We start from the raw sequence: 57671 nt of genomic DNA on the forward strand, positions 1-57671 counted from the left end.
TCCCGCGGGCGTACCTCCGGCGGCCGGCGACCGGTGGGCACCGGCCGCCGGCCGCCCGCTCAGCGCATCCGCGGGGCGCCGCCGCTCACCAGGCGAACGCCTCCGGCGACGGGCCCGGCCCCGGGAAGATCTCGTCCAGGGAGGCCAGCAGCTCCGCCGGCAGGGTCAGCTCCAGGGCCCGCAGGGCGGAGGCGAGCTGGTCCGCGGTCCGCGGGCCGACGATCGGCCCGGTCACCCCGGGGCGGGTCAGCAGCCAGGCCAGCGCCACCTCGCCGGGCTCCAGCCCGTGCTTGTCGAGCAGGTCCTCGTACGCCTGGATCTGCGCCCGGACCGCCGGGTCGGCCAGCATGTCCGCGGACCGTCCGGAGACCGACCGGGCCCCGGTGCCCTCCCGCTCCTTGCGCAGCGCCCCGCCCAGCAGCCCGGAGTGCAGCGGCGACCAGGGGATCACCCCCAGCCCGTAGCCCCGGGCCGCCGGAATGACCTCCATCTCGGCCCGCCGCTCGAAGAGGTTGTACAGGCACTGCTCGCTCACCAGGCCGTACGAACCGCGCCGCGCCGCCGCCTCGTTGGCCTGGGCGATATGCCAGCCCGCGTGGTTGGACGAGCCCGCGTAGAGGATCTTCCCCTGCTGGACGAGGACGTCGACCGCCTGCCAGATCTCGTCCCAGGGCGTGTCCCGGTCGACGTGGTGGAACTGGTAGAGATCGATGTGGTCGATGCCCAGCCGCCGGAGACTGGCGTCCACCGCACGCCGGATGTTGAGCGCGGAGAGCTTGTCGTGGTTCGGCCAGGCCGGCGGACCCTCCGGGGCCATGTTCGCGTACACCTTGGTGGCCAGCACGGTTTTGTCCCGCCGCTCGCCCCCCTTGGCGAACCACGAGCCGATGATCTCCTCCGTGCGGCCCTTGTCGGCGCCGAACCCGTAGACGTTGGCGGTGTCGAAGAAGTTGACGCCCGCATCCAGCGCGGCGTCCATGATGCGGTGGCTGTCGGCCTCGTCGGTCCGCGGGCCGAAGTTCATCGTCCCGAGGACGAGTCGGCTGACCTTGAGTCCGGTGCGTCCGAGCTGTGTGTACTCCATGGCCGACCAGCCAAGTCGCTGGAGTGCACTCGAAGCAAGCACACCGGCACCGGAGTTGCGGACCGGTCGGCCGGCCCGCGCTATCCGGCGTACCGGCCGCCGACGCCCCACGCCTGGCGCATCGCGTCGGCGAACGCCCCCGCCAGCAGGTGCTCGCCGAGCGCCGACGGATGCGTCCCGTCGTACGTGGCGCGGTCGATCTCCCAGCCGGCCGGCTCGGAGGCCAGCAGCAGCGGCGAGCCGGGCGCGGAGAGATCGGCGACCGCCTTCGCCAGCAGTTCGTTGAAGCGGGCGCACTGCGCGCCGAAGTCCGGGTCCGCCGCGGCCCGCACGTTCGGTATCACGGGCAGCAGCACCGCCCGTATGTGCGGCGCCGCCGCCCGCGCCCCGGCCACGAAGCGCCGCACGTTCTCGGCGGTCTGCTCCGCGTTCGTGTAGAAGCCGAGGTCGATCAGGCCGAGCGAGACCAGCAGGGTGTCCGCGTCGTGCGCGCGCACCGCGTCGCCGATCAGCGGCGCCATGTGCAGCCAGCCCTCGCCCCACCCGGCGAGATGCCGGCGGGCGTCCGGCGGGAAGTCCGGGTCGCCGTACGCGGACGAGGTGGCGGCGCCGGCGGCCGGGTCGTGCAGCGTGTGGCGCGGCCCGACGAGGCGGAACGGGCCGGGGCCGGACGCGTTCAGGTGCTGCCACATCCGGTAGCGCCACGTGAAATCGCCGGCGCTGCCGATCGTCATCGAGTCGCCGACGCACATGATCCTCATCCGGCCATGATGGCCGAGAACGCTACCGGCGGGTACGTGACGCCTGCCACGCCTCCGGCGCCTCCCGCTCTTCCTCCTACTCCTCCTCGATCAGCCGCAGCTCGTAGTGGAGCGTCCGCTCCCGTTTCAGCCGGTGCGCCAGCGGCACCAGCAGCCCGTGGATCAGCGGGTACTTGCGCGTCAACGACCGCTCGGCGCGCCGGTATTCGCGGGTCCGCGGGTCGAGCAGCCGGGCCCGCGCCCGCACCGCGGGCCCGGTGGGCCGGCCGCGCCAGGTGGCGGCGCAGAACTCCACCTCGGGAAAGTTCCGCATCCGCTTGGCCTTCCAGGCGCTGCCGTAGGTGCGGATATAGGCGTGGTCGCCGTCCACCGCGATGTTCACCGGCGTGCCGACACCGGTGCCGTCCCGCTTGTACGTCGTGAGCAGGATCGTCCCCTGCCGCTCGAAGGGGGCGAGACCGGGGCTGGGAGGAATCGTCATGCCCTCCATGGAGGCACATCTGTCCCGGTTCGTCACGTCGTGGTGCGTCCGTTCGGGGACCCTGTGTCCCTGTTTCCGGCGATCGACCCGTCGGACGTCGAGGCCCTGGGCCCGCGCAACTGCCGTGCCGGCGGCGCGGGTTGCCGGACCACGGCAACGGCCCCGGCGGTGGTCCGCCGGGGCCCGTCGTCGTCTCTGCGGCGCGGTGCCGTTACAGCTGGCCGATCACGTAGTCGATGCAGGCCGTCAGGGCCTCGACGTCCGACGGGTCGATCGCCGGGAACATCGCGATCCGCAGCTGGTTGCGGCCGAGCTTGCGGTAGGGCTCGGTGTCGACGATGCCGTTGGCGCGCAGGGCCTTGGCGATCGCCGCGGCGTCGATGTCGTCGTTGAAGTCGATCGTGCCGATGACCTGCGAGCGCTTCGCCGGGTCGGTGACGAACGGGGTGGCGTACTTGGAGTCCTCGGCCCAGCCGTAGAGGGTGCGCGAGGAGGTGGCGGTGCGGCCGACCGCCCAGTCCAGGCCGCCCTGGCCGTTGATCCACTCCAGCTGCTCGTTGAGCAGGAAGAGGGTGGCCAGCGACGGGGTGTTGTACGTCTGGTTCTTGCGGGAGTTGTCGATCGCGGTGGGCAGCGAGAAGAACTCCGGGATGTGGCGGCCGGACGCGTGCACGGCGCGGGCGCGCTCCAGGGCGGCGGGGGAGAACACCCCGAGCCAGAGGCCGCCGTCGGAGGCGAAGGACTTCTGCGGGGCGAAGTAGTAGACGTCGGTCTGCGCGATGTCGACGGGGAGGCCGCCGGCGCCGGAGGTGGCGTCGACCAGGACCAGCGCGCCCTCGTCCGCGCCGGACACCCGCCGGATGGGGGCGGCGACACCGGTGGAGGTCTCGTTGTGGGTGAAGGCGTAGACGTCCACGCCCGCCTCGGCCCGCGGCTCCGGGTGGCTGCCCGGGTCGGCGGAGATGACGGTGGGCTCGGCCAGCCACGGGGCCAGCTTGGCGGCCTTGGCGAACTTCGAGGAGAACTCGCCGAAGGACAGGTGCTGCGACTTGTTCTCGATCAGGCCGTGCGTCGCGATGTCCCAGAACGCGGTGGAACCGCCGTTGCCGAGGACGACCTCGTAGCCCTCGGGGAGCCGGAAGAGGTCGCGCACCCCGTCCCGCACCTTGCCGACCAGGTTCTTGACCGGGGCCTGGCGGTGGGACGTGCCGAGAAGGGAGGAACCGGTGGCGGCCAGCGCGCCGAGCGCCTCCGTACGCACCTTGGAGGGGCCCGCGCCGAAGCGTCCGTCGGCGGGCTTGATGTCAGCGGGGATCTGGATATCAGCCACGGGGGAAGCCTAAAGGGTCCGGCCGGGCCCGGAGGCCGCGTCCAGCGGATGAGATGAGGTCGGGCCGGAGTGTGGACGGCCGGAGGGGCGGGGAGGCGGCCGGAGGGGCGGGGGAGCGGCCGGTCCGGCGGACCGGGCGCGACCGGCCGCCCTCAAGGCCGCCCACGACCCGGCGAACGGCCTCCGCCGCCACCCGTACGGGGCGGACCGGGGCTGATCCCGGGGTGGCGCAGGGAGTCACGGCCGCCCCTGAGTGGGAAGGCTGGGGGCATGGTTGATCGCAAGGAGCGCAGCGGTCGCAAGGATCGCATGGATCGCACGGAGAACAGCGGGACGGCGGGCGGACGGGACCTGGCGCGGGACCTCGCGGCGGCGGTGCGCGGCGAGGTCTCCGCCGCCCCGGGGGACCGGGCCCTGATGACGATGGACGCGTCCAACTACCGGCGGGTCCCGGACGCGGTGGTCGCGCCCCGGGACGCCGAGGACGTCGCGGCGGCGCTGCGGGTGTGCCGGGAGCACGGCGTCCCCGTGGTGCCGCGCGGCGGCGGTACCAGCATCGCCGGGCAGGCGACCGGCACCGGCGTCGTCCTCGACTTCACCCGCCATCTGCACCGGATCGTGTCGCTGGACCCCGAGGCCCGTACGGCCGTCGTCCAGCCGGGCGTCGTTCTGGACGACCTGCGGGCCGCCGCCGCCCCGTACGGCCTCACCTTCGGGCCCGACCCCTCCACCCACAGCCGCTGCACCCTGGGCGGCATGATCGGCAACAACTCCTGCGGATCGCACTCGGTGGCCTGGGGCACCACCGCCGACAACGTCCACGCACTGGAGCTGCTGACCTACGGCGGCGAGCCGGTACGGGCCGGCCGCGGCACGGACGCCGCCGGCCGCCCCACCGGACTGCCGGCACGCCTCCGGGACGGCGTGAAGGCCCTGGTGGACGGGGAGTTGGCGCTGCTGCGGACCGGATACCCCACCGGCCTGCCGCGCCGGATCTCCGGATACGCGCTGGACGCCCTGCTCCCGGAAGCCGGCACCGACCTCGCCCGCGCCCTCACCGGCAGCGAGGGCACCCTCGGCGTCGTCACGGAGGCCACCGTACGGCTCGTCGACACCCCGGCGGCGCGGGTGCTGGCCGTGCTCGGCTATCCCGACGAGAGCGCCGCCGCCGAGGCCGCGCACACCCTGCTCCCGCACCGGCCGCTGACCGTCGAGGGCATGGCCGCCGACCTGGTCGGCAGCGCCACCGGGCTGCCCAAGGGCGGCGCCTGGCTGTTCGTGGAGATGGGCGGGGCGAGCCGGGCGGAGGCGACCGCCCGCGCCGAGGAGCTGTGCCGGGCGGCTGCCGCGGACGGCGCCACCGGGCACACGGTGGTCGCCGACCCGGCCGGACAGCGCGCGCTGTGGCGGATCCGCGAGGACGCCTCGGGGACCGCCACCCGCCTGCCCGACGGCAGCGAGGCCTGGCCCGGCTGGGAGGACTGCGCCGTACCGCCCGCCCGACTCGGCCCGTATCTGCGGGACTTCCGCGCCCTGCTCGCCCAGCACGGGCTGCGCGGCACCCCCTACGGCCACTTCGGCGACGGCTGCATCCACATCCGCATCGACTTCGACCTGCTGACCGCCCCCGGCATCCGCCGCTTCCGCGAATTCTCCTACGACCTGGGCGTGTTGGTGGTCTCGCACGGCGGCTCGCTCTCCGGCGAACACGGCGACGGCCAGGCCCGCGCCGAACTCCTCCCCAAGATGTACGGCGACGAACTGGTCGGCCTCTTCGGCCGGTTCAAGGACCTGTGGGACCCGGCCGCCGGCCTCAACCCCGGCATGCTGGTACGCCCCGCCCGGCTCGACGAGAACCTCCGCTTCGCCGTGCTCCCCAAGCGCCCCGTCCCGGTGGAGTTCGGCTATCCGCACGACAACGGCGACTTCGCCGCCGCCGTACGCCGCTGCGTGGGCGTCGCCAAGTGCCGGGCGAGCACGGTCGGTCCGGGCTCCGCCGAGGTGATGTGCCCCTCCTTCCGCGCCACCGGCGAGGAGCAGCACTCGACCCGCGGGCGGGCCCGGCTGCTGCACGAGATGCTGGCCGGCGAGGTCGTCACGGACGGCTGGCGCTCCCCGGAGGTCCGCGAGGCGCTCGACCTCTGCCTGTCCTGCAAGGGGTGCCGCAGCGACTGCCCCGTGGGCGTCGACATGGCGACCTACAAGGCGGAGTTCCTGCACCACCACTACGCGGGCCGGATCCGCCCCGCCGCCCACTACGCGCTGGGCCGCCTCCCGCAGTGGCTGCGCGCCGCCGCCCCCGCCGCGCCGCTCCTCAACGCCCTCGCCCGCACGCCGCTGGCCGCCGTCGCCCAGCGCGTCGCCGGGATCGCCCCCGAGCGGACGATCCCGGCCCTGGCCACCGAAACGTTCAGCCGGTGGTGGTGGAACCGGCTGAAGGCGGGGCAGGCGGGACCGGGGAGCGGCGGTCACGCCGCCGACCGCACCGTCCTCCTCTGGCCCGACACCTTCACCAACTTCCTCTCCCCGCAGGTCGGCCGCGCCGCCGTACGCGTCCTGGAGGACGCCGGGCTGCGTCCGCTGCTCCCGCCCGCCACCCCCGTCCGCCCCGCGGGCCACGCCCTCCCCCTCTCCCGGCTGCACCGCCCCGCCCTGTGCTGCGGACTGACCTACGTCTCCACCGGCCAACTCGACCGGGCGCGGGCCGTCATGCGCCGCACGGTCGACGTCCTCGGCCCGCTGCTGCGCGACGGCCTCCCCCTCGTCGTCCTCGAACCGAGCTGCGCCGCCGCCCTCCGCACGGACCTGCCGGAGCTGCTCGCCGGCGACCGCGACCGTGACTCGCGGGCCGCCCGCCTCGCCGCCTCCGTACGGACCTTCGCCGAGGTCCTGGAGGAACGGGCCCCCGACTGGACCCCGCCCCGCATCGACCGCCCGGTCGCCGGCCAGACCCACTGCCACCAGCACGCCGTCCTGGGCGACGCCGCCGACCGCCGACTACGGGAACGCGCCGGCCTGAGCGGCGAGTTGAGCGGCGGCTGCTGCGGCCTGGCCGGCAACTTCGGCTTCGAGCGCGGACATTACGACGTCTCCGTGACCTGCGCCGAGGAACAACTCCTGCCCGCCGTACGGGGAGCGGCCCCGGACGCGGAGATCCTCGCGGACGGCTTCTCCTGCCGCACCCAGCTCGACCAGCTCGGGGAGCGCCGGGGACGACATCTGGCGGAGGTACTGGCGGAGGGATTGGGGGAGGGGGCGGCGAATGGGCCGGTGAATGGGTAGGCGAATGGGTCGGTGCCCGGTGGGGCGGAGGGGTGGGAGGAGGGGCCGCTTCCGAACTGTCCTAGGTGGCGTTCGGGGAGGTGCCGTTCGGGGAGGTGCCGTTCGGGGTGGTGTGGCGGTGGCCCATCACCTCGTGGGCGAGGGCCACCAGGTCCGGGATGCGTGGGTGTCCCGGGCCGTCGCGCCAGGCGATCACGACCGGGACGGGTGGGGCGCCGGTCAGCGGGACGTACGCCATCGCCGGGTGCGGGTGCATCTCGGCGGTGGCCGACGTGGTGACGCCGATGGCACGGCCGCCGGTGATGGCGGCGAGCCAGTCGTCCGTGTTGCCGATGGTGATCGTCGCGGTGGGGCGGGCGGTGGCGGGCCAGAGGTCGAGGGTGGTGATCCCGGAGACCGTGTTGAGGGCGAGGGTGCGGGCGGTGAGGTCGGTCAGGGAGAGGGCGGTGCGGCCGGCCAGCGGGTCGTCGGCGGGGAGGCCGACCACCCGGGGCTCCGTCGTCAGCTGCTCGGTGAGCAGGCCGGGGGCGCGGACCTCGCCGCGCAGCAGGGCCGCGTCCACGTCGCCGCGGGCGAGGCCGGCCGTGCGGTCGTCGATGCGGAGGAGTTCGAGCGGGGTGTCCGGGTGTTCCTCGTGCCAGCGGCGGAGCAGCGCGGTGGTGTCCGTACCGGCCGCGGACCAGGCGTGGCCCAGGCGCAGCGGCCAGCCGGTACGGCGGGGGGGGGCGAGCGCCCGGTCGAAGGCGGTGACCGCGATGGCGGCCTGGTCGCGGAAGGCGAGGCCGTCCGGGGTGAGGGCGAGGTGGTGGGTGGAGCGGTCGACGAGGCGCACGCCGAGTTCCTGCTCCAGCTGCCGGAGCGTACGGGAGACGGCGGGCTGGGTCAGGTGCAGGCGTTCGGCGGCGCGGGTCACGCTGAGGGTGTCGGCGATGGCGAGAAAGCAGCGGAAATGACGCAGCTCGATGCTCATGCGTGCGGAGCATAACAACGGGGAGAAAGGCATTTCACGTGCCGGAAGGCGGGCCGTAGCGTGGTGGTGTGAATGCATCGCCCGCCGGTTCCGACGGCTCCTTCTCGGCCACGTCCGCGTCCGTCTCCCCTTCTCCTTCGTCTTCTTCCGGTTCGTCTTCTTCCGGCTCCGCCGACTCCACGACCAACGGTGCGATACCGCAGTCCGTGCCGCCCTCCGCCGAGGTGTTGTCCGCCGAGGCGGAGGCCGGGGCCGCGGGGCCCGCGGGGGCGCGTGCCCGGCTCGGGTCGGTGGCGTTGGTGATCGGCGGGATCGTCTCGCTGCAATTCGGGTCGTCGGTGGCGGTGCTGCTGTTCCCGCGGGCCGGGGCGCTCGGCGTCGTCACGCTGCGGCTGGTCGTGGCCTCGTTGGTGCTGCTGATCGTCTGCCGGCCGAAGGTACGTGGCCATACGCGGGGTGACTGGGCCACGGTTCTCGCCTTCGGCGTCGCGCTGGTCGGCATGAACTCGCTCTTCTATCAGGCAATTGACCGCATCCCCCTGGGTGCGGCGGTCACACTGGAGTTCCTCGGGCCGCTGATCCTGTCGGTTGCCACGTCGCGGCGGCTGCTGAGTGTGCTGTGGGCGGCGTTGGCGCTGGGCGGTGTCGTGTTGCTGGGGCGCGCCGGGTTCGACGGGCTGAACCTGCTCGGGGCCGGGTGCGCGTTGGCGGCGGGCGGGCTCTGGGCCGCGTACATCCTGCTGTCGGCCCGTACCGGGCAGCGGTTCCCGCAGGCGGACGGGCTGGCGCTGGCCATGACGGTCGCGGCGCTCCTGAGTCTGCCGCTCGGGGCCTTCAGCGCGGGGGCGGCGCTGCTCGACCCGGTCACGGTGGGGCTGGGGGCGGCGGTGGCGCTGATGTCCTCCGTGATGCCGTACACGCTGGAGTTGCTGGCCCTGCGCAAGCTGCCCGCCTCCGGGTTCGCGGTCATGATGAGCCTGGAGCCGGCCGCGGCGGCCACCGCCGGATTCCTGGTGCTGCACCAGTCGTTGGGGTGGGTGGAGTTGATCGCCATCGGGTTGGTGGTGGTGGCGAGTGCGGGGGCGGTGCTTAGCGGGGCTCGGCGCTGAGGGGTTTGTCCGCTGCTTGGTGGGGGCTGGTGTGGTCTCGGTTTCGCCTGGGGGGTGGGGGCGGGCTGGTCTTCCGGTTCTGTCCGGTGGGTGGGGGCCGGCGTGGTCTCGGTTTCGCCCGGTGGGTGGGGGCGGGCCTCGTTGCGGGTTCTGCCCGGCGGGTGGGGGCCGGAGGGCTGCACCGGAGTACTCCCCCAGCCTTCGGCCGGGAGGTGCCCCCACGGCGCGGGCGCATCTGGTCAGTCAGATGAGGAATGCCCCGGCGTTCGCTCCAGGTCCTGCGGGCGCACTCCGGTACATCCCTCCGGCCCTGCGCCGTCGCCGACCGCACCCCGGTGGGGCTGTCCCATCGGGGTGCGAGCGTGTTCGGCCGCGTTCAGACCTTCTGCAGGTCTTCCTTCAGCGTTGCCAGGTCGATGCCGTTGACCGTGCCCTTCTCCTCGTACTCCTCCGACAGCACGGCCCATGCCTCGTCGGAGTACATGGACCACCAGTCCCAGGCGACCGGCTGGACCGCACCCCAGGTGATCGCGTAGAGGTAGTCCGCGTCGTAGCCGAGCAACGGGATCGCGTGCCCGCCCACGATCCGCTGGTCCTGCCAGCCGGGGTCCAGCGTCCACGGCTTGCCGTCCTGGAACTGCTGCTGGGCGTTGGCCGGTACCTGGATGCCGGCGTACACGGCGCCGAAGAGCGAGATGGTCTGCCGGATCGCGGTCAGGTCGTGGACGTTCACCGGGGCGTACGCCACCACGCGGTTGCCCCACAGGCCGCCGCTCTTCCAGGTCTTGAGCACTTTGGACTCGACCAGTCCGGTGTCCTGCCCGCCGGACAGGTGCAGATACTCCTGGACGACCTGCTGCTCGGTCGGGACCGGCAGGTTCTCGCTGGTCTGGGCGTTCCAGGACTGGATTGCGTGCGCCGCGGCGGCCATCGTGCAGTCGCCGTACTGATCATTGCCGTCCATCGGCCAGGTACTGACGTTCTTCTCCCAGTAGACGGTCGGCGGCGGGACGGGCAGCGGGGCCGTCTGGTATTCCGTGAAATCCTTTATCTCGACGGGAAATTGCGGTCTGAGTTTTCCGAACTTTCCGGTGACCCGAGCCATTTCCTTCTCCAACCGCTCGTACGCTTGCGGTGGTGCGCCCCTCTCGTGCGCCCTCGGGTGGCAGGTTTCGGCAGCGGTCCGGGAGGCGCAGGAAGCCGCCCGTGCCGGGCGGCGAGAAACGGTAACCGCGGGCGAGGTTCCTGTGGTCAGTCACCATTCTCGCGCCTGACATCTCGCCCGCAACTGGGGCACAGGCACGGCGGATAGCGGCCCGGAGCGTCGTCGGTGAGCTGCCAGGGATCGTCGCTTCGTACGACGACCTCGCGGAGCGGGATGCGCTCACCGACCGCCGAAACCCGGTACACGGACAGTGTCATCCGGCGCGGGCTGATCGTCACGGCTTTCGCCCCCGCATTTCCGTCCGTTCCCGAATCCATGCGGCGAGTCGGCATGCTTCGGTTGCGGATACGCCGCCGAGCTGGACATGCGCCCGGTTCATCACGGGAAAGTCGCCCCGGAGGGAGGGGAAAGTGAACCCTGCGGAGGTGAGCGCGGATGCCAACTCCGCTGCTGCCGTACGACCTTGGGCCAAGGGGCTGTCCCCGGATGAGGGCTCTTTCTGATTCATGCCTCCTATGGTCGGCTCCTGTGCCTAACCTGCCCAGTAATGGCGCGCATACGGACGGTATCCGTAGCTGTATCCGAGGAGGCATGGTGAATGACGGCGGTGGGGAGCGGGCGTCGGTGGCGCTGCGCGTGTTCGGTGGGCAGCTGAAGCTCTTCCGTGAGCTGGCCTCGCTGAGTCGCGAGGAGCTGGGGAGGCAGCTTGGTTACGCGTCCCACACGATCAAGTCGTACGAGCTGGCCCAGCGCATCCCGGACCCGGCGACGGTGGAGCGGGCGGATGACTTGCTGGGGGCGAAGGGGGTGCTTCGGGCGGCGATCCCGCTGCTGGAGGAAGCGCAGTATCCGGCGTTCTTCCGCGACTTGGCGAAGCTGGAGCGCACGTGCGTGAGTCGCTGTTCGTACGACACGCTGGCCGTGCCGGGGCTGTTGCAGACGGCAAGGTACGCGCGTGCGGTGATCGAGTCACACATTCCTGCCTTCGACGACGATGAGGTGGAGCGATTGGTTTCCGGCAGGCTTGACCGGCAGGTGCTTCTCACCCGCGAGGGCCGGCCACCGGTGCACTTCATCGTCGAGCAGTGTGCTCTGGAGCGTCCGATCGGTGGCCGGGAGATCCATCGGGAGCAGGTGTCAAGGGTCTTGGAGCGGCTACGGCTGCGCAATGTCTCCCTGCAAATCATGCCGACCGAAATCGAGGAACATCCCTGCCTCGACGGTGCGTTCGTCTTGGTGGAGATGCCCGACCCGCGCACGCTGGGTTATGTGGAGGGTCACGCCAGGAGCCAGCTGGTTTCCGACCGAAAGGAGGTCGGGGACCTGCTGAGGCTCTATGGCATGATCCGCACGCAGGCCCTGTCCACCAGGGAATCCATCCAATTCATCGAGAAGTTGGCGGGGTAGGAATGAACAGCGAACTGGTCTGGCGCAAGTCGAGCTACAGCGGCTCGGCCGGCGGTGATTGCGTAGAGGTCGCCCTCTCTTGGGGCAAATCGAGCTACAGCGCCTCCGAGGGCGGTGAATGCGTCGAAGTCGCCATCAGTGCTGCCGCCACCCACGTCTACATACGCGACTCGAAGCGCACGGCCGGCCCGCGCCTCTCCGTGCTGCCCACCACCTGGTCCGCCTTCCTCCGTCACGCCGCCTCGGCGGAGTGAGGAACCCCCGCCCGGGCGGGGAAGCTGAACCGGGCGGGGGAGTTCAACGGGCCGTCGGCCCAGGCAACTTGAGTCGGCTGCCGCTCACGCTGTGCAACGGTTGAGCCATTCGGATGACACGGGGCTCCCTGGCAAAAAATCATGCATGCGTGCTTGATTGTTTCTGACCGCGCTGCCACCCTCGGACCGCACCGCAGCACTCAACGCGCCCTTCCCCCAGGGGACATGGGCTACGGCGTCGACGAGGAGAGCGCAGGATGGCCGATCCGCGGGAGGTTCGGGAGGTCCTTGAGGACCTGCGGGCCGAGGGTGAGGAGCTGGACGGGCTGGTGGCGGGGCTCCCGGACGAGAAGTGGGGGCGGGCGACGCCGGCCGCCGGGTGGACCATCGCGCACCAGATCGCGCACCTCGCGTGGACGGACGAGCGGGCGGTGCAGTCCGCCGTGGATCCGGACGGTTTCGCGGAGGAGGCGAGGACGGCGCTGGCCTCGCCGGAGACCTTCGTGGATGACGGGGCGGAGCTGGGAGCCCGGTTGGCCCCGGCCGAGTTGCTGGCCCGGTGGCGGGCGGGGCGTGCGGAGTTGCAGCGGGTGCTGGCCGCACGGCCGGAAGGCGCCAAACTCCCTTGGTACGGGCCGCCGATGAGCGTGGCGTCGGTCGCCACGGGGCGGCTGATGGAGACCTGGGCGCACGGGCAGGACGTGGCGGACGCGCTGGGGGTGCGGCGGGTGCCGACGGCGCGGTTGCGGCATGTGGCGCGGATCGGGGTGCGGGCCAGGGACTACGCGTACGTGGTGCGCGGGCTGGCGCCGCCGGGGGAGGAGTTCCGGGTGGAGCTGACCGCCCCGGATGGCGCGTTGTGGACGTTCGGGCCGGAGGGCGCGGCGCAGCGGGTGACGGGGCCGGCGCTGGACTTCTGTCTGCTGGTGACGCAGCGGGTACACCGGGACGATGTCTCCGTCGTGGCGACGGGGGCGGATGCGGACCGGTGGCTGGACATCGCGCAGTCCTTCGCCGGGCCGGCGGGTCCGGGGCGGGCGCCGGGCGGGGTGCGGCGATGACGGAGCCGGGGGTGGTGGCGGAGCCGCTGCGGATCGGGAATGCGTCCGGGTTCTACGGCGACCGGTTCGATGCCGTGCGGGAGATGCTGACCGGTGGGCCGCTGGACGTGCTGACCGGGGACTATCTCGCGGAGCTGACGATGCTGATCCTGGGGCGGGACCGGCTGAGGGATCCGCGGCTGGGGTATGCCAGGACGTTCCTGCGGCAGCTGGAGGACGGGCTCGGGCTCGCCGTCGAGCGGGGCGTGCAGATCGTGGCGAATGCGGGTGGGTTGAATCCCGCCGGACTGGCGGATGCCGTACGGGAGTTGGGGGAGCGGGTCGGGGTTCCGGTGCGGGTCGCACATGTCGAGGGCGATGACCTGGCGGGCCGGGGGTGGGGCGAGGGGGTGCTCACCGCCAACGCGTATCTCGGCGGGGCGGGGGTCGCGGAGTGCCTGCGGGCCGGTGCGGATGTGGTGGTGACCGGGCGGGTGACGGATGCCGCGCTGGTCACCGGGCCGGCGGCGGCGCACTTCGGCTGGGCGCCGGACGACTACGACCCGCTGGCGGGCGCGGTCGTCGCGGGGCATGTGCTGGAGTGCGGGACGCAGGCGACGGGCGGCAATTACGCGTTCTTCGGGGAGCACGATGTGCGGCGGCCCGGTTTTCCGCTGGCCGAGATCCATGCGGACGGCAGTGCCGTGATCACCAAGCATCCGGGGACCGGGGGCGCGGTCACCACCGGCACGGTCACCGCCCAGCTGCTGTACGAGACCGGTGGGCCGCGCTACCTGGGGCCCGATGTGACGGCGCGGCTGGACACCGTGCGGCTGACGCAGGACGGTCCGGACCGGGTGCGGATCGGTGGCGTACGGGGTGAGGCGCCGCCCTCGACGCTGAAGGTCGGGCTGACCCGCATGGGCGGCTGGCGCAACGAGGTCGTGTTCGTGCTCACCGGGCTCGACATCGAGGCCAAGGCGGCGCTGGTGCGCGGGCAGTTGGAGGATGCGCTGGCGCGGGCCGGGCGCCGTCCGGCGCAGCTGCGGTGGACGCTCGCGCGGACGGATCACGCCGACGCGGGCGTCCAGGAGGAGGCGAGCGCGCTGCTGCGGCTCGTCGTACGGGATCCGGACCCCGAGGCCGTCGGCCGGGCGGTCAGCGGGGCGGCGGTGGAACTGGCGCTGGCCAGCTGTCCCGGGTTCCATGTGACGGCGCCGCCCGGCAGGGGCTCGCCGTACGGGGTCTTCGCGGCGGAGTACGTCGCGGCGGCGGAGGTGCCGCAGGTGGCGGTGCTGCCGGACGGGCGGCGGGTGGAGATTGCGGCGGCCAAGGTGATGGTCGCGGACGGCCCGCCCCTCGCACCGGAGTTGCCCGTGCCGCTGCCGGCCGGCCCGACCCGGCGGGCTCCCCTGGGAACCGTGGCCGGGGCCCGGAGCGGTGACAAGGGCGGCTCGGCGAATGTCGGGGTGTGGGTCCGTTCGGATGCCGCCTGGCGGTGGCTGGCGCATGAGCTGACGGTGGAGAGGTTCCGTCAACTGCTCCCGGAGACGGTCGGGTTGGGCGTGCAGCGGTATGTGCTGGGCAATCTGCGGGCGCTGAACTTCACGGTCGAGGGGCTGCTGGGCGAGGGCGTCGCCTCACAGGCGCGGTTCGATCCGCAGGCCAAGGCGCTGGGGGAGTGGCTGCGCTCGCGCCATCTGGAGATACCGGAGGTGTTGCTTTGACCGTCCTCGGGTCCGCGCTGGATACGGCCGGTGCCGAGTACGCCGGGCGGCGTGCGGCGATGCTGGAGAAGCTGGGGGAGGTGGCGGCCGAGCACGCCAAGGCGGTCGCGGGAGGCGGGGAGAAGTACACCAACCGGCACCGCGAGAGGGGCAGGTTGCTCGCCCGGGAGCGGATCGAGCTGCTGCTCGACCCCGATACCCCGTTTCTGGAGCTGTCGCCGCTGGCTGGCTGGGGCAGCGAGTACGCGGTGGGCGCGTCGCTGGTCACCGGGATCGGGGTGATCGAGGGCGTGGAGTGCCTGATCACCGCCAACGACCCGACGGTGCGCGGCGGGGCGAGCAATCCGTGGACGCTGAAGAAGGCCCTGCGGGCGAACGAGATCGCCTTTGCCAATCGGCTGCCGGTGGTCAGTCTGGTGGAATCCGGCGGGGCCGATCTGCCGAGCCAGAAGGAGATCTTCATTCCGGGCGGGGCGCTGTTCAAGGACCTCACCCGGCTGTCGGCGGCGGGAATTCCGACGGTGGCCGTGGTCTTCGGGAATTCCACGGCGGGCGGCGCCTATGTGCCGGGGATGTCCGACCACGTGATCATGGTGAAGGAGCGGGCCAAGGTCTTTCTCGGCGGGCCGCCGCTGGTGAAGATGGCGACCGGGGAGGAGAGCGACGACGAGTCGCTGGGCGGCGCCGAAATGCACGCCCGGACCTCCGGGCTCGCGGACTACTTCGCGGTGGACGAGCCGGACGCGCTGCGGCAGGCGCGGAGGGTGGTGGCGCGGCTCAACTGGCGGAAGGCGCACGGCGATCCGGGTCCCGCGGCGCCGCCGAAGTACGACGAGGAGGAGCTGCTGGGGATCGTCCCCGGCGACCTCAAGGCGCCGTTCGATCCGCGCGAGGTCATCGCCCGGATCGTGGACGGCTCGGATTTCGACGAGTTCAAACCGCTGTACGGGGCCAGTCTGGCGACCGGCTGGGCGGAGCTGCACGGCTATCCGGTCGGGATCCTCGCCAATGCGCAGGGGGTGCTGTTCAGTGCCGAGTCCCAAAAGGCCGCGCAGTTCATCCAGTTGGCGAATCAGCGGGACATTCCGCTGTTGTTCCTGCACAACACCACGGGCTATATGGTCGGCAAGGAGTACGAGCAGGGCGGGATCATCAAGCACGGCGCGATGATGATCAATGCGGTCTCGAATTCCCGGGTGCCACATCTTTCCGTGCTGATGGGCGCCTCGTACGGGGCCGGGCATTACGGGATGTGCGGGCGGGCGTACGACCCCCGGTTCCTGTTCGCCTGGCCGAGCGCCAAATCCGCCGTGATGGGGCCGCAGCAGCTGGCCGGGGTGCTGTCCATCGTGGCACGCGCCTCGGCGGCGGCGAAGGGGCAGCCATACGACGACCAGGCGGCGGAGGCGGACGCGAAACTGCGCGCCATGGTGGAGCAGCAGATCGAGTCCGAGTCGCTGCCGATGTTCCTGTCCGGGCGGCTGTACGACGACGGCGTCATCGACCCGCGCGACACCCGTACCGTCCTCGGCCTGTGCCTGTCCGCCCTCCACACCGCGCCGGTCGAGGGCGCGCGGGGCGGCTTCGGCGTCTTCCGGATGTGAGGCTTCGATGACTGTGACCGACTGCGCGGCGGAGGGCCGTACGGTGATCCGTTCCGTGCTGGTGGCCAACCGGGGCGAGATCGCCCGCCGGGTCTTCCGTACCTGCCGCGAACTGGGCATCGCGACCGTCGCGGTGCACTCCGACCCGGACGCGGACGCCCCGCACGTACGGGAGGCGGACACCGCGGTACGGCTACCGGGCGATGCGCCGGCCGACACCTACCTTCGCGGCGATCTGCTCGTGCGGGCGGCGGTGGCGGCCGGCGCGGACGCCGTCCACCCGGGGTACGGGTTTCTGTCCGAGAGCGCGGAGTTCGCCGCCGCGGTGGCGGACGCGGGGCTGTGCTGGATCGGGCCGCCGCCCGCCGCCATCGCGGCGATGGCCTCCAAGGCCCGCGCCAAGGAGCTGATGGCGGCGGCCGGGGTGCCGCTGCTCGCCCCCGTCGACCCGTCGGCCGCCACCGCCGCCGAACTGCCGCTGCTGGTGAAGGCGGCGGCCGGCGGCGGTGGCCGCGGGATGCGGATCGTCCGCGAACTCGACTCCCTGGACGGAGAGTTGGCGTCGGCGCGGGCGGAGGCCGCGGCGGCCTTCGGAGACGGGGAGGTCTTCGTCGAGCCGTATGTGGAGGGCGGGCGGCACGTCGAGGTGCAGGTCCTGGCCGACGCGCACGGCACGGTGTGGACGCTCGGCACGCGCGACTGCTCGGTCCAGCGTCGCCACCAGAAGGTCATCGAGGAGGCCCCGGCCCCCGGACTGCCCGACGCGCTGCGCGACACCCTGCACCGGTCCGCCGCACAGGCCGCGCGCGCCATCGACTACCGGGGCGCGGGAACCGTCGAGTTCCTGGTCTCGGCCGACGGGCGCGCCCACTTCCTGGAGATGAACACCCGCCTCCAGGTGGAGCACCCGGTCACCGAGGAGATCTACCGGATCGACCTGGTGGCCCTCCAGCTGGGCATCGCGGAGGGCCGGCCGCTGCCCGTCGAGCTGCCCACGCCGCGCGGGCACGCGGTGGAGGCGCGGCTCTACGCGGAGGACCCGGCGGCCGGCTGGCAGCCGCAGACCGGGACCGTGCACCGGCTGGCGCTGCCGGACGGCGTACGGCTGGACTCCGGCGTCACCGACGGGGACACCGTCACCGTCCACTACGACCCGATGCTGGCCAAGGTGATCGCCTGGGCGCCGACCCGCCAGGAGGCCGTACGGAAGCTGGCCGGCGCCCTGGAGCGGGCCCGCATCCACGGGCCGGTCACCAACCGGGACCTGCTGGTGCGGACGCTGCGGCACCCGGAGTTCGCCGCCGGCACCGGACTGGACACCGGCTTCTACGACCGCCACCTCACCGCCCTCACCGCGCCCGAGCCGGCCGGCGACGCGGTGTACGCGCTGGCCGCGGCTCTGGCCGACGCGCACGGCCGCTCCCGCTTCGGGGGCTTCCGCAACGTCCCGTCCGGCCCGCAGATCAAGACCTATGCGCGGGCCGGCGAGGAGTACCCGGTCCGCTACCGGCTCCGGCGCGACGGCCTGGCCGCCGAGGACTTCCCCGGGGTCCGGCTCCGCTCCCTCGGGCCGGACGCGGTGGTGCTCGAAGTCGACGGCCTGCGACGGCGGTTCACCGTCGCCCGCTACGGCGACCGGGTCCACGTCGACACGCCGGCCGGCTCCCGCACCTTCACCGCGCTGCCCCGCTTCCCCGACCCCACCGCCCGTACCGAGCCCGGTTCGCTGCTCGCTCCCATGCCCGGCACCGTCGTACGGATCGCGGACGGGCTCGCCGAGGGGGACCGGGTCGCTGCCGGCCAGCCGCTGCTGTGGCTGGAGGCCATGAAGATGGAGCACCGGATCACCGCACCGGCCGCCGGCACCCTCACCTCCCTGCCCGCCCGTACGGGGCAGCGGGTCGAGGTCGGCGCGCTGCTCGCCGTCGTCACCGACTGACGCGGTCGCCGTACCCGTACGTCCCTCACCCACCGCCACGAGGAGCCCGGATGAGCAACGTCCCGAGCAGGGCCGCGAGCAACCCTGTGATCGAGTCCGAGGAACACCGCGCACTGCGCGCCGCCGTGGCGGCGCTCGGCAAACGCTACGGCCGGGAGTACTTCGCCCGGGTCGTCGCCGACGGCAGGCACACCGACGAACTCTGGTCCGAGGCAGCCCGGTTGGGCTATCTCGGTGTCAACCTCCCCGAGGAGTACGGCGGCGGGGGCGGTGGCATCGTCGAACTCTCCATCGTACTGGAGGAGTTGGGTGCGGCAGGCTGCCCGCTGCTCATGCTGGTCGTCTCCCCGGCGATCTGCGGCACGGTCATCGCCCGGTTCGGCACCGAGGAGCAGCGGCGCCGCTGGCTGCCGGGGCTGGCCGACGGCAGCCGCACGATGGCCTTCGGCATCACCGAACCGGACGCCGGTTCCAACTCGCACCGGATCACCACCACCGCCCGCAGGGACGGCGGGGACTGGGTCCTCAACGGGCGGAAGGTCTTCATCTCCGGCGTCGACATCGCCGACGCGACACTGATCGTCGGCCGCACCGAGGACGCCCGGACCGGGAAGCTCAAGCCCTGCCTGTTCATCGTGGAGCGCGACACCCCCGGCTTCGGGCGCCGCCCGATACCCATGGAACTGGCCGCACCGGAGAAGCAGTTCGAGCTGACCCTGGACGAGGTGCGGCTGCCCGCCGGCGCCCTGGTCGGCGACGAGGACGCCGGACTGCTCCAGCTGTTCGCCGGCCTCAACCCGGAACGCATCATGACCGCCGCGTTCGCCCTCGGGATGGGCCGCTACGCCCTCGGCCGGGCCGTCGACTACGCCCGCACCCGCCAGGTCTGGAAGGAGCCCATCGGTGCCCACCAGGCCCTCGCGCACCCGCTCGCCCGGTCCCACATCGAACTGGAGCTGGCCGGGCTGATGATGCGGAAGGCGGCGCTGCTGTACGACGCGGGCGACGACCCGGCCGCCGGCGAGGCCGCCAACATGGCCAAGTACGCGGCGGCCGAGGCCGCGGTCCGCGCCGTCGACCAGGCCGTGCACACCCTGGGCGGCAACGGCCTGACCCACGAATACGGGCTCGCGTCGCTGATCACCGCCGCCCGGGTGGCCCGGATCGCCCCGGTCAGCCGGGAGATGATCCTCAACTACGTCTCGCACCAGTCGCTGGGGCTGCCCAAGTCGTACTGAGACCGGATCACGTCCCCGCCTACGCTGCCGGTCGGGTTGCCCCGTACAAGAAGGTGCGCCGCGTGGAATTCCTGGACAGCGTGCCGCGCGCCACCACCGGAAAGATCCTGCGCCGCGAACTGCGCGCCAGGGAAAGGAGTTCGACGGCCCGATGACCGACGCACCGCCCGCGCCCGCCGGCGCGGCCTCCGCGACACCCCTGGTGGCGCGCTCCCACGAGCGCGGGATCGCCACCCTCACCCTCGACTCCCCGCACAACCGCAACGCGCTCTCCGCCCGCCTGGTGGCCGAACTGCACCAGGGCCTCGCGGACGCGGCGGCGGACGACACCGTGCGCGCCGTGCTGCTCGGCCACACCGGGGGCACGTTCTGCGCCGGAGCGGACCTCTCCGAGGCCACCTCGGGCGCCGCCACGGACGGCCCGCTGGGGCTCGCCCGGCTGCTGCGGGCCATCGTGGAGCTGCCCAAACCGGTCGTCGCCCGCGTGACCGGCCACGTACGGGCCGGCGGGCTCGGCCTGCTCGGCGCCTGCGACATCGCGGTGGCCGGCCCGCACGCCACCTTCGCCTTCACCGAGGCGCGGCTCGGGCTCGCCCCCGCGGTCATCTCGCTGCCGCTGCTGCCTCGCCTGGACGCCCGAGCCGCCGCCCGCTACTACCTGACGGGCGAGAAGTTCGGCCCGCCGGAGGCAGCCGGAATCGGCCTGCTGACCCTGGCCACCGACGTCGCCGGCCCCGACGGCATCGACGCGGCACTGGCCCCCCTCCTGGACGCCCTGCGCAAGGGCTCCCCCCAGGGGCTGGCCGAGTCGAAGAAGCTGGTGACGGCCGGGGTGCTGGCCGCCTTCGACCGGGACACCGACGCGCTCGCCGAGCAGTCCGCACGGCTCTTCGCCTCCGCCGAGGCACGCGAGGGCATGACCGCCTTCCTCGAACGACGGGCCCCCGCATGGGCGCGCTGACCCCGGCACGCGGCCCCAAGGAGCCCCAGCAGGAACGCAGCCGCGCCACCCGCCTCAAACTGCTGGAGGCGGCCATCTCCTGCCTGGCGGAACGCGGCTGGAGCGGCAGCACGGTCTCCGTCGTGGCCGAACGGGCGGGCGTCTCGCGGGGCGCCGCCCAGCACCACTTCCGCACCCGCGAGGACCTGTTCACCGCGGCCGTCGAGCACGTCGCCGAGAAGCGGCGGGGCGCGGTGAAGGCGATGGCACACAACCTGCCGCCCGCCGGCTCCATCGCCCGCACCTGGATCATCGTCGAGGAACTGGTGGGCCTCTACACGGGACCGCTGTTCCGGGCCGCGCTGCACCTGTGGGTGGCCGCCTCGAACGAGGAGCAACTCCGCGCCCGGGTCACCGCGCTGGAGGCCCGGGTGGGCCGCGAGGCGCACCGTACGGCGGTGGCCCTGCTGGACGCCGACGAGTCCGTCCCCGGCGTCCGGGAAACCGTCCAGGGCCTCCTGGACATGGCCCGCGGCCTCGGCCTGGCCAACCTGCTGACGGACGACTCGGCACGGCGCGACGGGGTGGTCGCCCAGTGGGCGAAGCTGATCGACGATGCGCTGGCACGCCGTGCGTGAACGCCTGCGGCTGGGCTCATTCCCACGTTGTCGGCTTTCCCGCCGTTCCGCTGCGCTTTGCCTTGTCCGACGTTGTTGGCTGCTTCGCACGTTGCCGGGTGCGGCGCCGTTGCGCCTGCGGCGGGCGGGTCCGCTGCGCGGGGCTGTCGGGTGCGGTGACGGTCCTGCGGGGCAGGGTGTCCGGACTGCTGCGCTTTACGTCCGGACACCCTGCCCCTCCGGCTCGCCCCCTCCCGTTGTGGGTGGGGAACCAGGTAGGTGGTGGTCCGGGTGAGTGGGTCAGCGCAGGTGGTGAGTTGAGGGGTGGCCCACCGCCAGGAAGTGACCGTTACGGGACCACCCACCCCCAGCTCCCACCCACCGGTTTTTCCACCCCTCCGCGGGAGGGGGCGGGCCGGAGGGGGTGGTGTGCCGGACGTAAAGCGAAGCAGTCCGGCACACCACCCCCGGAGGACCGCCACCGCACCCCGAAAGCCCCGCGCAGCGGACAACACCCCGCGCCGAAGGCGCAAAGGCGAGTAACCCCCCGTGGCGGGACGGCCGACAACGTCGGGTGCGGCAAAGCGCAGCGGACGGGCCGCAGGCGCAACGGTGCCGCACTCGGCAACGTGGGAAGCCGCCCCGCCGCAGGCGAACGGCGGGAAAGCCGACAACGTGGGAGGCAACCCGCTATGCGGAAGGCGCGTAACCCTCGATCGACCGCGGGCTCCGCGGCCCCGGCCCGACGTAGCGGGCCGACGGTCGGACCAGTCGGCCCGTCCGCTTCTGCTCCAGGATGTGCGCGCTCCAGCCGGCCGTACGGGCGCAGGTGAACATGGAGGTGAACATGTGCGCCGGGACCTCCGCGAAGTCCAGGACGATGGCCGCCCAGAATTCCACGTTGGTGGCCAGCACCCGGTCCGGGCGGCGGTTGTGCAGCTCCTCCAGCGCGGCCTTCTCCAGCGCCTCGGCGACCTCGAAGCGCGGCGCGCCCAGTTCCTTGGCGGTGCGCCGCAGCACGCGGGCCCGCGGGTCCTCGGCGCGGTAGACGCGGTGGCCGAAGCCCATCAGCCGCTCGCCGTTGTCCAGTGCCTGCCGGACGTAGGCCGCCGCGTCGCCGGTCCGCTCGATCTCCTCGATCATGCCCAGGACCCGGGACGGCGCGCCGCCGTGCAGCGGGCCGGACATGGCGCCGACCGCGCCGGAGAGGGAGGCGGCCACGTCCGCGCCGGTGGAGGCGATGACCCGGGCGGTGAAGGTGGAGGCGTTCATGCCGTGCTCGGCGGCCGACGTCCAGTAGGCGTCGACGGCCTTGACGTGCTTGGGGTCGGGCTCGCCGCGCCAGCGCTTCATGAAGCGCTCCACGACCGTCTCGGCCTTGTCGATCTCCCGCTGCGGCACCATCGGCAGGCCCTGCCCGCGCGCCGACTGGGCGACGTAGGACAGCGCCATGACGGCGGCGCGGGCGAGGTTGTCGCGGGCGGTCCGCTCGTCGATGTCGAGCAGCGGTTTCAGGCCCCATACGGGTGCGAGCATGGCGAGCGCGGACTGCACGTCGACCCGGATGTCACCCGAGTGCACCGGGATCGGGAAGGGTTCGGCGGGCGGCAGCCCCGGCTTGAACGCCCCGTCGACCAGCAGCCCCCAGACGTTCTCGAAGGACACGTGCCCGACGAGGTCTTCGATGTCCACGCCGCGGTAGCGGAGCGCGCCGCCTTCCTTGTCGGGTTCGGCGATCTCCGTCTCGAACGCGACGACTCCCTCAAGCCCGGGAACGAAGTCGGACATCAGGCGGCTCCTCAAGATGGGGACGGCAGACGGGCGTAACCGGCTGCCTGCGGTCGAGTCAAGTTCGGCGCCGGTGCGGTTACGCGGCTGCGTCGCGCAGCTCGCGGTCCGTACCGGTCACCCCGGTGATGCCCCGCCGGGGCAGGGGCCACGCGGCGGTTCTGCCCGCGGGGGGTCGGTCCGCGGGCGCGGGCCGCCGCGAGTGGTGCGCCGCAGCGGCCTGAGGACGGACACGATAACTCCCGATGTCCGGAGGCCACAGTGGGCCGGGCCATGATTTTGGCGGGTTCATCAGCTGCGCGGAAGCGTGACGTCCGGCACACTGGTCAATTCGCCGACGGGAGGGTTACGCACCGGCGACGAGGGGCAGACTTTCAGCCCTCCCGGCTGCCCGGCGTGGCGCCGATGCTGCAAGATGAGGCCGTGCATCCCGCCGACATGCCTTCCGCAGAGACTCCCGATCCGTCTTCCATGCGCGCGCATTACCGCCATGAGGGACTTGCCGAGTCCGATCTCGCCGCGAGCCCTTACGACCAGTTCGCGCGCTGGTTCAAGGACGCGGCAGCAGCCGGTCTGCACGAGCCGAACGCGATGGTCGTCTCGACGGCGGACGCGGCCGGCCGGCCCCGCTCAAGGACCGTACTGCTCAAGGCATTCGACGAGCGCGGCTTTGTGTTCTTCACCAACTACACCAGCCGAAAAGGCCGCGAACTGGCCGAAAACCCCTGTATTTCGCTGCTGTTCCCCTGGCACCCGCTCGCCCGCCAGGTCATCGTGACCGGCACCGCCGAGCGCATCGGCCGCGACGAGACCGCCGCCTATTTCCGCACCCGCCCGCACGGCTCCCAACTGGGCGCCTGGGCCAGCGACCAGTCCGCACCGGTCGCCTCGCGCGCCGAACTGGAGCAGGCCTACGAGGAGTTGGCGGCCCGGTACCCGGAGGGCGAGCAGGTCCCGGCGCCGCCGCACTGGGGCGGCTACCGGATCACCGTCGAGACGATCGAGTTCTGGCAGGGCCGGCTCAACCGCCTCCACGACCGGCTGCGGTACGTCCGCGAGGGAGCGCCCGAGGCCGGGCAGTGGCGGGTGGAGCGCCTGGCGCCCTGACACCGCGGCGGGGGCGGGGCGGTCCGCTCCGGCCCCCGCGGCTCCGGCCGGCCGTACCCGCGGCCCGGTCCGGGAACGCAGACGACCCGCGGGCTGCTTCCTCCGCGCTCGGTGGCGCGAAGGGCCGGTCGGACGAACCGGCAGCCCGCGGGTCGGGTGACTGCTGGGAATTGGCCGGCTGCGCATCTGCAGTATGCGCTGGTCCGGCGCTGCACTTCGGTGAAGCGACGGGCCGCTAGCCCGCAGCCACCTCACGCGTCCGGTGCGAAATCATCTGCCGAACCACCTCCCTTCTCGTGTACCCCACACGTTAGGAAGCCGCCGGCCGCCGCACAACCGAATTTTCCGGTGGCGTGTGCCGGAGGCGGCGATTTCCGCGAATCGGGTGTGTGCCACGTCACGTTCGAGTTGAATGCTCCCAGGTGGAGCACGTGCGACCGCGTTCGTTAGGGGTACCAGTGACTGCCTCGTCCGCTTCTTCTGCCTCGTCGGCCTCCTCGTCACAGCGGCACGCCGCGACCGGGCCGGACGGCTCCCGGGGGGCAGCCGCCGGATATCCGCCGACCGGCGCGGACGGAGCCCCCGACCGCCCTCCGGACAACGACGACTCCGGTCTCCTCGCCGCCCTCCTGGACGGCATGGACGCCGCCCTGGTGGCCTTCACCGCGGACGGCACGCTCACCCACTGGAACCACGAGGCCGAGCGCATCCTGGGCTGGACCGCCGACGAGGCGGTCGGCCGTACGGGGCTGGCGGGCTGGGCGGTCCGCAAGGAGGACGCCGACGGGATCGAGGCGGCGCTGGGTGCCGCGATGCGCTCCCCGGGCCGCCAGGTCCACGAGTTCGCCCTGCTGACCAAGGACGGCCACCGCGTCCTGGTCCGCACCCAGTCGTCCGCGGTCCGCCGCCCCGACGGCACCGTCGCCGGGGCCTACTGCGCGTTCGGCGAGGTGCACGCCCAGATAGACCTGGAGCGGGCGATCGCGCTCAGCGAGGCGCTCTTCGAGGAGGCGCCCTGGGGCGTGGTGCTGATCGACGCCGATCTGCGGCCCGCGGTCGTCAACGCGCATGCCGCCCGCACCCTGGGGGTGGGGCGTACCGCGCTGCTGGGCCGTCCGCTGGGCGATCTGCTGGTGCAGGGCGTCGAGGAGCTGGAGAGCGCGCTCCAGCACGTTCTCGCCGAGGGGGCGCCGCCGGCCGTCGCCGAGCTGTGGGTGACGCTGCGCGAGGGGGAGGCCGAACTCCCGCGCCGGTGCTGGCGCAGCGGCTTCGTCCGGCTGGCCTCGCCGCTGGCGGAGGAGCCGGTTCCGCTGGGTGTCGCCTGGCTCTTCCAGGACGTCACGGACGCCAAGCGGGCCGACCAGGACAACTCCCTGCTGCGCTTCCGCGCGCACCAGCTCCACCGGGCGGGGCGGGCCGCGGCGGAGTGCCCGGACCCGGCCGAAGCCGCCGCCGTCCACCTCGACTTCGCCCTGGCGGGCTTCGCCGACCACGCCCTGGTCGACCTCGCCAGGACACCGGCGCCGGCCCCGTACGGCGCGGTGGACGCGGACGCCGACTGGGACGCGGACCGGGCGCCCCTGGAGGAGGGCGCGGGAGAGCCCCGCCCGGGAGGTACGGGCGGCCCGCCGCGGCTGGTGCGGGCGCTGGCCTCCCCGGCCGGTTCGCCCGGTCCCTCGGAGGCGGTCCCGCCGACCGGCATCCCGGTGGCCTACGTACCGGGCCACCCGGCCCTCCAGGCGTACGCACGGCGCGGCTCGGTGCGGACCAGTGCCGGCCCGGCTCCCGCCGAGGGCTGGGCCGCCGCCCGCAACTGGCCGGACGGCACGGTGCACGGCCTGTGCGTGGTGCTCCGCAGCCGGGGCCGCACCCTCGGCGTCGCGACGTTCCTGCGGGTGCCCTCGCGCCGCCCCTTCGACCGCGCCGACGCGGACTACGCCGAGGAGGTCGCGGCACGTGTCGCCGCCGCACTGGACCTGGCGGGCGCCGCGGGGGCTTAGGGCCGCCCGACGGGGCGTGGCCGGGTCCGGCTCTGGCCCATCGGACAGGCCCCGCGGGCGCGGGGGGTGCCCGGGGCCGCTCAGTGCCGGTAGAAGATCCGGTCCGCGTACTCCCGCATCACCCGGCCGTTCCACTCGTGTCCGCCGTCGACGTTCCCGGAGCGCAGCAGCGGCGGCTCGACGCCCCGCTCGGCGAGGGTGCCGGCGGCACTCGCCACCACCGCCTGCATGATCGCGCTGGTGACGACCGTGGAGGCGGGCGCGAACGGCGCCTCGATGCCGGGCAGCGTCAGCTCCGCGTCGCCGACCGCGATCCGGCTGTCCAGCACGATGTCGCAGTGGTCCTTGAGGTAGGTCCCCGAGGAGTGCCGGGGCTTGGTCTCCGCCGCGTACGCCACCGACGTCAGGCCGATGACCTTGATGCCGAGCGCCCGCGCGTTGATCGCCATCTCCACCGGGAGCGCGTTGCGCCCGGAGAGCGAGATGATCACCAGTACGTCGCCGGCCTCCAGCGGGCTGGTGTCCAGGACGGCCGCGGCCAGCCCGTCCACCCGCTCCAGCGCGCTGCCGAGCGTCGCGGGCCGGACGTCCACGCCGACGACGCCCGGCACGGACAGCAGGTTCATGACCGCCAGACCGCCCGCCCGGTAGACGGTGTCCTGGGCGGGCAGCGAGGAGTGGCCGGCCCCGAAGGAGAAGACCCGGCCGCCCGCCTCCACGGCGCCGGCGATCAGCTGCCCGGCCGCGGTGATCCGGTCCCCCTCCGCGTCCCGGACCTGCCGCAGCAGATCGATGGCGGCGTCGAAGTACCTGCCGGCCAGCCCCTCGCTCCGGTCGCTCTCAGCCATTCCCGCCGGCCCCTCTCGTCGGTCGTCGTCGCGGCTTCGTCGGTCTTCGCCGGGTTGTTCGCCGCATCTGGGATCAGTGGCGCGGATCACGTTGCGGTCCGGACCAGTGCGCTGTCAATACGCCGGTCCGTGCACCGGTTTCCCGCTCCGTACGGTCCGCTGCGTGGACGACGGGCACCGATGTCAGTGGGATGCGTCAGAATTGGATCCAGGGCCACCGCACGACATATCGAGGGGCACGCATGTCCGGACTGATCGACACCACGGAGATGTATCTCCGCACCATCCTCGAACTGGAAGAGGAGGGTGTGGTCCCCATGCGCGCCCGCATCGCGGAGCGGCTCGAACAGAGCGGCCCGACCGTCAGCCAGACGGTGGCGCGCATGGAGCGAGACGGCCTGCTGACGGTCGCGGGCGACCGGCATCTGGAGCTGACGGAGGAGGGCCGGCGGCTGGCGACGCGGGTGATGCGCAAGCACCGCCTCGCCGAGTGCCTGCTCGTCGACGTCATCGGGCTGGAATGGGAGCAGGTGCACGCCGAGGCGTGCCGCTGGGAGCATGTGATGAGCGAGGCGGTCGAGCGCCGCGTCGTGGAGCTGCTGCGGCACCCCACGGAGTCCCCGTACGGCAACCCCATCCCGGGGCTGGAGGAGCTGGGGGAGAAGGCCGAGGCCGATCCGTTCCTGGACGCGGGCATGGTGAGCCTGATGGATCTGGACGCCGGGGCCGACGGCAAGACGGTCGTGGTGCGCCGGATCGGCGAGCCCATCCAGGCCGACGCCCAGCTGATGTACACGCTGCGGCGGGCCGGGGTGCAGCCGGGAGCGGTGGTCAGCGTGACCGAGTCCCCGGCCGGTGTGCTGGTCGGCAGCAGCGGCGAGGCCGCCGAGCTGGACGCCGAGATCGCCGGGCACGTCTTCGTCGCCAAGCGCTGACCGCCCGGCTCGGCGGCCGGCGCGCCGACGGACCGGCACTTTTCCGCTTTTTCGCACGCTCCTCCGAAGATCCCAGCGAGCCCGCTGAGCTGCGCCGATGCGCGGTTCGGCGGGCTCGTCAACATCCGGCGCGATGAATGAAGTTGTGCGAATCAGTGCGGTACGGCCGCTCTCGTGTCACCCTGGCGCAGACGCATGGCCATGCGTCGTCACTCACGCGTGATGCGCTGACGGCCTAGGGGGCTCGGATGCGTCCACTGAGTCCGGTCGAGGACGGTCAGGGCCCCGGCGCTGCGAGCAGCCGGGGCCCTGCCTCCCCACGTCCCCCCGCCAAGACCCGGAGCCCCGAGCTCTCAGGGTCTTTCCCCACGGGCCCCCTTCCCGGTAGGGCCCGCCTCCCGGCAGATGTCTCCCCGTGGTGGGCGCGGCCAATCCCTGAGCAAGGTCACTCGAAAGTGGGGTGTTGGGCGCGGCAGCGGTCCGTTCGAATAGAGGTTCGATAGTGTGGGGCGTACGGGGCTGGCCAGGGGACGATTGGGGGTGCCAGGACAGATGGTGCGGCGTATCAACGTGACGGGGTCCGGCGGCGTGCGGCTCGCCGCCTGGGAGTTCACCGACCCGCCCAAGAGCGGTGGCGGGTCGGAGGGGAGCGAGCGCGGCCCGGGGGTGTTGCTGCTCCACGGTCTGATGGGGCGGGCGTCCCATTGGGCGGAGACCGCGCGCCGGCTGAGCTCCGGGCACCGCCCGGTAGCCCTGGACCAGCGCGGCCACGGCCGCAGCGAGAAGCCCGCCGAGGGGCCGTTCGACCGCGGGGCGTATGTCGATGACGCCATCGCCGCCATCGAGCAGCTGAGGCTGGCCCCGGTCGCCCTGGTCGGCCATGCCATGGGCGCATTGACGGCATGGCAGTTGGCGGCCCGGCGTCCCGATCTGGTCAGTGCGCTGGTGATCTGCGATATGCGCGCCTCGGCGCTGGGCGCGGCCTCGCAGCGGGAGTGGGTGGAGTGGTTCCGCTCCTGGCCGGTGCCGTTCGCGACCCTCGCGGACGTCCGGCGGTGGTTCGGCGAGGACGACCCGGTGCTGGAGCGGCCCCGGCCGGCCCGGGGGGAGTTCTTCGCCGAGGTGATGGCCGAGCGCGCCGACGGCTGGCGTCCGGTCTTCTCCCGCCGCCAGATGCTCAGCGCCCGCGAGACCTGGGTGCACGACGCGCACTGGGAGGAGCTCGCGCAGGTGCGGTGCCCCGCCCTCGTGGTGCGCGGCCTGGACGCCGAGCTGGGCCGGGCCGAGGCCCAGGAGATGGTCCGGGTCCTGCCGCGCGGGGAGTACGCCGAAATCCCCGACGCCGGGCATCTGCTGCCCTGGGAGCAGCCGGACGGCTGGTATCGCGTGATCGAGCCGTTCCTCCGTACGGCCGCGGCCCGCCCCTGACCCGGCGGACAGGCCCGGCCCCGGCTGCGGCGGTCCTGGTCGACGCGGCGCCCGTGCGGCACGGCTCCCCGGGAGCCCTGCCGCACGGGCGAGCGGCATCGGTAACTGCCGTGCCGTCAGCCCGCGTTGTCGAACTTCCAGATGAGCGGGTTGGCGACGCCCTCGTCGCCCCAGTGGACCTCCAGGGCCTTGGCGCCCTTGGGGATCATGTAGGTCGTGCAGAGGACATGGCTCTGGCCGACCTTCCAGTTGTCGATGTCGACCGGGTCCTCGCAGCCGGGCAGCTTGTGCGGGGCGCCGATGAGCACGCCGCCGCGCCGGCCGTCCGCATAGATTTCGGCGCCGACGTCCGCCTTCGCCAGGCCCTTGATGATGCCGGGTCCCTTGTTCGTGTACTTCACGAACGCGATGGCGGCGACCAGGCCCTTGGCGTCCTTCGGGTCCCGGACCATTTTCTGCGCCTCGGCCTCGGTTCCGACGTGCACCTTCTGCGCCGCGACCTCATAGGTGACTTTTCCGGACTCTTCCTTGTACTGTCCGGTGCCGCTCTGACCCGGCTTCAGCGCATTTCCGGCAGCCGGGGCGGTCGAGTTCTTGTCCGTCTTCGGCGCGGAATCGGCAGAACTCTTCTGCTGGTCCGGGCTCGGGCCGACCGCGCCATTCGAAGCGCCCTTGTGGCCACCGCAGGCGGTCAGTGTCATCGCCAGCACGGCGACGGGCGCGGCGGCGCGCAGCCATGCGGTCTTGGTGTGCAGCAAAACGTACTCCCAGCACGTGATCTCCCCCGTTACGCAGCACAGTTGCACGGTGCTCGCGAACGGCTGTGTGAGCGGAGCATAAGAGCAGCGTTCGAGCGTTGTCGAAACGCAGAACCAGCAAGCCGGCCGGATTCCCCGGGGGTTTCGCCGCAATACTTGCGAAACATCCGCGCTGTCACGGCGACGCAACGCCCCTACACCCGCCCAATTGCGCATGGATTCAGTGGTATTGGCGTAGCCGAGGCGCCGTCAAGGTAATTCCTCGCTAAAGACTCTGCCCGGCTGTTCTCCAGCGACGCGCAAGCCACCCCGCATGCCGGCGGAGATGCGCGGTGAGGCGTCGCGGTTCAAGAGGGTGCCGCGGATCACGTACGGGAGTTGTGCAGGGTGTCAGCCCAGTGTCCGGGTGAAATCGCCCCGTTGGACATGTGCGGCCAGCGAGTCCCCCGAAAGCAGAGAGCCATAGCCCGTCGCCGCCCAGAGACTCTTCTCGGCGGGCACCTCGAAGTACGGGACGGGGTGGCCGTCGAGGCGGTCCGTCAGCACCTCTGGGGCGCGGCGGGCGCGTACGGCGCGGAGGCAGGTGTCGCAGGTGGCGACCCGGAGTTGTTCGCGGCGGCCCAGGGGGCGCCAGGGTATGCGGCGGACGGCGGGACCGTGCAGCGGATGGAAGAAGCACAGCGGGAGGGTGGCCGGAGCCGTGGAGAGCGCCGCGCGGCCCTCGGCGATCAGCGCGAACACGCCTGCCAGGTCCGGGACTCCACGGGCATGGTCCAGCACCGTACCGGCCGCGGAATAGGCGTCCAGGGCCCGCTCGACGGCCGCCGGATCGCCCTCGGCGGCGCGCGCCTCCTCGCCGAGCCGCACCACCTCCTCGGTGGCCCGGTCGCGGAGCCCGTCCTCGTCCGCCTTGTGGGCGGCGGCGAAGACGGACCGCGGCATCGCGAACGGCGTGGCGAGATCGCGCAGCCGCGAGCGGCGCCGCAGCAGCAGCCAGGCCGCGGCCGGCACCAGCAGCGGACCGGCGACCAGGGCCACGATCCGTACCACCGGCGAACCGCCGTGCGCGGCGGGCCTCTTCGCCGTTCCGCCGCCCGACGGCGTACCGAGACGGGCGGTGAGCTGGTTGTACACCTTGTCGCCGTCGCCGGCCTTGATGATGTCTATCGCACGGGAGATGCGCTTCGTCAGCCCCGCGCCCTTCATGGTGTCGTCGAAGAAGACCGAGGCGGCGGCATGCCCCGCCTGGTGGGCGTTGGCGGGCCATTCGTCGGCGGCGATGTCGTCCGGATAGCTCCCGGGCGTGATGAGGACGGCCGGCCCGCCGCCCATCCTGTCGTGCACCACCTGGGAGAGCTGCTCCGATTTGCCACCCCAGCTGTCACCCTCGACCAGCGGCACCAGCACGACCTTGATCGGCAGATGGGTCTGCTGGATCTGGGTCACCAGCTTGCGCTGATCGTCCGGGCCGACCGCCGACGAGAGGGACGGGTCGACGTAGACGGGGGAGGTGCGCAGCGCGTCGGCGATCTTCTGCCCGGGACTCTCGGCGGCCGTCCCCGGCGCCGCGGCGCAGAACAGCAGCGCGGCGGACGCCGCACCGACGGCCAGGGCGGACCGCAGCGGACGGCGGCAACGAGGGTCACTGGACACCGAAGTACTCCCGTACGTCGCGAGTGAGTTGATCTATTCGGGCGCCGTCGGCGAGCGTGGCCAACGGGCCCGGAAGGGTGGGATACGGGGCGTGGCCCGGGTGCCCGAAGCCGTCGGAACCGCGCAGCCGCAGCACCGCACCGGGCCTCTCCCGGCACGCCCTGCACACCGGCAGCGACACCGGCTTGCCGCCGCCGGCCGCGGACTTCCGCTCCCGCTCGGTGGCCGCGCCGTGCAGCGGATTGCGGTAGCAGACGTACTCCGCGGCTGCCGGGTCATGGAGGGCGGCCCGGCCGACCCGCGCCAGCGTGATCGCACAGGCGAGCGCGACCGGCGTGGCATCGGCGTCGATGCGGCCGTCGCTGTCGCCGTCGATCAGCAGCGCGGCGGCATCCAGGCACTCCCACGCCCGGCGCCGGGACTCCTCCGCCATCGCGGTCGGTTCCAGGGCGGTGGTGAGGGCGGCGACCTCCTGCTGGGCGGTACGCCGCAGCCATGCCGACTTGGGCTCCACCGGCGCCTCGTACGGCACACCGGCACCCGCCGGCCGACGGAGCCCGGTCAGCCACCGGACGATCGCCCACACCGCCACCACGAGCCCGTAGAGCAGCAGGGCGGCCAAGAATCCGGAGAACAGCCCCGGAGCGAAGTCGCCGGTGAACAGTCCGGGCAGTTTCTGCGCCGCCACCGGATCGGCCGCCGGTGACGGCGCGGCCGGAGAGTCCGCGGTCTTGGACACCGGGGCCTTGTCGAGGTACGCGAGCAGCTTGCTCAGCCGCGGGCCGAGCGTCGAGCCGTCGTGGCTGTACTGGAGGTCGTGCGGGCGGTCGAAGAGGTATCCGGCGTCCACATGGGTGCCGTAGTTGACGATGTCGATGGAGCCGGACGTCGGGTTGGCGAACACGAAGAGGGCGTCCCGATGCAGCCGGTCGTGCAGCGACTTGGCCAGGAGCTCCGTATTGCCACCCGACTCGTCGTCCATGGAGGTGGGCAGGGCGGTGACCAGCGCCGGGACATGCAGCGCGGCCAATTGCTCTCGCAGCCGGCTGCGTTGGGCGGCGTCCAGGGGGGACGGGCTCTCGGGGTCGACATAGAGCGGGTCGCGCCGCAGACCGTCGGCCACCCGGTCTGTACGGGCCCGCATGTCGGCGGCCGTGGGAACGGAGCCGTCGCCCGAGGTGGTGTCCTGGAACACCAGCGACGCGGCGAAGGCCAGCAGCCCGGCCAGCACCAGCGCGCCCAGCCCGAGAGGGAACGACCGCAGAGGGGAGAAGGGCCGCTTGCGGGGGTGGGAGGTGGGGTGGCTGTGGCGGTTGGTGGGCTTGGGGGTGCCGGGTTGCGTGCCGCTCGGTTTGGTGCGGCTGGGGTTCGCCTTGCTGGGTTTCGTGCTGCTCGGTTTCGCGTTGCTGGGTTGTGTGTTGGCGGCTTTGGCGGCTTTAGCGGCGCCTGGTTCTGTACCGCTGGGCTTGCTGCAGCCGGCCTTCTTCGGCTCGTTGTCCTTGGCGTAACTCACCTTGGTGTCGGGTGTCTTGGCGGTGGTGTTCTTCTTCCCGAGGCCGGATCCGCCGGAGCTGCTGGATCCGGTCGAGCTACGGGATCCAGCGGATCCGGCCGGATCGTCGGCTCGGTAGGCGCGGCGGGCGCGTCGGCGACGCCTCGCATAGCTCGTGATCAGCAGCGCGGCGAACGGTACTCCGGCGACCACGGTGCCGGTGAGGAAGCTCTGGTTCTGCCGGTCGACCGAGTCGGTGTGCAACTTGGGCGGCTCGTGCGAGTTGTACGCCCCGCCGTATTCGTCCCGGCCCTTCTCGGCGCGCTGGTGGGCCTGTCCCGAGGTGAGTACGTCGACGAAGTGCCGGAACGACTCGCGGGGCGTGGCGTCATGGGGCATTTCGTACACCGTGGCCGTGCGGGCATCGTCGGCGCCCGGCACGCTCACGCCGTACGCCTGGACATTGTCCAAACCCAGCTCGGACAGGGAGACATACAGACCGTTGCGCCCCAGTCGGTCGTGGACCTGGGCGAGCAGACCGGAATCCAGGCCGCCGGCGGAGGTGTAGGGGAGGATGACCAGGTACGTGGGAACGCCGAGTCGCCGGGCCTCCTTGGCGAAGGCGGTCGCCGTCGAACGTGGTGCCACGCGGGGCAGTTCGTCGCTGATATAGACCGGATTGTTCCGAAGGTGCTGGGCGAGGTACGCGGCCTGGGTCGGGGTGTCCGTCCCGACGGGCGCGGCGTGCACTGCACCAGCGGCGAACAGCACCGCCAACCAGCCCATCACCAGCACCATTCCGGCGCGCAGCACCGCCCCCACCACCCCTCGTTCGTGTTGTCGCCAAGACGCTACAGTCCCCGCCCGCCCGCCGGTGAAGCCTGTGGATAACTTCCCGGCAAAGCCCGTGAGCTGGGGGTCGGCGAGGGGATGGGGGAGGAAGGGAGGGGAAGTGGGGGTGGGCGAGTGGGGGTGGGTGGAGGTGGGGGAGTGGTGCCGGGACGGCTGGTGCCGGGGCGGTCGGGGTGGGCAACTGGGGCGGCCGGGCGGGGCAGTGGCCGAGGCAGGCGCTTCCCCCTTCCCCTTCCCCTCCCCCTTTGGCGGAGAGGGAAGCAGACAGAGACCCTGGATTTTGTCCGTTGGTTGCACATCGCAACCAACGGACTCAACCAAACGTGACGTCAAGGAGTCCGAGGAGAAGACGCCCGAGCGCCGTCACCAGTGTCCTCGCCCGTGTCCTCACCCCTTGCTGACCGCCGCCAGGATCTCCGGGAGCCGGGCCACCACCCGGGGAGCCGCCAGGCGCAGTCCCAGGGTCGCGATGCCGAGCCCGTAGACCGCGCCGGCCGGCAGCAGTACCCACAACAGGCCCTGCAGGCCGGCCATATGGAGCCAGATGGTCAGTGCGAGCATCGGGAGGCACAGCACGGCGGACGTCAGGAAGCCGCCGAAGAGGCTGATCCAGGCGATGCCGGCCTGGCCCGGCGCGACGTTCTTGTTGCCCTCCGAGGGGATCGAGTACGGGAAGAGCGCCGAGGCCTCCGCTCCCGTGGCCAGCAGTCCGCCCAGGAGGGCCAGCGAGAGGCCGTAGACCTCCGGGAAGGCCGACCACGGGCCGACGAGGGCCGCGGTGCCGAGCACGACCAGCGTGATGTACGGGACGGCCACCAGCGCCAACGTCAGTGCGCGGGCCCGCAGTTCCTGATGGGCGTCCCGCGGGCCGGATATCGTCGAGGCCACCATCCAGAACGCCGAGGTGTCCTGCCCGAACTGGTTGTACATCATCATCCCGAGCAGCGTGGACGCCGAGAAGGCGGTGTAGATGCTGCCGTTGCCCTGGACGGCCGAGATGACGGGCACCAGCAGGCCGAAGCCGAGCGCCGACGCCCAGGACATCTTCGACTTCGGGTCGCGCCAGGCGTAGCGCAGCGAACGCAGCATGACCGTGCCCGTACGGCCGCCCGGCAGCAGCCGCGCGAGGCCGCGCTCCTCGCCGCCGGAGCGGCGGGCGCCGTCCTTGTCCGCGGCCTGGAGGGTGGAGGAGTCCGGCGCCGTCATCAGGGTCGTCAGCGTGCGCTGCCACCACCACAGGAGCAGGGCCAGCGCCGCCACGGTCAGTGCGAGGCCGGCCGCCGCGCGCCCGTAGGCGCCGTGGCCGGCGTCGTCCACCGCGCCGATCGCGGAGGCGGGCGGCACCCAGCGCAGGACGTGGGCCACCGGCTCCAGTACGGACAGGCCCTCCGGGCCGAGCCGGCGGGCGGCCAGATTGACGACCTGGGCGCCGATCGCGATGAACAGGCCGCTGAGCACGGCGAGATCGCGGCCCCGGCGGCTGGTCAGCAGCCGTACCGAGGCGGTGGCGACGGCCCGCGCCAGGGTGACGCAGACCAGTACCACCAGGACGCCGGCCAGGACGCCGACGGCCGCGCCCGCCGCGCCGTGGGCGACCGCGATCACCGAGCCGGTGACCAGCGCGAGGGTGAAGACCGGGCCGATACCGACCAGGGACGCCGCCAGCAGTGAGCGGACCAGCGGGTGCGGTCGCAGCGGCAGCATGACCAGCCGGGTCGGGTCGAGGGTCTCGTCACCCGCGGGGAAGAACAGCGGCATCACCGCCCAGCCCAGGGTGAGGATCCCGGTGAGCAGGACGGTGAACGCGCCGGCGTGGGCGTTGCCGCGCAGCGCGACCTGCGCGGCCACGACACCGACGGCGAGCACCAGCGCGCCGACGAAGGAGATGACGTACGCGGCGGTGCGCCCCCTCGATTGGCGCAGGCCGTTGCGCAGCAGCGTCAGTTTGAGCCGGATGAAGACGGCGGTCGGCGACGCGGGGGCGGGGGCGGCTGTGGCGCTCATCGGGCGCCGCCGCCCAGCCAGTCTAGGTTCTTCCCGGCGCCGCGGTGCGCGCCGACCAGTTCCAGGAAGGCGTTCTGCAACGAGGGCGCGTCGCCGCGCACTTCGGTGACCGGCCCCTGGGCCCGGATGCGCCCGGCGGCCATCACCGCGACCCAGTCACACAGGGACTCGACCAGCTCCATCACATGGCTGGAGAAGATCACCGTCGCCCCGGAGGAGGTGTAGCGCTCCAGGACGCCGCGGATGGTCTGCGCGGAGACCGGGTCGACCCCCTCGAACGGCTCGTCCAGGAAGAGGATCTCGGGGTTGTGCAGCAGGGCCGCGGCCAGCCCGATCTTCTTGCGCATACCCGTGGAGTAGTCCACGACGAGCTTGTGCTGCGAGCCGGACAGGTCCAGGACGTCCAGCAGCTGGTCGGCCCGCTTGTCGACCTCGTCCCCCGCCAAGCCGCGCAGTCTGCCTATGTAGCCGAGGAGTTCGCGGCCCGAGAGCCGCTCGAAGAGGCGCAGGCCCTCGGGCAGCACGCCGATCCGCGACTTCACGGCCACCGGGTCGCGCCAGACGTCGTGCCCGCCGATCTCGACCAGTCCAGCGTCCGGCCGCAGCAGACCGGTCACCATGGAGAGAGTGGTGGTCTTGCCCGCGCCGTTGGGGCCGACCAGGCCGATGAAGTGGCCCGCGGGCAGCGTCAGATCGATGCCATGGACGGCGATCTGCTCCCCGAACCTCTTCCACAGGCCCTCGATTCGGACCGCGGGCGGGCCGTCCGCGGCACCGCCCGAGGCCGTGACCGACCCGTCCTGTTTGTGCAGCTCTTTCGGTTCGCTGGCCACGGCCTGCCCTTCGACGTCCCCGCAGGGGCCTGGTCGTGACCCCCGTCCGCGTCCCACGATACGGGCAGGCTCCGACACCCCGCGGGGGGCTGTGGATCAGCGGCTCCGGGCCGCCGCCACATCCCGCGCGCAGGCGTACGCCAGCGGGCTGATCAGCTCCTCCGCGTCGGGCAGCCAGCGGTTGCTCGCGGTGGGGCGGCGCGCCCACTGCACCGAGCCGTGCGGGCCCATACGGGTCGGCGGCGCGGCGATGTACTCGCCCTCGCCGCGGCAGATCAGGTCCAGGGCGGCCGGCGCCCAGCCCAGGTTCCGCACCATGTCGGGCACCTTCGCCGAGGCGCCGGGCAGCACGAGGAAGAGCATCCGGCGGTCGGGGGTACGGGTCACCGGGCCGAGGGGCAGCCCCATCCGCTCCATACGGGCCAGCGCCAGGCACCCGGCGGTCTCCGGAACGTCGAGCGCCTCGAACGTCCGGCCCGTGGGCAGCAGGATCGACGCGCGCGGCTGCTTGCTCCACATCCGGCGGACGGCGGACCCGGTGCCGCTGGCCTGGCCGGCCCAGCCGGGCCCGGTCGGATGGGCGCCGGGCGAGGTGCAGCCGACGGCGTCGCACGAGCAGCGCGGCCGGTCGCCGTCGTGCTCCAGCCATGCGCCGGGGAACACGTCCCAGTGGCGTTCTTCCGCGTAACGCACCGCAGTGTCGAGCAGCTGCTCGCCGCGCTGCTTGGGGATCTGCGAGGCTCCTGTGACTCCGATGGTCTCTTCCACGCAGATGACAACTCCCCCTGTCACCAAGGGTTACGGCCGAACGGGTGACAGCCCCGGCGCATCGTTCTCGCACGTGGGGCGCATGGATGCACCGATGGGGGCGCGTATGCGGGCGGAGGCCGGGGAGCGGGTAGCCACCTGCGTGACGGGCGGAGAGGCCGCCCGGCGGCAGCCCGCGGGCAAAGGGGAGCTCTGCGCCGCGGCGCCGCGACCGGTGCACGGACACCGGCACGCCTTCCTTCTCGTGGATCAGCGCCTAGCACCTCGGACTTCGGCCGTGGGACTTCGCACGACGACGCACGGGCTTCGTGCATATCGCTCGTATCCCGTGCATCCGCTGCAAAGCGCACGGCCCTGGTTCGTACCCCGCATATCCAGGATGTCTCGGATATCCGGGATATGTGTGGGGAATTGATCGCGGGGAACGGCGTTCTCCGGTGAACGCGCAGCAGTAACAGCAGTACAGGGGGTACAAGCATGGCCGCCAGGCCACTCGTCGCGCGCCAGCCCAATGAACGGCTGCAAGCGCTCATCCAGGAAGCCGCCTGCTCCAACGCGGGGTTGGCGCGCCGCGTCAACATGTGCGGTGCGGAACACGGTCTCGATCTGCGCTACGACAAGACCTCCGTGGCCCGTTGGCTGCGCGGGCAGCAACCGCGGGGCCGCGCCCCGGCCGTCATCGCGGAGGCGCTGGGCCGCAAGCTGGGACGTACGGTCACCATCGACGAGATCGGGATGGCCGACGGCAAGAACCTCGCCTCCGGGGTGGGACTGCAGTTCTCACCGACCGTCCTCGGAGCCATCGAGCAGGTCTGCGAGCTGTGGCGCAGCGATGTCGGGCGACGGGACTTCCTCAGTGGCTCGACGGTCGCGGCCTCGGCGCTCGTGGAGCCCAGCCGGGACTGGCTGATCACCGGGGCGGACACCCAGGTCGCCCGTAACGCCGGTGCCAGAGTGGGCGTTTCGGACGTCGCGGCGGTGCGCGCCATGACCGCGGCGCTCAGCGAGCTCGACCACCGCTTCGGTGCCGGGCACGTCCGGCCGGTCGTCGTGCACTACCTCAACAGCGTGGTCTCCGGCCTGCTGGCGGGCTCGTACCGCGAGGCGGTCGGGCGAGAACTCTTCGCCGCCGTCGCGCGGTTGACGGAACTGGGCGGCTACATGGCCGTCGACACCGGCCAGCCGGGCCTGGCGCAGCGCTACTACATCCAGGCGCTGCGGCTGGCGCAGGCGGCCGGCGACCGCGGCTACGGCGGCTATGTGCTCGCCGCCAGCATGAGCCATCTGGCCGCGTCGCTGGGCAATCCGCGGGAGATCGCACAGCTCGCGCGGGCCGCCCAGGAGGGTGCGCGGGGGCAGGTCACGCCCAGGGTGGAGGCGATGTTCTGCGCGGCCGAGGCCCGCGGGCACGCCCTGCTGGGCGACGGCCGGGCCTTCCAGGTGGTGGCCGGCCGGGCGCTGTCCGCGATGGAGCGCGCCGAGGCGACCGCCGGAGCGGGCGACGACCCGGAGTGGATCGGGCACTTCGACCGGGCGTATCTGGCCGACGAACTGGCCCACTGTCACCGTGACTTGGGGCAGCCGGGCCCCGCCGGGCAGCGGGCCAAGGAGGCGCTGGACGGTCATCCGGCGGGCCGCGCGCGGCGGCGGGCCATCGGGCTGGTGCTGCTGGCCAGCGCCCAGGTGCAGCAGCGTGAGATCGAGCAGGCGTGCCACACGGGCGCGCAGGCGGTGGAGCTGCTGAGCGGGCTGCGCTCGGACCGGGGCACGGAATATCTGGACGACTTCCGGCAACGTCTGGAGCCGTATCAGGACGAACCCGTCGTAAGGGAATTCGCCGCACGGATGGAACTGCGCACCGTGGCGGCGTGAGCAACGCCTCAGGAGCGCCGGGGAGGAGAGCGGAAGCAAGGGCAAAGGGCGGAAGGGCCGAGGGGCGCGAGGCGCGTTCGGCCCTCCGCCGCCGGGGCGGACCGGGATTCCGGCCCGCCCCGTACGCGGACCACGCGCCCGGGCGGCGCCCGCGGGGGAGGAGGGGGTGGTGACCTGGACACGTGGTCGAACGTTGCGGCGAACCGGTAGCGTGCAGCCGACGATCCCGTAGGTCTGCACGATGGTAGGAGTGCCGGTGACGCAGAGCGGACAGGGTCACGACCCGCAGAATTCTGCGGCCGGCCCGGCCAGAGAGGGCGTAGTGCTGCCCGCCAACGGCGGCGACGCGTGGCCGCCCGACCAGCAGGCCGCGCCGCCGGCCGGCCAGCCGTGGGGCCAGCCCTGGGGCCCCGGTCAGCAGCCGCCCGCGCAGCAGCCGGGATACGGACAGCAGCCCGGATACGGGCAGGGGCAGCCACAGCCACAGCCGTACGGGCAGCAGCCGCCGGAGCCGGGCTTCCCCGCCGCCCCGCACCAGGGGCAGCAGCCGGCCGCCCCGTCGTCGGCCCCGCTCCCGGAGGCGCGGCAGCAGCCCGCCGCCCCGCTGCCGCCGCAGAACCAGGGCTTCCCGCAGGGGCAGCAGCCGCTGCCGCCCATGCCGACCGCGCCGCCCGCGGTGCCGCCGCAGGCGCCCCACCAGCCGGCTCCCGCGCCCGCCGCCCAGCAGGCCGGCGCACCGCTGCCGCCCGCCGCCGCGGACGCCGAGTCGACCGCCCTCATACCCTTCGGCGCATCGGCCCCGCAGCCGGCCCCCGCCGACCGGGACGCGCCCGGCGCCCCCGCGGCCCCGTCCGGCGCCCTGCCGCCCGAGAGCGGACCGCCCGCCGCCGGCCGGCCCCCGGCCCAGCAGTTCCCGCCCGCCCCGGACCCGTACGGCCCGCAGGCCGCGGCCCCCTCTTCGGCCCCCTCCCCGGCCGCCTCCGGCGACCTGGTCCGCGCGACCCCGCAGACCGGTGCGCCGCTGCCGCCCGCCGCCAACGAGGCGACCACCGTGCTTCCCCCCGTCACCGGCGGCCCCTCCGGCGCTCCCGGTGCCGCCCCGCTGCCGCCCGAGTCGGCCGATGAGTCCACCCAGCTGCTGCGCCCGGTCCGGCGGCCCCAGAGCGGGGCGGCCCCGGCGCAGGGGCAGCCGCTGCCGCCGTCCGCGCCGCTGCCCGGCGCGGCGCCCGGGGACGGCTCGGAGGCCACCCAGCTGCTCCCGCCGGTCGGCGGCGGCGCCATGCCCGCCCCGCAGCCCGGTGCCGCCGCGTACGGCGCCGCCGGCGCGCCCGGTGCCCCCGGCGACCGCCCGACGCCCGCCGAGTTCGAGGGCCTGTTCCGCGCCGAGCCGGCCGCGCCCGGCACCGCCCCCGCGGCGGACTCCACCGCGCAGCTGCCGCGCTTCGAGGACCCCGGCCGCCCCGCGTACGGCCAACAGGCCGGCTACGGGCAGCAGTTCCCGCCCGGTGGCGGTCTCGACCAGCCCGCCGCCTACGAGGACGACGGCGGCCGGCGGCGCGGCAAGCTCCCCCCTGCCGTGATCATCGGCGTGATCGTCGTGGCACTCGCGGGCGCCGGGCTCGGCCTCGGCTGGGCGCTCAGCGGCGGCGGCAGCGGCGACGATTCCGGCAAGCAGCAGGACCCCGGCACGAGCAGCGCCAAGTCGGCGAAGGACGACGGGTCCAAGCCGGCCGGCGACCCGGCCGCGGCCCAGGCCAAGGGGCTGGACGCGCTGCTCGGCGACAGCAACAACAGCCGCTCCGCGGTGATCGGCGCCGTGCAGAACATCAAGAGCTGCACCAATCTCGACGGTGCGGCCAAGGACCTGCGGTCCGCCGCCGGCCAGCGCGACGGCCTGGTCAGCCGCCTCCAGCAGCTCCCTGTGGACAAGATCCCGAACAGCGCCCAGCTGACCGCCGCGCTGACCAAGGCGTGGCAGTCCTCGGCCGCCGCGGACAACCACTACGCGGCCTGGGCCGACAAGGCGGCCGGCGACAAGGGCTGCGACGGCGGCCACCCCAAGGGCGGCAAGGAAGCCTCGCAGGGCAACGCGGCCAGTGGCGACGCGACCAGGGCCAAGCAGCAGGCGGCGGGCATCTGGAACCCGATCGCCCAGAAGTACGGCCTGACGCAGCATCAGCCCGAGCAGCTGTGAACCACCGCACGGGCGTGAACCACCGCACGGGCGTGAATCACCGTAGGGGTCTGAACCACCCCACGGGCGAGGCGACTTACCCGGATACCCGGCTCAGCCGTCCGCGTGTCAGTCGCCGCCGTCCGCGCGCCGCCGCTCCAGCGTCAAGGTGACGTTCACGAAGCCGTCCTGGGCGGCGACCAGTTCGCCGTTGCGGACGACCTGATACGTCACCATGCCGTTGACGATGCGCGGGTAGTCCGTGACCGCCAGCATGTCGTCGTTGCGCCAGCGCAGCTTCGGCGTGAGGCCGCCGGTGTCGATGGCGTGGTCGCCGCGGTCCAGGGTGGTCTGGATGGCGTGTGCGGTGATGTCCTCGACGCCCGCCTCGTCGAGCTGCTGGATCACCGCGCGCAGCACCGTGTAGGCGATCCAGGTCGTCTGGACGCCCTGGTCGGCCGGGTCGATGCGGCTGTCGTCGAAGGCTTCCTCGTTGATCACCCGGCGCATCGGCTGCCAGCGCGGATCGCCGGCGGCCGGGTACCAGCCGGTGATGTCCGCGCCCTCCAGCGGGCCGGAGGCGCCGCCCGTGCGGTTCACCGTCGACTGGTCGACGCTGCCCAGTACGGACGCCACCCGCACCTTGGGGCTCTCCTCCTGGAGCCGCCGGAAGGAGTCGAAGAAGGTGTCCGTGTGGTCGCCCAGGGAGGCGGAGACACAGGAGCCGGTCGCCTCGCCGCCGGCGTCCGCCGTCCCGTAGACGGCCGGGTCCGCGCCCACCGCCTTCAGGGCGGCGGTCACCTGGGACGAGTAGTCGGTGCCGTCCTCGGGCGCCTTGATGTCCCGGGCCGGGCTGCGGCTGCCGCTCTCCAGGCCGGCGTCCAGCAGCGACGGCATCCGGTCGCCCTGGATGCTGTCCGGGCGGACCAGCGCCACCCGCTTGCAGTCGCCGGCCAACTGGCGCCCGTTCCCGGCCAGCAGGGCGGCCGGGCCGCCGTTGACCGGATACGAGAGCGGGCTGGCGAACTCCTCGTCGGAGGCGCCGTACCCGCCGATGAACGGGATGCCCGCGACCTCCAGCGGGGACATGAACGAGCGGCCGTTCTGGCTGTACGAGCCGACGACCGCCACCGCGCCCGCGTCCACCGCGCGCTGGGCGCACCGGGTGGCCTGCGCCGAGTCGTTGCGCTCGTTGCAGGTGAGGACCTTCAGGGGGTGGCCGGCTATCCCGCCGTGCGAGTTGACCCAGCGGGCGTACGCCTCCGCCATGGCCGGCATACCCGGCATATTGGTCGTCTTGGTGCCCTCGGGGGCCCAGGTCATCACCGTGACCGGCTCCTTGTCCCCGGAGTCCCCTCCGGGGAGCGAGCCGCAGCCCGAGAGCAGTGACGCGATGACCGCCGTGCACGCCGCCGCGGAGACGGCCGCGGAGGTGTGGGGGAAGGGGCGGGGGGAGGGGCGTCGCCGTCCGGTCATGGCTCGGCAGCCTGCCGTTCCGCCCGGAACGTGCGAGTGACGTCCGGGCAACGGATGGTGACGGAGGGGTGAACTCCGGGGGTCGGCTTGAGATCGTCAGGGAGGAACGTACGATCGAATGCTGTGCAAGGTTCGGAGAAGTCTTCCCGTCGCGGGCGCCGCTCGACCACCATGGGCGGTATGCCACTCACTGACATGCCGTGGTGGCGCTGGCGCAGCAATGTGCGCTCCGCGCTGCACATGCTCTCCGACCCCGTCTTCCAGCAGCAGACCTGGCTGCCCGGACGGCCCGGGTACGGAGACGTCACCGACGCCGTCTACCGGCTCGTCGAGGACACCTGGTTGGACAACTGGTCCGCCGACAAGTACATCGGCACGATCTTCCGCGACGCCCAGGAGGCGCAGCTGGTCGACGCCGCCGTGCTGCGGGTGCTGCGGATCATGCACCAGGTGGGGGCGGACGCCCCGGTCACCGCGTACATGGAGCACCCCGCCTGGCCCGACGCCGTGCGGGCCGCCCGCGAGGCGCATGTGCACCTGGCGGTGGCGGACGGCGAGAACCCGGACACCGTCCCGCACTCCCTCGAAGCGCTGGCCGTCATGACGGGCGCTCTGCAGGCCCCGGCGTGACCGGTGCCCAGGGCGCCCCGGTCCGGCCCGGTCCGCGGATATGCGACCCTATGAGGTCATGAGCGAGTCGCAGCCCACCCAGCCCGGTCAGCACGATCGGAACGATCAGTACGTCCTCACCCTGTCCTGCCCGGACAAGCAGGGGATCGTGCACGCCGTCTCCAGCTATCTCTTCATCACCGGCTGCAACATCGAGGACAGCCAGCAGTACGGAGACCGGAACACCGGGCTGTTCTTCATGCGCGTCCACTTCAGCGCGGAGGCACCGGTCACCGTCGAGAAGCTGCGGGCCAGCTTCGCGGCGGTCGGCGACTCGTTCGCGATGGACTGGCAGATCCACCGGGCCGACGAGAAGATGCGGGTCGTGCTGATGGTGTCCAAGTTCGGGCACTGCCTGAACGACCTGCTGTTCCGCTCCCGGATCGGCGCGCTGCCGATCGAGATCGCGGCCGTGGTCTCCAACCACACGGACTTCGCCGAGCTCGTCGGCTCGTACGACATCCCCTTCCACCACATCCCGGTCACCCGCGACACCAAGCCGGCCGCCGAGGCGCAGCTGCTGGAGCTGGTGCGGAAGGAGGGCGTCGAACTGGTCGTGCTCGCCCGCTACATGCAGGTCCTCTCCGACGACCTCTGCAAGGCCCTCTCCGGCCGCATCATCAACATCCACCACTCCTTCCTCCCGAGCTTCAAGGGCGCCCGCCCCTACCACCAGGCGCACGCCCGCGGGGTGAAGCTCATCGGGGCCACCGCGCACTACGTCACCGCGGACCTCGACGAGGGCCCGATCATCGAGCAGGAGGTCGAGCGCGTCGGCCACGAGGTCACACCGGACCAGCTCGTCGCGATCGGCCGGGACGTCGAGTGCCAGGCGCTGGCGCGCGCCGTGAAGTGGCACAGCGAGCGGCGCGTGCTGCTCAACGGGACCCGCACCGTCGTCTTCGCCTGACGCGCCTCCGAGTCGTCCTCTCCTGACGCGCCTCCCACGCGGCGGCACGGCCCGTCCCGGGCCCGGGAACACCCGGTCGCGGGACGGGCCGTGCCATGTGCGGAGTGCGGCCGGCCGCTCAGAGGCGGGACAGCGCCGCCGTGGCGAACAGCACGTCGCGGATCGCCTCGCGCTCGCCGTCCTGTCCCACCGCGGTCTCCTCGGGGGAGATGTGCCCGGCGGCCAGCTGGCAGAACTCGTCGCTGTCCAGGGCGATATGGGCGACGGTGCACTCCGGCGAACCCAGCGCCGCCGGGGAGTCCAGGGCTATGTACCAGTGGCCGCCGCCGTTGCCCTCGACCTCCAGATGCAGCGTGCGGCCCGGGGCGCCGGCCGCGACCAGCCCCTGCGCGGGCGCCGCGAGCCCGGCCCGCCGGCGGTCGGCCAGCGCGACCGGCAGCAGCCGGGCGGCGAGGTCCACCAGCAGGTGCAGATGCCCGGAGGCCGGTGGCACGTACGGATAGTCCACCGCCTCCGCGATGTCCCCGGCGTGCACCCAGCACTCGAAGGCGCGGTCCAGGAAGGAGTCGCGCAGCGCGAGACTGAACCTGCCGTAGGGCACGTTCAGTTCGGCGGCACCCCGGCCGGCGAAGGAGACCGTTCTTATCAGCGCCTGGCTCTGCTCGCGCCACGGATCGTGGACGCCGCGCGGGCCGGTCTCCTCGCCCGCGGTGCGCCAGTACGCCTCGGTGCGGCGCCGCGGGCTCGGGGTGTCCGACGGGGCGGCGGCACCGAGCGGATCGGGCAGTCCGAGGGCCGTGGCGACCAGCCCGTCCACCGCCATCAGATGCCCGATGACGCCGCCGACCGTGGTCTCGCGCTCGACCGGCCGCTCACCGTCGAACCAGCGCAGCCGCACCGGCGCCCGCCACTCCGCCTCGCCCATGTCCCGCAGCAGCGCGTCCAGTTTGGCGGTCTCCGCGTCGTACGGCGTCGCCCACTCGGGCACCGGAATGCGCGCCGGGCGGCGGCCCAGGCAGCCCTCCAGCACCCGCGAGCGCAGCAGCGGATCGAGATCGAGGCTGTCCGCGGGATGCAGCAGCCCCACCGCGTCGCGCAGCCGCAGCGCCTCCTCCGCGCAGGCTGCGCAGTCGGTCAGATGCTCCTCCACCGCGGCCGTCTCCTCGGGCGAGCAGGCGGCCAGCGCCCAGGCGCCGAGCAGCGACTTGAGCACCTTGTGCGGCGGGGTGCCGCCCGGAGCGGGCAGCGGCGGGTGGTGGCGCGGGTCCCGGTCGTCGTCGGTCACGGGGTCGTCATCGCTCTCGTACTCCGGATCGACGTCGTGGGGCGGGTCGGGGGCGGGCTCCCGGGCGGCACCGGGATCCGCGCCCGGGCCGGGCTCCGGCCGGCCGTGCGGCAGCCCCGTGGTGGCGTCACCGACCAGCTCGGCGAACGACGCGGGCGGGACCGGCGGGGCGTCCGGCAGCGGGCCGCGGTCCTCCGCGGCGGGACGCGGTGACGGTATCCGCGGCCGTTCACCGTGCCCTCCGGGGTGCTCCCGGCCGTCCCACTCGTCCGGGCCCATCACAGCGACCGTCCGGGGCCCGGACCGGGCGGTGAGTACGGGGCGTGCGAGGGGCGGGCGGGGTGCGCACCCCGGGAGGCGGTGCGGCCGTGCGGGACCGACGGCAGGGCCTGGTGGTTGTGCGCGGTGGACAGCAGCTGGAGGCCCAGACGGAGCCGGCGCCGCGCCTCGTCCTCGGTGACGCCCAGGTCGGCGGCGGTCTGGCGGTAGTCCCGGCGCTGGAAGTAGGCGAGCTCCAGGGCGTCCCGGAGCGGGGCGGGCATGGACGTGACGATGTAGTCGGCGCGGGCGGCGGTGGAGGCTTCGTGGATCTTCCGCTCCATCTCGGCGGGCGCCGGGGCGTCCTCGCCGCAGTCGCGGGCCGAGTCGGCCTCCGTCTGGCGCAGCCGCTGGACGGCCTGCTGGCGGGTGACGCCGGCCACCCAGGAGCGCAGCGAGCCCTGCTTGGGGTCGTAGGCGTCCGGGTGCTCCCAGACGTAGCCGAACACCTCGCGGGTGATGCGGTCGGCGGCGTCCCCGTCGTCCAGGACGCGGTGGGCGAGGCTGTGGACGAGCGAGGCGAAGCGGTCGTAGAGCTCGCCGAGCGCGGCCGCTTCGCCGCGGGCGAGCCGCTGCTGCATCCGCCTGTCCCAGCGCGGTGGTGCGTCGTGTCCCATCGGACCCCCATCCCTGCCCGTCACGGCCGGGCTCACACCTCGGCCGCCGCCTGCCACCGTGACCTGTTCCGTCACTCCCGCTCACTCTCGTACCCGCCGGGGCCCCTCCGCTCACGATTGCCGGTGCCTCACCCGATCCGGCGGCCCGCCGGATCCCGTCCGCCGCCGGATGCGGTCCGTACGCACGCCGTGACACCGCACCGTGACACCGAACGCACCGTGACACCGGATGTGCACCGTGACACCGAATGTAGTGCCCGGGTCCGACGCCGTATGCGCCTTTGCGGCAAAGCCCGCCGCCAGGGCGATGCGGATGGTAAGGGCGTGATGACGGTGTGGTGGTGATTCCCGGTCGTCTGCGATGTCGTCTGCGAACGAACCGGGAGGGGGTGCGCCGGTAGCCGGTTGAAACGGAATGATGCGGACTGTTCGTGCATGTTTCCACCCATGTGTGATGCGGGTGTGACCGGTCGCGGGCGAAAACCCGTCACCCCGTGGGCATAGCCTTGTGAGGGGACGGCCTGCCGCGCCGAGGATCCGGAGGAGTTTCGGGGGAGAGAGGCCGGGCAGTCGAGCCGGGGAAGGGTGGGTTTCGAATGCAACCGGGGCGCATCCGGTCCGAAAGCGAGCGAAAGGCTTCGAGCGCGTGTCGTTGAAGGTGGCAGAGGACGAGAAGGGCCCCTGGGCCGTACTCCAGGTCTCCGGTGAGATGGACCTGGTCACGTCGCCTGCGGTGCGCCAGCATGTGCACGACGCGGTGGCCGACGGCCGGCGGTCCCTCGTGCTCGATCTCTCGGAGGTCCGGTTCTGTGATTCCAGCGGTGTCGGTGTGCTGATCGCCGCCCGCCGCCTGATGCGTTCCTGTCAGGGGCGGCTGCGGCTGATCCTGCCCGCCCAGGGGGCCGTCGACGGCTCCCACGTCAACCGCGTGCTCGCCGCGCTCGGCGTCCGCCGGCTCTTCGAGGTCTACCCCGACCTGCCCACCGCGGTCGACGAGGCCGCGGAACCGCTGTCGGCCTGAGGCACCGCCCGCACCGTGGCCCCCCAAGGCCCCGCAGTCCCTTCGCCTGCACGCTCATTCACCCTCTCCCGTACGGGAATTCCGCCCGGACGACGAAGCCGCCGTCGGACGTGGGGCGCGCCTCCAGCGTCCCGCCCAGGCTCTGGGCGCGCTCCCGCAGCCCCACCAGACCGTGACCGCCCCCGGGCAGCGCGGGCGCCGTCGCCGACGCGTCCGGCGGCCCGTTGCGGATCTCCACCAGCAGCCCCGCCGCCGCCCCCTCCGCCGGCTCCACCGCGTCGATCCGGACCCGCACCCGGGCCCCGGGCGCGTGCTTGCGGACATTGGTCAGCGCCTCCTGGACGGTGCGGTACGCGGCCCGCTCCACCGTCCCCGCGCCGCTGGGCCGCCCCGCCCCCGCCACGGCACCGCCCTCGTACGTCACGTCCAGCGCGCTCAGCTCGATCAGCCGCGGCAGCTCGTCCAGGTCCGGCTGCGGCGCCAGCTCGCGGGCCTCCTGGGCGTCGCCGCCGGCAGCCCGCAGGACGCCGACCATGTGCCGCAGCTCCTCCAGCGTCCGTATCGCCAGCTCGCGGATGGTCCGCGCGCCCGTACGGGCCGCCTCGTCCGCGGTGCTGACCTGCACGGCGCCCGCCTGGAGGCTGATCAGGCTGACCTGATGGGCCACCACGTCGTGCATCTCGCGGGCGAGCCGGGCGCGTTCGGTGGCCTTGACCCGCTCCGCCAGCAGCCGGTCCTCGCGGCGCATGCTGCGGGTCAACTCCTCTATACGGGAGGCCAGTTCGCGGCGGGTGTGGACGAGCAGGCCAAGCGCGATCGGGGCGGCGGAGCTGACCGTCGCGTCGATCAGGACCAGCGTGTTCTCGCGGTACGAGGTCGGTTCGAAGTCGGAGATCGGGTACGGGAGGAAGTGCGCGGCGATCAGCAGCAGCGCGCAGCAGGCGAGCCGGGCGCGGCCGGGCCGGCGCACGGCGAGGGTGTAGAGGGCGATCATCGGCGCGAACCAGATGTAGCCGATGTACAGGCCCGGCAGGGTGACCAGGAACACCGGCAGCGGCCAGCGCCGGCGCAGCAGCAGCGCCGCCGCGGCGACCACCGAGACGCTCAGTTCCAGGGCCATTCCCAGGCCGTTGACCAGCAGCGCGTCGGCGATCGAGAGCAGCACCGGCACGACGACCGGACCGATCCGGCGCAGCCGCCGGGCCACCCGGCCGCGGGCGAACGCCGGTACGCGGTGCCGCGGGCCCCGCCCGCCGGGTATCCGGGACGCACCGTCCCCGGAGCTCACCACGCCCCCCGCGGATCCCCCGCCACCAGCCCCGCGCGGTCCGCGACGATGGCCGCCTGGATGCGGTTGATCCCGCCCAACTTGCCCAGCAGCGCGCGCACATGGTCCTTCACCGTGCTCGGCGCCAGCCCCATCCGGTCCGCGATCTGCGCATTGCCCAGCCCCTCGCCGAGCAGCGCCAGCACCTGCGACTCCCGTGGCGTCAGCCCGCTGACCGCCCGCGCCGCCGCTGCCTGGTCCTCGGCCGTCAGATAGCCGCCGATCACCGCCCGGGTCACCCCCGGGTCCAGCACGCTCCCGCCCGCCGCCAGCGTCCGCACCGCCCGCACCAGTTGCTCCGGATCCGAGTCCTTCAGCAGGAAGCCGGCCGCGCCCTCCCGCAGCGCCGCCGTCAGGTACTCCTGTGCGTCGAAGGTCGTCAGCATCGCCACCGCGGGCGGCTCCGGGGCGGCGCGCAGCCGGCGCAGCACGGTCAGCCCGTCCACGTCCGGCATCCGGATGTCGAGCAGCACGACCTCCGCGCCGCAGCGCAGCACCGTCTCCACGGCCTCCGCTCCGCCGCAGTCCGCGACCATCTCGATGTCCGGGGCGGTCCCCAGGATCATCCGCAGTCCGGACCTGACGAGCCGCTCGTCATCCACCACAGCGACACGGATCACCGGCCGCCCCTTTCTCCTCCGCACCCATCCGAGCCCCCGGAACCGCCCGGCGCTGCGCGACTCCGTCCCCCTGCCGACGGGTCCCCCTCGCGACGGCCCCGGACCCCCGCCGGCCGGCGGGGGTGATCCCGCGACCTGTGGAGGATGCCGCGAGGAGCACCCGCGGGCAGAGTGGTTCTCATGCTGCACCACTGAAGAGGCCACGAACCCAGGACGCGTTGCAGCTCACATCGACGGCCGCCGCGGCCCCCACACGCGGCGGCCGTTCCTGGCGTGCGGGGGCGGCCCGGAGGGGGGCCTCTCCCGCACGGCCACGGGGCTCAGCGGGCCGGGTGGCCGCCTTCTCGCCACCGCGGCCCGGGTGCCTGTTCCGCCGCCCCGGCCCGAGAGACGGCCGGGCTCCCGCAGCCGCCAGCACCGCCCCGGAAGCCGCGTCAGACAGCCCCCGCGCGGCCCGTCACCTCACTCGCCCCCGGCCGCCGCCGTCTCCTCCCCGTACGCTTCGGAAGCGCCGAACCCCCGTCCCATGGCCAGGACGACGACCGAGGTCATGGCCGCCAGGGCGTAGGCGGTCGTGGCCATGGAGAGGGCGCCCTCGGGGGTTTCGAAGGACTGGTTGAAGAAGTCCGTCACGGTCAGCCAGACGACCGTGCGGACGGTGAGATAGAGCTGCATCGCGGCGAAGACGAGGAGCGCGCCGCGGATGTCGCGGCGGGCGCGGAGGGCCAGCACGCCGAGGACGAGGAGCACGACCACCGAGCTCACGGTGGTGAATTCGCCGGACGCGGCCAGGTTGAGGGTGCCGAGGGACGAGCCGTCGACGACGCTGCGGAGGTAATGGGCGGTGTCCATGCCGGGGGTCGTCAGGTCGCGTACGGTCAGCGCCAGGCGGGCCAGGGCCATGACGAGGAAGAGGACGCCGCAGATGCGCGAGAGGCGGCGGGGGCGCCCGCCGGAGGGCGGCGCGGTCCGACGGCCGGAGCGCCACCGCTCCGTCGCGGGGAACATGGCGACCAGTACGGTCACCGCGACCACCAGGCCCAGCGCCCTGGTCGCCAGCGCCCAGCCGCCCAGGGGGTCGGTGCCGTACCGGTCGCGGTAGGCGGCGTCGAAGAGGCCGACGACCTCGCGTACGGAGAGGGCGAGGAGCAGGAAGCCGCACAGGAGGGCGGCGCTGCGGGCCAGGCGGCGGTGGGCCAGCGCGAGGCCGGCGGTCGCGAGGAGGGCGGCGGTGAACGCCCACTCCCAGGGGCCGACCAGTTGGGAGGCGGGGGAGGCGCCGGGGTTGAAGAGGCCCTCGACGAAGTCCCGGGCGGTGCCGTCCCCTTGGATGATCCCGTAGACGGTCCAGCCGATCAGGGCGGTCGCGTAGAGGGCCAGGAAGAGGGCGGCGGTGTGGTAGGCGCCGTGGTGCTCCGGCGCGGCGCGGGCCGGGTCGGGCCCCGGCCGGACGTCCAGCGCTGCGCCGTCCTGCATCGCCATGGCCGATCCCCGTTCCCGTGCTGCCTGTTGCCGTGCCGCGGTGTCCGCCGCCTCACTTTGTCAAGGACGGGCGGAGGGGCGGGGGAGGTTCCACCCCGTGTGTCGTCAGTTGATCATGGCGTACCGGGAGGCGTTCGGGTAAGGGCGGGGGCAGGTCGGGCAGCCGGTCCGGGCAGTGCGTCCGCCGGGCCGCCGCCGCTGCCGCGTCGCGGCTGCCGCGGCGGGTCGCGGCGCGAGGTCCGCCGGGCGGTGGCGGCGGATCACGGCGCGCGCAGGCCGGGAGGGCCTGCGCTGAACCCGGGGTAACCCGGCGGCCGTTCGAGGGTGCCGGCTTCCGTTCGGCCCCGCCCGCCCCGGCTCCGTGCGGCAAGATGAGGCCATGGAAGGCCGGCTGATCGGTGGACGGTACCGCCTGGGCATACGGCTGGGCCGCGGAGGCATGGGGACGGTGTGGCGTGCCACGGACCAGCTGCTGGATCGTCAAGTGGCCGTCAAAGAGCTGCACTTGGATGATGGCGCGGCCGAACCCGAGGCGCGGGCGCAGCGGGACCGGGCGATGCGGGAGGCGCGTACGGTCGCCCAGGTCAAGCACCCGAACGTGATCGTGGTGCACGACGTGGTCGAGCAGGACGGCCGGCCGTGGATCGTGATGGAGCTGGTGGAGGGCCCGTCGCTGGCCGACCGGCTGGCCGGCGGCGGTCCGCTGGCGCCCCGTGAGGCGGCCCGGATCGGGATCGCGCTGCTGGGCGCGCTGCGCGCCGCGCACACCCGGGGTGTGCTGCACCGCGACATCAAGCCGGCGAACGTCCTCATGGAGAACGGCACCGGGCGGGTCGTGCTGACCGACTTCGGGGTCGCCCAGGTCCCGGGCGTGACCACGCTGACCGACACCAACGGATTCGTCGGCTCGCCCGAGTACACCGCACCCGAGCGGATGTCCGGCCGCGGCGCGGGCCCGGAGGCCGACCTCTGGTCGCTCGGGGTGCTGCTGTGCGCCGTACTGAGCGGGGAGACGCCGTTCCGCCGGGACTCGATGGCCGGTGTGCTGCACGCCGTGGTGTACGACGAGATCGAACTCCCCGAGGAGGCCCGGCCGTTGCGCGCGGTGGTCGGCGGCCTCCTGGAGCGCGATCCGCGGCGCCGGCTGGACGTCGCCGAGACGGCGCGGCTGCTGCGCGGCTACCTCCGGTCGGGGCGGGCGCCGGAGCGCGGCGGCCGGGGCGGGCACCGCGGGTTCGGGCCCGGGACCGGCCCCGGCGCGGGGCGCGGTACGGGGCCGGGCGGTGGGTCCGCCGGGGAAGGGGCCGCGGGACCGGCCGCGGCGGCTGCGGCCGGTCCCGCCCCGCCACCGGGCCCCGGAGCGCCGCGCGACCCGTTCGACGACGGACCCGGCGGCGGCCGGCCCAGCGAACACCCGCCCAGCGAGGACCCGTTCCGCCCCGTGGGGGAGGACCCCGTCCGGCCCGGCAGCACGCCGGTGCCGCCCACCCCGGAGGACGCCGCGCCCCCGGCCACCACCCGCCCTGGGCGCGCGGCCCCCGACCGGCCGCCCGCCGGCCGCATCCCCGGCCGGCGGACCCCCGGTGTGCCCATCCCGGCGGCCCTCGACGACCGGGCGCTGGCCGCCGCCGCCCGCCCGCACACCGGCCGCACCCGTCGCGCGCTGCTGATCGCGGGCGCCGTGGTCGTGGTCGCCGGGGTCGCCGCGGGCGTCGTCGCCCTCGTGGCGAACGGGAGCGGCGACGACTCCGGTCCGCACCCGGGCGGCTCCGCGCAGGCGACCGGCCGGAAGGGGGCCACGGGCCCGGCGGCCACCCCGGACGCCGCCCCCTCGAAGCCCGGCCCTCCGGTCACCGGTACCACCGTGCCCTCCTCGGGGGAGGACGGCACGCTCCCGGCCGGCTACCGGATGGTCCAGGACCCGGACGGCTTCGCGCTGGCCGTCCCGGTGGGCTTCACCCGCTCCTACGAGAACTCGCGGGTCTACTACTCCTCCGAGGGCAAGCGTTTCCGGATCGGCGTCCGGCTCCGGACGACGGTGCCGGAGGGCCCGCTCGGCGCGCTGCGCACCGCGGACGCCAACGGCCCCGCCGACTACCCCGGTTACCGCGACGGCCAGGTCACCGAGACCACCCACAACGGGTTCCGGGCCGGGCTCTGGGAGTTCGTCCGGGACGGCAGCGCCCGGGACGCCGGCGCGCGCTGCACCTACGACCTCAGCTGGAACGAGGACGGCAAGATGATGGACGTCTGGATCTCCGCGCCGATCGCGTCGCGCATCGAGGCCGAGCGACACTTCGACACCGCGGTCGCCGCGTTCCGGCTGAGCGACCGGTGAGCGGCCGGTCACCGACCGGTGAGCGGCCGGGCGGCACGACCCCGGGAGCCCGGAGCCCGGGGCCGCGGGGTGGCCGGGCGGCGGGCCGGCCGCGCCGTGTCCCGCCAGCCCAGCACCGTTGCGGCCGGTGAACACTGGCGCGATGGGGTGTACTCGGGGAAAACCTGTTACTGCCGGGTACACAAAGCGCCCCCGGGGGCATACGCTCGCCCGCATGACGGACTCGCAGGACGCCGGATCGTCCCCCTTGCCCGACTCCTCCCCCACTCTCGACCGCGCTCGAACGGGGGGAGGACCCCCGTGCACGGGAGGTGCCCCCGCCGCCACCGGCGAGGCCCCGCGGGAGACCTCCCCCGAGGCCCCCGCCGCGCCCGCCGGCGGCAACCCGGTCGCGGTCGCCGCCCCCGGTACCCGCACGGCGGCCGACGTGGTCACCCCGGAGGTGGCCGCCCGGCTCACCCGTGACGTGGTCGGCAGGGGGCGGACCGCGAACCACAGCCCGTTCACCGGCGAGAAACTGGCCGACCTGCCCGAGTCCACCCCCGAGGACGTCGCCCGCGCCTTCGAGCGGGCCCGCGCCGCCCAGGAGCGCTGGGCGAAGGTCCCGGTCAGGCAGCGCGCCGCGGTCCTGCTGCGGTTCCACGACCTGATCCTGCGCCGCCAGGCCGAGGTGCTCGACCTGATCCAGCTGGAGACCGGCAAGGCGCGGCTGCACGCCCATGAGGAGGTGCAGGCGGTCGCCGTCGCCGCCCGCCACTACGGCCGCAAGGCCCCCGCCTACCTCCGCCCCAAGGGCCACACCGGTGTCGTGCCGACCCTGACCAAGGTCACCGAACTCCGCCAGCCGCGCGGCGTCGTCGGGCAGATCGCCCCCTGGAACTACCCCTTCGAGCTGACCGTCGGCGACGCCCTGCCGGCCTTCGCCGCGGGCAACGCCGTCGTCATGAAGCCCGACACGGAGACCGCGCTGACCGCCCTGTGGGCCCGCGAGCAGCTCATCGAGGCCGGGCTCCCGGAGGACGTCTGGCAGGTGGTGATCGGCGACGGCCCGGTCGTCGGCCCCGCGGTCGTCGCGCACGCCGACTACGTCTCGTTCACCGGCTCGACCCGGACGGGCCGCGAGGTCGCCCAGGGCGCCGCCGCCCGCCTGGTCGGCGTCTCCCTCGAACTCGGCGGCAAGAACGCCATGTTGGTGCTGCACGACGCCGACGTGGAGAAGGCCGCCGCCGGCGCCGTCCGCGGCTGCTTCTCCTCCGCGGGCCAGCTGTGCATCTCCATCGAGCGGCTGTACGTCCACGAATCGGTCGCCGACGACTTCGTCCGGCGCTTCGCCGCCCGTACGAAGGCGATGCGGCTGGGCAACGCCCTCGCCTACGGCGCCGACATGGGCTCGCTGGTCGGCGAGCGCCAGCTGGAGACCGTCACCCGCCATGTCGACGAGGCCGTCGCCAAGGGCGCCCGGCTGATCGCCGGCGGCCGGCCCCGCCCCGACATCGGCCCGCTGTTCTACGAGCCGACCATCCTGGACGGCGTCGAGGCGCCGATGGCCGTCTGCACCGAGGAGACCTTCGGCCCGGTCGTCTCCCTCTACCGTTTCCGCGACGAGGACGAGGCGGTCGCGCTCGCCAACGCCACGCCGTACGGCCTGAATTCCAGCGTCTGGACCAAGGACGGCCGGCGCGGCCGGGCGGTCGCGGCCCGGCTCCGCACCGGCACGGTCAACGTCAACGAGTCCTACGCGGCGGGCTACGGCAGCGTGCAGTCCCCGATGGGCGGTATGGGCGACTCGGGGCTGGGCCGCCGGCACGGCTCCGAGGGCATCCTCAAGTACACCGAGGCGCAGACCGTCGCCCACCAGCGGCTGATTCCGCTGGCACCGGCCTTCGGGATGGACGACGAGAAGTACGCCCAGTCCATGACCCGCAGCCTGCGCGCGATGAAGGCCCTCCGCCTGCGCTGAACACCAACCAGCCCTTCCGGCGGGAAATTCCAGCCCCTCCGGCGATCGAGAGCGGGGTCCGGGGCGGAGCCCCGACAACGGACACGGAGGTACCGGTGCCACAGCCCAACTCTGCCCAACCCCACGCCCCGGAGGGCGAGCCCACCACCGGGCGCCCCGCCCACGAGGAACCCCCCTATGACTACGACTACGACTACGACGTCATAGTCATAGGCTCCGGCTTCGGCGGCTCGGTCTCCGCGCTCCGCCTGACCGAGAAGGGCTACCGCGTCGGCGTCCTCGAAGCCGGCCGGCGCTTCACCCGCGAGACGCTGCCGAAGAACTCCTGGGACCTCAGGAACTACCTGTGGGCGCCGGCCCTCGGCCTCTACGGCATCCAGCGCATCCACCTCCTCGGCAACGTCATGGTGCTGGCGGGCGCCGGGGTCGGCGGCGGCTCGCTGAACTACGCCAACACCCTCTACGTACCGCCCGAACCGTTCTTCGACGACCCCCAGTGGAAGGACATCACCGACTGGCGGGCGGAGCTGAAGCCGTACTACGACCAGGCCCGGCGGATGCTCGGCGTACGGCTCAACCCGACGATGACCCCGTCCGACGTCCACCTGAAGGCGACCGCGCAGGCCATGGGCGTCGGCGACTCCTTCCACATGGCGCCGGTCGGGGTGTTCTTCGGGGACGGCAAGGACGCCTGCGACGGGGACGCGGCCGGCGACGGGGCGGTACAGGCGCTGCCCGGCGGCGAGGTCGCCGACCCGTACTTCGGCGGCGCCGGCCCCTCCCGCAGGGCGTGCACGGAGTGCGGCGAGTGCATGACCGGCTGCCGGCACGGCGCGAAGAACACCCTCAACGAGAACTACCTCTACCTCGCCGAGCGGGCCGGCGCCGTCATCCACCCGATGACCTCGGTCGTCGCGGTCACCGAGGACTCCCGCGGCGGCTTCGCGGTCCGCACCCTGCCGACCGACGACAAGAAGGGCCGACGAGGAGGCGCGGGGCGAAGCGCCTCGAAGAGGGGCGGCGGCCGGGAGACGGGCGGGCGTACGTTCACCGCCCGCCGGGTGGTCGTCGCGGCCGGGACCTACGGGACGCAGACGCTGCTGCACCGGATGAAGGACTCCGGTCTGCTGCCGTACCTCTCGGACCGCCTCGGCGCGCTGACCCGCACCAACTCCGAGGCCCTGGTGGGCGCCCAGACCGACAACCGCCGCTACCGCAGACAACACGGCGCGGACCGGGTCGACTTCACCAGGGGCGTGGCGATCACCTCGTCGATACACCCCAACGAGAACACCCACATCGAGCCGGTCCGCTACGGCAAGGGCTCCAACTCGATGGGCAGCCTGACCATCCTCCAGGTCCCCTACCGGCCCGCCGGCCGCGTCCTAGGGTGGCTCGGCAACATGGCCCGCCACCCGCTGCTCGCCCTCCGCTCGCTCTCCAACCGCCGCTGGTCCGAGCGCACCATCATCGGCCTGGTCATGCAGTCCCTGGACAACTCCCTGACGACGTACCGCAAGCCGAGCGGCATCGGAAAGGGCCTGCTCACCGCCCGCCAGGGCCACGGCGCCCCGAACCCCGACCAGATCCCCGAGGCCACCGAGGCGGCCACCCTGCTCGCCCAGGAGATCAACGGCTTCGCGGGCAGCAACGTCGGTGAGTTGATGGGCACTCCGCTCACCGCCCACTTCCTCGGCGGCTGCCCCATCGGCGCGGACGCCGACCACGGCGTCATCGACCCGTACCACCGCCTCTACGGACACCCGGGCATATCGGTCGTCGACGGCGCCGCGGTCTCCGCCAACCTCGGCGTCAACCCGTCGCTGACCATCACCGCGCAGGCCGAACGCGCCATGTCCCTCTGGCCCAACAAGGGCGAACCGGACCTCCGCCCGGCCCCGGGCCGCCCGTACGAGCGCCTGGCCCCGGTCGCGCCGGTGCGCCCCGCCGTCCCCGAGAAGGCGTTCGGCGCCCTCAGGCTGCCGTTCCTGTCCGTACCGCCGGTGCCGCCCAAGAAGTAGGCCCACGGGAACAGTTCACAGCGAAGGGCCCCGGGAATCCGTCCGCGAGGGGGGTTTGCGGACGGCCACGGGGCCCTTGGCTTTCGGTGCCGGCGTCAGGGCAGCGCCGGCACCGACGGGCGGCGCTGGGGGGGGGTAGCGCCGCTGGCTTGCGGGTGGTGCGGGGTA

Annotated in this window: 43 protein-coding genes; 23 read left to right on the forward strand and 20 right to left on the reverse strand. The window is 73.2% G+C overall.

What is annotated here, in order from left to right; all coding sequences use genetic code 11:
- Nucleotides 1-85: 85 nt before the first annotated feature.
- The 4 genes from RZ84_RS21560 to serC form a co-directional block, all read right to left on the reverse strand.
- A complete protein-coding gene (locus RZ84_RS21560; RefSeq protein ID WP_043265661.1) occupies nucleotides 86-1084 on the reverse strand; it encodes an aldo/keto reductase in 999 nt (332 codons plus the stop codon).
- An 80-nt stretch (nucleotides 1085-1164) separates the two neighbouring features.
- A complete protein-coding gene (locus RZ84_RS21565; RefSeq protein ID WP_078894052.1) occupies nucleotides 1165-1836 on the reverse strand; it encodes a GDSL-type esterase/lipase family protein in 672 nt (223 codons plus the stop codon).
- Between the two features lie 85 nt (nucleotides 1837-1921).
- A complete protein-coding gene (locus RZ84_RS21570; protein ID WP_043270476.1) occupies nucleotides 1922-2326 on the reverse strand; it encodes a PPOX class F420-dependent oxidoreductase in 405 nt (134 codons plus the stop codon).
- A gap of 211 nt (nucleotides 2327-2537) precedes the next feature.
- Nucleotides 2538-3656 (reverse strand): phosphoserine transaminase, encoded by a 1119-nt coding sequence (gene serC, locus RZ84_RS21575; protein ID WP_043265663.1) that lies wholly within the window; start codon nucleotides 3654-3656, stop codon nucleotides 2538-2540.
- Nucleotides 3657-3965: 309 nt separating this feature from the next.
- On the opposite strand from serC, the gene RZ84_RS21580 reads away from it, so the two are divergent.
- The gene (locus tag RZ84_RS21580) at nucleotides 3966-6938 is read left to right on the forward strand and encodes an FAD-binding and (Fe-S)-binding domain-containing protein (RefSeq protein WP_052230073.1); all 2973 of its coding nucleotides are present in this window, start codon (nucleotides 3966-3968) and stop codon (nucleotides 6936-6938) included.
- 61 nt (nucleotides 6939-6999) lie between these two features.
- Here the strand turns inward: RZ84_RS21580 and RZ84_RS21585 are convergent, their stop codons facing one another.
- Nucleotides 7000-7908, reverse strand: coding sequence for a LysR family transcriptional regulator (locus RZ84_RS21585; RefSeq protein WP_052230074.1), 909 nt, complete (start codon nucleotides 7906-7908; stop codon nucleotides 7000-7002).
- Nucleotides 7909-8132: 224 nt separating this feature from the next.
- Between RZ84_RS21585 and RZ84_RS21590 the strand changes: the two genes are divergently transcribed.
- Complete coding sequence (locus RZ84_RS21590; RefSeq protein WP_063772767.1) at nucleotides 8133-9017, forward strand: EamA family transporter; 885 nt, start codon at nucleotides 8133-8135, stop codon at nucleotides 9015-9017.
- 376 nt (nucleotides 9018-9393) lie between these two features.
- Here the strand turns inward: RZ84_RS21590 and RZ84_RS21595 are convergent, their stop codons facing one another.
- Nucleotides 9394-10122 carry a hypothetical protein gene (locus RZ84_RS21595; RefSeq protein ID WP_043265664.1) on the reverse strand — a complete coding sequence of 243 codons (729 nt, stop codon included), beginning with the start codon at nucleotides 10120-10122 and terminating at the stop codon, nucleotides 9394-9396.
- 651 nt (nucleotides 10123-10773) lie between these two features.
- Here RZ84_RS21595 and RZ84_RS42365 point away from each other — a divergent pair.
- The 9 genes from RZ84_RS42365 to RZ84_RS21640 all read left to right on the forward strand — a co-directional run bounded on the left by RZ84_RS42365 (nucleotide 10774) and on the right by RZ84_RS21640 (nucleotide 20969).
- Complete coding sequence (locus RZ84_RS42365; RefSeq protein ID WP_043265665.1) at nucleotides 10774-11589, forward strand: helix-turn-helix domain-containing protein; 816 nt, start codon at nucleotides 10774-10776, stop codon at nucleotides 11587-11589.
- Nucleotides 11590-11591: 2 nt separating this feature from the next.
- The gene (locus RZ84_RS21605) at nucleotides 11592-11843 is read left to right on the forward strand and encodes a DUF397 domain-containing protein (protein ID WP_043265666.1); all 252 of its coding nucleotides are present in this window, start codon (nucleotides 11592-11594) and stop codon (nucleotides 11841-11843) included.
- Between the two features lie 257 nt (nucleotides 11844-12100).
- A complete protein-coding gene (locus tag RZ84_RS21610; protein WP_043265667.1) occupies nucleotides 12101-12904 on the forward strand; it encodes a TIGR03084 family metal-binding protein in 804 nt (267 codons plus the stop codon).
- A complete protein-coding gene (locus tag RZ84_RS21615) occupies nucleotides 12901-14610 on the forward strand; it encodes an acyclic terpene utilization AtuA family protein (protein ID WP_043265668.1) in 1710 nt (569 codons plus the stop codon). Before RZ84_RS21610 ends, RZ84_RS21615 begins: the two co-directional genes overlap by 4 nt.
- The gene (locus RZ84_RS21620) at nucleotides 14607-16214 is read left to right on the forward strand and encodes an acyl-CoA carboxylase subunit beta (RefSeq protein ID WP_043265669.1); all 1608 of its coding nucleotides are present in this window, start codon (nucleotides 14607-14609) and stop codon (nucleotides 16212-16214) included. Before RZ84_RS21615 ends, RZ84_RS21620 begins: the two co-directional genes overlap by 4 nt.
- 43 nt (nucleotides 16215-16257) lie before the next feature.
- The gene (locus RZ84_RS21625) at nucleotides 16258-18153 is read left to right on the forward strand and encodes an acetyl/propionyl/methylcrotonyl-CoA carboxylase subunit alpha (RefSeq protein ID WP_043270480.1); all 1896 of its coding nucleotides are present in this window, start codon (nucleotides 16258-16260) and stop codon (nucleotides 18151-18153) included.
- Between the two features lie 50 nt (nucleotides 18154-18203).
- Nucleotides 18204-19391, forward strand: coding sequence for an acyl-CoA dehydrogenase family protein (locus tag RZ84_RS21630; protein WP_043265670.1), 1188 nt, complete (start codon nucleotides 18204-18206; stop codon nucleotides 19389-19391).
- Nucleotides 19392-19542: 151 nt separating this feature from the next.
- Complete coding sequence (locus tag RZ84_RS21635; RefSeq protein WP_043265671.1) at nucleotides 19543-20352, forward strand: enoyl-CoA hydratase family protein; 810 nt, start codon at nucleotides 19543-19545, stop codon at nucleotides 20350-20352.
- A complete protein-coding gene (locus tag RZ84_RS21640) occupies nucleotides 20340-20969 on the forward strand; it encodes a TetR/AcrR family transcriptional regulator (RefSeq protein ID WP_043265672.1) in 630 nt (209 codons plus the stop codon). The genes RZ84_RS21635 and RZ84_RS21640 overlap by 13 nt, the downstream gene beginning before the upstream one ends.
- Nucleotides 20970-21638: 669 nt before the next feature.
- Here the strand turns inward: RZ84_RS21640 and RZ84_RS21645 are convergent.
- Nucleotides 21639-22736 (reverse strand): citrate synthase 2, encoded by a 1098-nt coding sequence (locus RZ84_RS21645; protein WP_043265673.1) that lies wholly within the window; start codon nucleotides 22734-22736, stop codon nucleotides 21639-21641.
- A 471-nt stretch (nucleotides 22737-23207) separates the two neighbouring features.
- On the opposite strand from RZ84_RS21645, the gene pdxH reads away from it, so the two are divergent.
- Together pdxH and RZ84_RS21655 are read left to right on the forward strand one after the other, a co-directional pair.
- Nucleotides 23208-23843, forward strand: coding sequence for a pyridoxamine 5'-phosphate oxidase (pdxH, locus tag RZ84_RS21650; RefSeq protein WP_043265674.1), 636 nt, complete (start codon nucleotides 23208-23210; stop codon nucleotides 23841-23843).
- A gap of 458 nt (nucleotides 23844-24301) precedes the next feature.
- Entirely contained in the window at nucleotides 24302-25843 is a 1542-nt protein-coding gene (locus RZ84_RS21655) for a PAS domain-containing protein (protein WP_078894058.1), read from the forward strand.
- Between the two features lie 80 nt (nucleotides 25844-25923).
- Here the strand turns inward: RZ84_RS21655 and RZ84_RS21660 are convergent, their stop codons facing one another.
- Entirely contained in the window at nucleotides 25924-26691 is a 768-nt protein-coding gene (locus RZ84_RS21660) for an SIS domain-containing protein (protein WP_043265675.1), read from the reverse strand.
- A 242-nt stretch (nucleotides 26692-26933) separates the two neighbouring features.
- On the opposite strand from RZ84_RS21660, the gene RZ84_RS21665 reads away from it, so the two are divergent.
- Together RZ84_RS21665 and RZ84_RS21670 are read left to right on the forward strand one after the other, a co-directional pair.
- Entirely contained in the window at nucleotides 26934-27626 is a 693-nt protein-coding gene (locus RZ84_RS21665; protein WP_043265676.1) for a metal-dependent transcriptional regulator, read from the forward strand.
- A gap of 552 nt (nucleotides 27627-28178) precedes the next feature.
- Nucleotides 28179-29054: an alpha/beta fold hydrolase gene (locus RZ84_RS21670; RefSeq protein ID WP_043265677.1), complete on the forward strand. Its 876-nt coding sequence runs from the start codon at nucleotides 28179-28181 to the stop codon at nucleotides 29052-29054.
- Nucleotides 29055-29170: 116 nt separating this feature from the next.
- Here the strand turns inward: RZ84_RS21670 and RZ84_RS21675 are convergent, their stop codons facing one another.
- The 6 genes from RZ84_RS21675 to RZ84_RS21705 all read right to left on the reverse strand — a co-directional run bounded on the left by RZ84_RS21675 (nucleotide 29171) and on the right by RZ84_RS21705 (nucleotide 37414).
- Complete coding sequence (locus tag RZ84_RS21675) at nucleotides 29171-29812, reverse strand: hypothetical protein (protein ID WP_043265678.1); 642 nt, start codon at nucleotides 29810-29812, stop codon at nucleotides 29171-29173.
- A 390-nt stretch (nucleotides 29813-30202) separates the two neighbouring features.
- Nucleotides 30203-31465 carry a hypothetical protein gene (locus tag RZ84_RS21680; RefSeq protein ID WP_043265679.1) on the reverse strand — a complete coding sequence of 421 codons (1263 nt, stop codon included), beginning with the start codon at nucleotides 31463-31465 and terminating at the stop codon, nucleotides 30203-30205.
- Nucleotides 31455-33770, reverse strand: a complete 2316-nt coding sequence (locus RZ84_RS39890) for a hypothetical protein (protein ID WP_198540023.1) — start codon at nucleotides 33768-33770, stop codon at nucleotides 31455-31457. Before RZ84_RS39890 ends, RZ84_RS21680 begins: the two co-directional genes overlap by 11 nt.
- A 426-nt stretch (nucleotides 33771-34196) precedes the next feature.
- On the reverse strand, nucleotides 34197-35813 hold the full coding sequence (locus RZ84_RS21695; RefSeq protein WP_052230077.1) for a hypothetical protein: 1617 nt from the start codon (nucleotides 35811-35813) through the stop codon (nucleotides 34197-34199).
- Nucleotides 35810-36646, reverse strand: coding sequence for an ABC transporter ATP-binding protein (locus RZ84_RS21700; RefSeq protein ID WP_198540024.1), 837 nt, complete (start codon nucleotides 36644-36646; stop codon nucleotides 35810-35812). The genes RZ84_RS21695 and RZ84_RS21700 overlap by 4 nt, the downstream gene beginning before the upstream one ends.
- A gap of 96 nt (nucleotides 36647-36742) precedes the next feature.
- Nucleotides 36743-37414, reverse strand: a complete 672-nt coding sequence (locus RZ84_RS21705; protein ID WP_043265681.1) for a bifunctional DNA primase/polymerase — start codon at nucleotides 37412-37414, stop codon at nucleotides 36743-36745.
- Between the two features lie 477 nt (nucleotides 37415-37891).
- Between RZ84_RS21705 and RZ84_RS21710 the strand changes: the two genes are divergently transcribed.
- Both RZ84_RS21710 and RZ84_RS21715 read left to right on the forward strand, forming a co-directional pair.
- On the forward strand, nucleotides 37892-39286 hold the full coding sequence (locus RZ84_RS21710; protein ID WP_043265682.1) for a hypothetical protein: 1395 nt from the start codon (nucleotides 37892-37894) through the stop codon (nucleotides 39284-39286).
- A gap of 256 nt (nucleotides 39287-39542) precedes the next feature.
- Nucleotides 39543-41480: a hypothetical protein gene (locus RZ84_RS21715; RefSeq protein WP_043270493.1), complete on the forward strand. Its 1938-nt coding sequence runs from the start codon at nucleotides 39543-39545 to the stop codon at nucleotides 41478-41480.
- Between the two features lie 108 nt (nucleotides 41481-41588).
- On the opposite strand, the gene RZ84_RS21720 is transcribed toward RZ84_RS21715, so the two are convergent.
- On the reverse strand, nucleotides 41589-42935 hold the full coding sequence (locus tag RZ84_RS21720) for an ABC transporter substrate-binding protein (protein ID WP_043265683.1): 1347 nt from the start codon (nucleotides 42933-42935) through the stop codon (nucleotides 41589-41591).
- Between the two features lie 171 nt (nucleotides 42936-43106).
- Here RZ84_RS21720 and RZ84_RS21725 point away from each other — a divergent pair, with 171 nt between their 5' ends.
- Nucleotides 43107-43565, forward strand: coding sequence for an SCO4402 family protein (locus tag RZ84_RS21725; RefSeq protein ID WP_043265684.1), 459 nt, complete (start codon nucleotides 43107-43109; stop codon nucleotides 43563-43565).
- 58 nt (nucleotides 43566-43623) lie between these two features.
- Entirely contained in the window at nucleotides 43624-44514 is an 891-nt protein-coding gene (purU, locus tag RZ84_RS21730; RefSeq protein ID WP_043265685.1) for a formyltetrahydrofolate deformylase, read from the forward strand.
- 118 nt (nucleotides 44515-44632) lie between these two features.
- Here the strand turns inward: purU and RZ84_RS21735 are convergent, their stop codons facing one another.
- Nucleotides 44633-46078, reverse strand: a complete 1446-nt coding sequence (locus RZ84_RS21735; protein WP_043265686.1) for a zf-HC2 domain-containing protein — start codon at nucleotides 46076-46078, stop codon at nucleotides 44633-44635.
- Entirely contained in the window at nucleotides 46078-46734 is a 657-nt protein-coding gene (locus tag RZ84_RS21740; protein WP_043265687.1) for a sigma-70 family RNA polymerase sigma factor, read from the reverse strand. Before RZ84_RS21740 ends, RZ84_RS21735 begins: the two co-directional genes overlap by 1 nt.
- A gap of 646 nt (nucleotides 46735-47380) precedes the next feature.
- On the opposite strand from RZ84_RS21740, the gene RZ84_RS21745 reads away from it, so the two are divergent.
- Nucleotides 47381-47755, forward strand: coding sequence for an STAS domain-containing protein (locus RZ84_RS21745; protein ID WP_043265688.1), 375 nt, complete (start codon nucleotides 47381-47383; stop codon nucleotides 47753-47755).
- 58 nt (nucleotides 47756-47813) lie between these two features.
- On the opposite strand, the gene RZ84_RS21750 is transcribed toward RZ84_RS21745, so the two are convergent.
- From RZ84_RS21750 to RZ84_RS21760, 3 genes are all read right to left on the reverse strand, one after another.
- On the reverse strand, nucleotides 47814-48962 hold the full coding sequence (locus tag RZ84_RS21750) for a sensor histidine kinase (protein WP_043270495.1): 1149 nt from the start codon (nucleotides 48960-48962) through the stop codon (nucleotides 47814-47816).
- A gap of 77 nt (nucleotides 48963-49039) precedes the next feature.
- The gene (locus tag RZ84_RS21755; RefSeq protein ID WP_043265689.1) at nucleotides 49040-49702 is read right to left on the reverse strand and encodes a response regulator; all 663 of its coding nucleotides are present in this window, start codon (nucleotides 49700-49702) and stop codon (nucleotides 49040-49042) included.
- A 462-nt stretch (nucleotides 49703-50164) separates the two neighbouring features.
- Nucleotides 50165-51184, reverse strand: coding sequence for a hypothetical protein (locus RZ84_RS21760; RefSeq protein WP_043265690.1), 1020 nt, complete (start codon nucleotides 51182-51184; stop codon nucleotides 50165-50167).
- Nucleotides 51185-51563: 379 nt separating this feature from the next.
- Here RZ84_RS21760 and RZ84_RS21765 point away from each other — a divergent pair, with 379 nt between their 5' ends.
- From RZ84_RS21765 to RZ84_RS21775, 3 genes are all read left to right on the forward strand, one after another.
- A complete protein-coding gene (locus RZ84_RS21765) occupies nucleotides 51564-53522 on the forward strand; it encodes a serine/threonine-protein kinase (RefSeq protein ID WP_043265691.1) in 1959 nt (652 codons plus the stop codon).
- A 214-nt stretch (nucleotides 53523-53736) separates the two neighbouring features.
- Nucleotides 53737-55482, forward strand: a complete 1746-nt coding sequence (locus RZ84_RS21770; protein ID WP_043265692.1) for a succinic semialdehyde dehydrogenase — start codon at nucleotides 53737-53739, stop codon at nucleotides 55480-55482.
- A 203-nt stretch (nucleotides 55483-55685) separates the two neighbouring features.
- Complete coding sequence (locus RZ84_RS21775; protein ID WP_198540155.1) at nucleotides 55686-57503, forward strand: GMC family oxidoreductase; 1818 nt, start codon at nucleotides 55686-55688, stop codon at nucleotides 57501-57503.
- The last annotated feature ends 168 nt before the right edge of the window (nucleotides 57504-57671 follow it).

The organism is Streptomyces sp. CT34 (assembly GCF_000805335.1).
Taxonomy (GTDB): Bacteria; Actinomycetota; Actinomycetes; order Streptomycetales; family Streptomycetaceae; genus Streptomyces.

Excerpts from the sequence above, each read along its gene's own strand:
- RZ84_RS21720 (WP_043265683.1), bottom strand. The coding sequence starts at position 42,935 with ATGACCGGACGGCGACGCCCCTCCCCCCGCCCCTTCCCCCACACCTCC.
- RZ84_RS42365 (WP_043265665.1), top strand. The coding sequence starts at position 10,774 with ATGGTGAATGACGGCGGTGGGGAGCGGGCGTCGGTGGCGCTGCGCGTG.
- RZ84_RS21635 (WP_043265671.1), top strand. The coding sequence starts at position 19,543 with ATGACCGACGCACCGCCCGCGCCCGCCGGCGCGGCCTCCGCGACACCC.
- RZ84_RS21660 (WP_043265675.1), bottom strand. The coding sequence starts at position 26,691 with ATGGCTGAGAGCGACCGGAGCGAGGGGCTGGCCGGCAGGTACTTCGAC.
- RZ84_RS21665 (WP_043265676.1), top strand. The coding sequence starts at position 26,934 with ATGTCCGGACTGATCGACACCACGGAGATGTATCTCCGCACCATCCTC.
- RZ84_RS21740 (WP_043265687.1), bottom strand. The coding sequence starts at position 46,734 with ATGGGACACGACGCACCACCGCGCTGGGACAGGCGGATGCAGCAGCGG.
- RZ84_RS21605 (WP_043265666.1), top strand. The coding sequence starts at position 11,592 with ATGAACAGCGAACTGGTCTGGCGCAAGTCGAGCTACAGCGGCTCGGCC.
- purU (WP_043265685.1), top strand. The coding sequence starts at position 43,624 with ATGAGCGAGTCGCAGCCCACCCAGCCCGGTCAGCACGATCGGAACGAT.
- RZ84_RS21770 (WP_043265692.1), top strand. The coding sequence starts at position 53,737 with ATGACGGACTCGCAGGACGCCGGATCGTCCCCCTTGCCCGACTCCTCC.
- RZ84_RS21640 (WP_043265672.1), top strand. The coding sequence starts at position 20,340 with ATGGGCGCGCTGACCCCGGCACGCGGCCCCAAGGAGCCCCAGCAGGAA.
- RZ84_RS21645 (WP_043265673.1), bottom strand. The coding sequence starts at position 22,736 with ATGTCCGACTTCGTTCCCGGGCTTGAGGGAGTCGTCGCGTTCGAGACG.
- RZ84_RS21765 (WP_043265691.1), top strand. The coding sequence starts at position 51,564 with ATGGAAGGCCGGCTGATCGGTGGACGGTACCGCCTGGGCATACGGCTG.
- RZ84_RS21710 (WP_043265682.1), top strand. The coding sequence starts at position 37,892 with ATGGCCGCCAGGCCACTCGTCGCGCGCCAGCCCAATGAACGGCTGCAA.
- RZ84_RS21565 (WP_078894052.1), bottom strand. The coding sequence starts at position 1,836 with ATGTGCGTCGGCGACTCGATGACGATCGGCAGCGCCGGCGATTTCACG.
- RZ84_RS21630 (WP_043265670.1), top strand. The coding sequence starts at position 18,204 with ATGAGCAACGTCCCGAGCAGGGCCGCGAGCAACCCTGTGATCGAGTCC.
- RZ84_RS21580 (WP_052230073.1), top strand. The coding sequence starts at position 3,966 with ATGGATCGCACGGAGAACAGCGGGACGGCGGGCGGACGGGACCTGGCG.
- RZ84_RS21615 (WP_043265668.1), top strand. The coding sequence starts at position 12,901 with ATGACGGAGCCGGGGGTGGTGGCGGAGCCGCTGCGGATCGGGAATGCG.
- RZ84_RS21570 (WP_043270476.1), bottom strand. The coding sequence starts at position 2,326 with ATGACGATTCCTCCCAGCCCCGGTCTCGCCCCCTTCGAGCGGCAGGGG.
- RZ84_RS21560 (WP_043265661.1), bottom strand. The coding sequence starts at position 1,084 with ATGGAGTACACACAGCTCGGACGCACCGGACTCAAGGTCAGCCGACTC.
- RZ84_RS21760 (WP_043265690.1), bottom strand. The coding sequence starts at position 51,184 with ATGGCGATGCAGGACGGCGCAGCGCTGGACGTCCGGCCGGGGCCCGAC.
- RZ84_RS21725 (WP_043265684.1), top strand. The coding sequence starts at position 43,107 with ATGGGCGGTATGCCACTCACTGACATGCCGTGGTGGCGCTGGCGCAGC.
- RZ84_RS21735 (WP_043265686.1), bottom strand. The coding sequence starts at position 46,078 with ATGGGCCCGGACGAGTGGGACGGCCGGGAGCACCCCGGAGGGCACGGT.
- RZ84_RS21695 (WP_052230077.1), bottom strand. The coding sequence starts at position 35,813 with ATGAGCGCCACAGCCGCCCCCGCCCCCGCGTCGCCGACCGCCGTCTTC.
- RZ84_RS21610 (WP_043265667.1), top strand. The coding sequence starts at position 12,101 with ATGGCCGATCCGCGGGAGGTTCGGGAGGTCCTTGAGGACCTGCGGGCC.
- RZ84_RS21670 (WP_043265677.1), top strand. The coding sequence starts at position 28,179 with ATGGTGCGGCGTATCAACGTGACGGGGTCCGGCGGCGTGCGGCTCGCC.
- RZ84_RS21595 (WP_043265664.1), bottom strand. The coding sequence starts at position 10,122 with ATGGCTCGGGTCACCGGAAAGTTCGGAAAACTCAGACCGCAATTTCCC.
- RZ84_RS21585 (WP_052230074.1), bottom strand. The coding sequence starts at position 7,908 with ATGAGCATCGAGCTGCGTCATTTCCGCTGCTTTCTCGCCATCGCCGAC.
- pdxH (WP_043265674.1), top strand. The coding sequence starts at position 23,208 with ATGCGCGCGCATTACCGCCATGAGGGACTTGCCGAGTCCGATCTCGCC.